The organism is Bradyrhizobium monzae, from assembly GCF_021458635.1.
Classification (GTDB): Bacteria; Pseudomonadota; Alphaproteobacteria; order Rhizobiales; family Xanthobacteraceae; genus Bradyrhizobium.
This window is the reverse complement of the sequence record NZ_JAIRDQ010000007.1, coordinates 112,052-167,917: the sequence shown is the minus strand read 5'-3', so window position 1 is coordinate 167,917 and position 55,866 is coordinate 112,052. Positions and strand designations below refer to the sequence as shown.

The window sequence follows — 55,866 nt, the reverse complement described above, 5'->3', positions numbered from 1 at the left end:
GCCGCGGCACCATCGAATGGGTCCACGTCCGCCACGAGGAGGTCGCGGCGTTCGCGGCCGCCGGCGAAGCGGAGATGACGGGCAGCCTTGCGGTTTGCGCGGGCTCCTGCGGGCCCGGCAATCTGCATCTGATCAACGGCCTGTTCGACGCGCACCGCAGCCGCGTGCCGGTGCTGGCGATCGCGGCGCAGATTCCGTCGGCCGAGATCGGCGGCGGCTATTTCCAGGAGACGCATCCGCAAAATCTGTTTCGCGAATGCAGCCATTATTGCGAGCTGATCTCGGATCCGAGCCAGCTTCCTTTCGTGCTGGAGAATGCGATCCGCGCGGCGGTGGGCCTGCGTGGCGTTGCCGTCGTCGCCATGCCGGGCGATGTCGCGTTCCGCTCGCCGCCGAAGCGCGCACTGTCGACCAATCGCGGGCTTGCGCTCGCCGCACCAAAGATCGTGCCGCAGGCCGACGAGCTGAAGGCGCTCGCGGATCTCCTCAATGGCGCCGAGCGCATCACCCTGTTCTGCGGCCGCGGCTGCGCCGGCGCACATGCGCCGCTGATGCAGCTCGCCGAAGCGCTGAAGAGCCCGATCGTGCATGCGCTCGGCGGCAAGGAGCACGTCGAATACGACAACCCCTACGACGTCGGCATGACCGGTTTCATCGGCTTCTCCTCGGGCTATGCCGCCATGCACGCTTGCGACGCGCTGGTGATGCTCGGCACGGATTTTCCCTACAAGCAGTTCTTCCCTGATGATGCGAAGGTCGCGCAGATCGACATTCGCCCCGAAAATCTGGGACGGCGCTGCAGGATCGATCTCGGCCTCGTCGGCGACGTCAAGCAGACGATCGAGGCGCTGCTGCCGCTGCTCAAGTCCAAGACGCAGCGCAAGCATCTCGACGATGCCGTTGCGCATTACAAGAGGGCACGCGAAGGGCTGGACTCTCTTGCCAAGGGCACGCCGGGCAGCAAGCCGATCCATCCGCAATATCTCGCAAAAGTCATCAGCGACCACGCCTCCGATGACGCCGTCTTCACCGCCGATGTCGGCACGCCAACGGTGTGGGCTGCGCGCTATCTCAATATGAACGGCCGCCGCCGGCTGATCGGGTCCTTCGTGCACGGCTCGATGGCCAACGCCATGCCGCAGGCGATCGGCGCGCAGGCTTCGCAGCCGGGCCGCCAGGTGATCTCGTTGTCTGGCGACGGCGGCTTCACCATGCTGATGGGCGATCTGATCACGCTGACGCAGATGAAGCTGCCGGTGAAGGTCGTGATCTTCAACAACGGCGTGCTCGGCTTCGTCGCGCTGGAGATGAAGGCGGCGGGCTTCGTCGACACCAATGTCGATCTGGAGAATCCCGATTTCGCAGCGATGGCGCGCGCGATGGGCATCTTTGCCAAGCGCGTCGAGGACCCCGGCGACCTCCCGGGCGCGATGAAGGAGATGCTGGCCCACAACGGCCCGGCGCTGCTCGACGTCGTCACCGCCAAGCAGGAGCTGTCGATGCCGCCGACCATCACGGCCGAACAGGTCAAGGGCTTTAGCCTCTGGGTGTTGCGCGCGGTGATGAGTGGCCGTGGCGACGAGGTGATCGACCTCGCGAAGACCAATCTGCTATCGCGCTAAAGCGAAATCAGCCGCGCTTCGCTGACGGCACGGGCAACCGCTCATGGCGGCGCTGGAAGCGCTGCCAATGTAGCACGATGCCGATCAGTGCGGCCGGCACGAAGCCGAGCACGATCAGGAAGTGCGGCAGCTCCTTCGGCGAGATGAAGGCGATAGCGACGTCCGAGATCAGCCAGAGCGCTGCGAACATCACCGCGAAATCCGTGCGCGGGCAGCGCAGATAGTAGAACACGGCGGTAACGACCACGGCGGGCCCGATCGCGATGGCGATCATGACCGCCGTCAGCTCCTTCGGCGTCAGCGCGTCGAGCACCATCGACGCCAACAGCCAGATGGCGGCAAACATGGCGATGATGTCGATCGGATGCCGCAACCGAATACCTTTCGCGGGAACGCGCTATCGTTGTGTCCCGAATCCCGGTCGTCAAGTAAAATACGCCTATTCCTCGTCGTTTCCAGGCGTCGGGCGCAGCATGAAATGACCGAACACGGGGGCGATCGGCTTGTCCGGATCGTCCTGCCAGGCCCGTGCCTCGAAGGCGACGATACGCCGGCCCTGTTTCACGATCGAGACATTGGCGAAGGTGTCCAGCGCCCGGCCGGAGCGCAGATAGTTGACGGTCAGCCCGATCGGCTTCGGCAGCGTTGCGATTCCAAGCTCACGCCGCACGCCGAGAATGGCTGATGTTTCGAGGAAGGCGCCGGTCATGCCGCCGTGAATCGCGGGGAGGATCGGGTTGCCGATGATCTTTGGCGAGAACGGCATCGTCAGCGTGCCGTCATCATTCACGCGAATACCGAGGCAGCGCGCGAACGGGCTGTTGGCGAACGGACCGTCCGGATCCTCCGGCGCGTCCAGCGTCGGGATGCTGCGCGACTCCATCCGGCGGTCCGCAAGCATGTTGGTGCGGTTGGCGCCGATCATGAAGCAGGCGGTGGCGGTCGCCACCGGATCGTCCTCGGATTCCTGGTAAGCCGTGGAGCGCACGAAGGCGATCGAGCGCGTGGTGCGGTAGCAGACCGAATGCGCCTTGATGGCGAGGCCGGGCGTGGCCGGCTTCTGGTAGTCGATGCGCAAATCGAGCGTCGCGATCGCGCTGGTGCCGTCGAGCGCAAGCTGCACCGCCATGCCGCAGCTCTCGTCCAGCATCGCAGTGACGACGCCGCCATGCAGCACACCGGTTTCGGTGTCGCCGACGAAGACGGGGCGATAGGGCAGGCTGGACCAGGCTTCGCCCGGTGCGAACCGGTCGAGCTGGAGTCCGCTGATATGGCCGTAATCGGAGCGGCGGCCCTTAACGGCCTCGGCGAGTTCCTCGAAGGGAAGCGTGGTCGGTGTGGTGGACATGGTGACGTTCTAGACCAGTGTCGAGGGCGGCGCAAAACCCCGAATGCGCCCCGCACGGCAGATCTGTCAGGAACCGGTTTGGCCTCGACAGAGCGCGCCGAAGCAACGATGGTGAGCGCTTCGCCCGTCGCCTAGCCCCAAGGAGTGCCCATGGCCGATCCCGAAACGCCCGCCACCAGCCAGGGGCCCGTCACCATCTCCAGCTCGAGCTCCGAGCGGGCGCCAATCATCTATTTCGACGGCGCCTCCTGCTTCGGCCATCACAACGGTGCGATCCAGATCGAGCTCGCGGCGAACTTGCTGATGCCGATCGGTGCCGCCGTCAGGGTCGACGTGGTCCAGACCGCCCATCTGCGCTGCAGCCCGGCCGCAGCGCTGGCCTTGCGCGAGGCGCTCGACAAGGCGCTCGCGATGCTCAAGCTCGGACAACAGCAGCCGGAGGAAGCGATCCCGGCGGTGAAGAACTGAGCAAGAACTGAGCAAGGACTGAGATTGACAGCCATCCGGCTTTACGTCACTTTTCGTGCAGGTTGATACGACCTGCCGGTTGCGCCCTCCGTGGAACGGTGAATGTATCGAGCCTTGATCGGCCTCCCTTTGCCCGAGCGACCGGGTCAGCAACGCAACCACCTGACACACCTGGATCGCTCATGCAGAGGACGAACCGATGCGCGATTTTCGCGATGCCAAGGCTATGGCGCAGACCCTGCGCGAATCCCTGACCACCAAGGCCGTCACCATCAGTCACAGCGAGAGCCTCGAACTGGTGTCGAGGATGCTCGGCGTTGCCGACTGGAATACGTTGTCGGCGCTGCTTCACGCCGAGCGGCGTGACATCATTGCGCCTATTGCGAAGCTCAAGACATCAACGACGCTCTATCCCGCCGTTCCGCTCCGCGATCTCGTTCCGTTTCCACATGCGACATACCCGATGTTTGTGGGCCGAGAGAGCTCCTTCCAGTCTCTAAACCAGGCGTTTGAGGGCGGACGCGAGGTCGTGTTGGCGGTTCAGCGGGAGGCGGGCGTCGAGGATCCCCGATTTGCCGATGTCTACGAGATCGGCATCGTGGCCCAGCTGCTCGAACTCGAACCGCTCACCGATGGCACGTTCAGGGTGCTGACACGAGGACTGCGGCGAGTCGAGCTACGCGGCTTCGCGATCGAATCGGCCGCCTATTGGGCTGAGGTGGTCGATATCAGCGAGGGAGTTGCCCGCGATGCAAGGGATGTCATCCGAAGGATCTATCAGCGCTTCCAGGATTACACGGCGGTTCACGGAATTATGGTGCCCGACATCTGGCTGTTCTTCGATCAAACCCGTGATCCCGGACAGATCGCCGATACCGTTGCGACGCGGATGAAGTTGTCGATCAAGGACAAATACGAGCTATTGGCAACGCTCGATCCCATGACACGGCTCGAGCGGATCGAGGCGCTGCTCAACCGGCCGCAACGGACGGTTTCGGCGGACTACGCGGCCACGATACGACGGGCGCTCGATCATGCTGACCGGCGCCGCCATCAATACGCGACACTTGAGCATCTGCTGCTCGCCCTGACAGATGATGCGGACGCCTCCGCCGTGATGCGCGCCTGCGACGCCGACCTTGGCAAGCTGAGACAAAGCCTCACGCAGTATCTGGACAACGAGCTCAAGCACATCGTGAGCGAGGCCGGAAGCGCTGTGCCCACGCAGGCGTTCGAGCGCGTCGACCAGCGGGCCGGGTTGCACGCCCAGGAGGTGGGCAATCCCGCCGTGACCGGCGTCAATGCGCTCGTCGCTCTCTTTCCGGAGACGCGAAGCCCCGCGGCCCGCATGCTTGCAGAGCAGGGCGTGTCGCGCTTGCGCATCGACATTGCGCGACAGCCCGGTAAAGACAAAGGCTAGCCTACGCCTTCGCCACATGCACCTTCGCCGTCTTCCCGCCGTTCCATTTGCCGTCGAGCGCGCGCTCGATCTGGGCGGCGAGTTGCAGCAGCAGGCCGTCATTGGCCTGCTTCGCGATGGCCTGGATGCCGAGCGGCAGGCCGTGATCTTGCGCGGCCATCGGCATCGAGATCGCCGGCATGCCGCAGAGGTTGGCGAGCGGCGTGAAGGCGAAGAAGCGCCAGAGATTGCCGAACCAGTCCAGCACATCAGGGTTGTCGGAGGTGGTGAGGTATTCCCTGGTGCCGACCTTCGGCGTCGGCAGCGCCGTGATCGGCGTCAGGATCACGTCCCACTGTTCGAAGAAGCTGCCGAAGCCGCGCGAGGTGGTGTTGAACACGGTCTGCATCTTCGCCCGGTCGGCGAAGCTGGTGTGCAGGCCTGCCTCCCAGATCCGGATGTTCATCGGCTCGATCAGGTCTTCCGGCGGCTTCTCCAGCCCGCGCGCGGCCAGCATGTTGGAGATCACCACGGAAAAATTGCTGATGTAGCAGGTGGTCTGCGCCGCGAAGGCGGCGCGGAAATCGAGCTCGGGCAGCGCGTAATCGACGTGATGGCCGAGGCCTTCGAGGAAGCGGCCGGTCTTCTCCAGCTCGGCTGCGATCTCAGGTGTCGCGGTGTAATCGCCCCAGGTGTGCGACAGCGCAATGCGCAGCTTTGACGGATCGCGCTTGATCATCTCGCTGTAAGGCTGCGCCGTGGTCCAGAACGGCATGAACTCGCCGGGTGCCGGCCCGCGGGCATGGTCGACGAAAGCCGCGGTGTCGCGCACCGTGCGCGACTGGCAACCCTGGATCGAGACCAGGCCGGTGAGGTCGGACATGTGCGGCGCCAGCGAGAACACGCCGCGCGACACCTTCAGCCCGATATTGCCGTTGACGCCGGCGGGAATGCGGATCGAGCCGCCGCCGTCGGTCGCGTGCGCGATCGGCACCACGCCGGCCGCGACCATCGCGGCGCTGCCGGCCGACGAGCCGCAGGTGGTGTAATCGGTATTCCAGGGATTGCGGGTGACATAGACGGCGGGATTGTCGGCCGAGCTGCAGACGCCGAATTCGGGCGTCGTCGTGCGTCCGATCAAATTGAGGCCTGCCTGGCGGAATTTGCCGGTCAGGAACGTGTCGGCCTCGGCACGATTGCCGCGCATCAGCAGCGATCCCATCTCCTGCAGCCGGCCTTTCATGGTCGGTCCGAGATCCTTCATCAGGAAGGGCAGGCCGGCGAACGGACCGGCGAGATTGGCGCCGTCCTTGGCGGGGTCGGCGATCACGTCATCGAATAGCTCGACCACGCCCGACAGCGTCGGATTGACCTTGGCCACGGCCGCCGCAGCCTGGCGTGCCAGTTCCTTTGCCGTCAGCTCGCCCTTGCGGACGCGCGCCGCCAGGCCCACGCCATCGTGCTGCGCCCATTCGTTCCAGCTCATCGGCAAAGTCATGAAGTCAAAATCCCTTGAGGTGCGGGCGCCAGCTTTTTCGCAAGGGCTCGCGTGAATCAACTGAGCCGGCGCGAAGGGCAGGGTTGCGCCGGACGGTGAGGTCGCGCTTTAGGGCAGTCGTGCGATCACCGCAACGGGGCCGCCGCCGGCCGGCCCCTGGTGCTCCGCGCCGCCGGAGACGTAGACCGCGCTGGTGCCGGCGAGGCCGGCGATCAAGCCGCCGACCGCTGCGCGGGCATGGCGTGTCGAGCTGATATCGGTGTCTTCCAGCATGGTGTGGCGGAAGCCGCGTACGGTGCCATCGGGTGAGGCCTCGGCCTTGGCGAGGATGTTGACGAGCTCGCGGCCCGATCGCGGTGTGGTGCCAAGATCAACATCAGGATCAACATCAAGCCCAACACTCTTCAGTGCTGACACCACTGCCGCTGCATCGATCGCGTCCCTCATCACGGCATGCCCGATCTCGAATTCGCTCGCGGACGCCTCCGAGTTGCCGAGCACGATGACGACGTTGTGCATCAGCTCGATGCCGGACGAGGTCGAGGCGACCTTCGAGAACAGCTCGTAGCGCCGCAGCACGTCCTCTTCGCGGACATTGGAGGCGATTTCGCCGAGCGCAACGGCAACGCCGAGCGCGGAGGCGCCTCGCGAATAGGCCATCGAGCTGTAGGCGCTGATCGTCGCCGTCTTGTTGCCGCGCGAGCTTGCTGCCTCGACACGCTCGCTGGTGAGCAGGGGGCACTTGATCTGGACGAAATGGACATCAGTGGCGTCAGCGATGCCGGCATCCGCCATCGCGGCCTTCACCGCCCTCGCGGTCTCGATGATCTGTGCCGAGCGGCCAAGCTCTTCAGGCAGAAAATCGCGGGTCTGCGCCATGCCGATGCTGAGGCGCTTGCCGGCGATGCCTGCGGGCGGCCTCGCAACCTGCTGGCGCGTGAACACCGTGATGTGCGGGCTGAGCACGCCCTCGGTGCCGCCGGACATCACGAACGCAATGCGCTGCTCGACCTGGTGCGGCGTCAGATCAAGCTTTGGCGCCAGCGCCGTGCACAGCGCGGCGACGGCATATTCCCGGGTGAAATCATTGACGCCGCCATTGCCTTCGGTCTTGCCGAGGATCGCCAGGATGGAGGCCGGATCGATCGCGCCTGTAACGATCAGGTTCATGAGGCCGGAAACGTCGCCCGGGCCCTTGGTGGCGACCTTGAAGACGCCGACCGATGTTGTGCGCATGGATAGTCCTTGGAGTTCGGTGGTCCGGCGGGTCAACCAGCCGTGGAAGCAGGGTGGCTGTCAAGCCATATGCGTTTATCTCCGACCGTCACCCTGAGGTGCTCGCCTCTTCGGCGAGCCTCGAAGGGCGACAGCCCGGCTGCATCCGGGCCGTTCATCCTTCGAGGCTCCTCGCGGGGCGCGCTGCACCCCGCGCCTCGCACCTCAGGATGACGGATTACGAGAGGCGGTCACAAGCGCTTGCGTTGCCCGCCGCGCAAAACACGATCGCTGGGTCAATCAATCCGAAACAAAATATTCCGCTTTACCGAAATTCGGTTTTGTCGTACGTGTCGCCCATCCTGATCCGGCGAAAAGGGGCGGTCGTACGTCGTCACGAGCCGCGGATCAGGCTGCGGTGGACGCGAGCGGTGCCGTCGCGGATGTGAGGCGCAGGGCAGGGCAGTGGATTGAGCCGAGCCCCGTGAGCGACTCGCAAGCCGCGTTGTACGAACGGCGCTCGATGCCCGTAACGCCCTTTGGGCGAAGCGGGACTTGTCCGGCGAAGCCGTTTGGCGAAGCCGGATGCTCGCGTACGGCAAAACCGTGTGGTCCCGGCCGTCGTCGCTACGGCCAAGTCTTGCGGAAGCGGCATCGGCGCCAACCGGCCCGGTGTCGGCGAATTCCGTGAGGTGAGGGAGGCCAGAAGGAATTCGGCTCCCGGGAGAGCACGGCATAAGCCGTCCGACCACTGCGCAGGGAAGGCCGTGTGTTCGGCTACACCTGTATGCTGCTGTGCGGTCTCTTTGCGCTACATTTTCGCGCAGCAGACCGCGGGTGCCAGCCGGCACCCGGCCTTCCCTGCGCCCTTTCTGTTGAGGGCGTGAAGCGGAGAGCAGAACTCGGGCGGACTACGCCGCGAGAGTGCGAAGCTGTGTCTGCAGGTTGAAATTTCAACTGGAATAGTGACGCCATTGCCCCATACTCCGTCATTGCGAGCGCAGCGAAGCAATCCAGAGTCTTTCCGCGGAGGGATTCTGGATTGCTTCGCTGCGCTCGCAATGACGACGCGGAGGGAGTATGCGCCGAACCTCACGTCGCGCCCCGGATGCACCGGCATCCCCACGATTGTGGCGAGATCGCATCGGTTCGACAAAAAAATCCCCTGTCGACGGTTGCGCGCCGCACCTTGATGAATCAACCTCGGTTGGTCCATAAGCGGCGTCCCGCGGCCGGATTTCGGTTTGCGTCGCGTGCTTGGATATAAAGGGATTCTCGCGTGGCAAATATCAACCAGAAAATTGCGCAGGAGCTTGGGGTACGGGCGGAGCAGGTCGAGGCGACGGTGACGCTGCTCGACGGCGGCGCCACGGTTCCCTTCATCGCGCGCTACCGCAAGGAAGCGACCGGTGCGCTCGACGACGCGCAATTGCGCACCCTGGAGGAGCGCCTGGGTTACCTGCGCGAGCTGGAAGACCGCCGCAAGGCGATCCTCGAATCAGTTCGCGAGCAGGGCAAGCTCGATGCCGCGCTGGAGGCCTCCATTCTCGCCGCTGACAGCAAGGCGCGCCTGGAAGACATCTACCTGCCGTTCAAGCCGAAGCGCCGCACCAAGGCCGAGATCGCCAAGGAGGCCGGTCTCGAACCGCTCGCCAATCAGCTAATCGCGGAGTCCGGCAACGATCCAAAGGTGGTCGCCGAAGGTTTTGTCAACGCCGAGAAGGGCGTCGCGGATGCCGTGGCCGCACTCGATGGCGCCCGCGCCATCCTGGTCGAACGCTTCGACGAAGACGCCGATCTGATCGGCGTGTTGCGCGAGGAGATGTGGACCAATGCGCGCATGGCCTCCAAGGTGCGCGAAGGCAAGAAGACCGAGGGCGAAAAATTCGCCGACTATTTTGATTTCTCCGAGCCGCTGACCAAGCTGCCGTCGCACCGCATCCTCGCGATGTTCCGCGGTGAGAAGGAAGAGATTCTCGATCTCCAGATTCAAGCCGAGGCGGAAGTGCCGCCTGCGGGCGTCCCGGGCGCCTATGAATTGAAGATCATGAAGCGGTTCGGCATCGCCGACCTCAAGCGCGCCGGCGACCGCTGGCTGATCGACACTGTGCGCTGGGCCTGGCGTACCAAGATCCAGGTGCATCTCAACATCGATTTGCGTATGCGGCTGTGGAACGCGGCCGAGACCGAGGCCGTGCGCGTGTTCGCCTCGAACCTGCGCGACCTCCTGCTGGCGGCGCCCGCCGGCACCCGCGCCACCATGGGGCTCGATCCCGGCTTCCGCACCGGCGTCAAGGTCGCCGTGACCGATGCGACCGGCAAGGTGGTCGACACCGCCGTGATCTATCCGCACGAGCCGCAGCGGCAGTGGAACGAGGCGCTCGCGATCCTCGGCAAGCTTGCGATCAAGCACCGGGTCGAGCTGATCGCGATCGGCAACGGCACAGCTTCGCGTGAAACCGACAAGCTCGCCGGCGATCTCGTCAAGGGCCTCGCCGAGCTGAAAATGACCAAGATCGTGGTGTCGGAAGCCGGCGCGTCGGTCTATTCCGCCTCCGCTTTCGCCTCGGAAGAGTTGCCGGGCCTCGACGTCACCCTGCGCGGTGCGGTCTCGATCGCCCGCCGTCTGCAGGATCCGCTCGCCGAGCTCGTCAAGATCGAGCCCAAGGCGATCGGCGTCGGCCAGTATCAGCACGATCTCGGCCAGGCCAAGCTCGCCAAATCGCTCGATGCGGTGGTCGAAGACTGCGTGAACGCAGTCGGCGTCGACGTCAACACCGCGTCGGCGCCCCTGCTCGCGCGCGTGTCGGGCGTCGGCTCGGGTCTTGCCCAGAGCATCGTGGCGCACCGTGACGCCAATGGCCCGTTCAAGTCGCGCAAGGCGCTGAAGGAGGTGCCGCGACTCGGTCCGAAGGCGTTCGAGCAATGCGCCGGATTCTTGCGCATTCTCGGTGGCGAGGATCCGCTCGATGCCTCCGGCGTGCATCCGGAAGCCTATCCGGTGGTGCGCCGGATTCTCAGCGCCACCAAGAGCGACATCAAGGCGCTGATCGGCAGCAGCGAGGTCGTTCGTACGCTGAAGCCGAAGGATTTCGTCGACGAGACCTTTGGTCTGCCGACCGTCACCGACATTCTGCGCGAGCTGGAAAAGCCCGGCCGCGACCCGCGTCCGGCGTTCAAGGCCGCGGTGTTCAAGGAGGGCGTCGAGGAGATCAAGCATCTCCAGAAGGGCATGATCCTCGAGGGCACCGTGACCAACGTCGCCGCCTTCGGCGCCTTCGTCGACATCGGCGTGCACCAGGACGGCCTCGTGCACATCTCGGCGATGTCGAAAACCTTCATCAAGGATCCGCGCGAGGTGGTGAAGCCCGGCGACATCGTCAAGGTGAAAGTGCTGGACTTCGAGGTCGCCCGCAAGCGCATCTCGCTGACACTCCGTCTCGACGACGAGGTCGGCGCCAAGAAGGACGCCCCCGGCATGCAGCGCGACAAAGCGCGCAACACCAACCGCATGACGTCATCAGCGCCGCGCAAGCAGGACTCTTCCAGCGGTGGCGGCGGCGGAGCCCTCGCCGAGGCGATGCGCCGTGCTGCGGAGAAGAATGGCGGCAAGCGGGCGTAGCCCTCCCTAACACCCGCGTCAGAATCTGGCGCATTTGTAAGTTGAAGGAGAGCCCTCCTTCTTCTCATCTGAGCGTCCTCGTGCGGCGCGGTCACCGCCGCACTGCAAGGAGGATGGTTCGATGAACAACAGGCTTCTCAAAGGTCTCACTGCAGCGACGATCGCAGCGGTGATGGCGCTCGCTTCGCCCGTGCTCGCCCGAGGTGGAGGCGGGGGCGGTGGAGGTGGTGGTCACGGCGGCGGCATGGGCGGCGGCGGTGGCGGGCGCGGCGGCGGCTTCGGCGGCGGTCATTTCGGTGGTGGCGGCATGGGCGGAATGCACGCCGGTGGCTTCGGTGGCATGCACGTCGGTGGTATGGGCGGCGGCATGCATTTCGGCGGCATGGGCGGTGCTCATTTCGGTGGCGCCCGCTTCGCCGGCTCGCCGATGGCGGCCCACGCTGCCTTTGGGCCGCGCTTTGCCGGTGCGCCATTGGCGACCCGCGCGGCCTTCGGGCCGCGTTTCGCCGGCGCCGGCTGGCACGGCAGGCCGTTCATCGGCCGCCATGCCTTCTTCTTCCGCCATCATCGCTTCCACCGGTTCGCCTTCATCGGCGCGCCGTTCTACTACGCCAATTATTACGACGACGGCTGCTGGCGCAGGAGCTTGACGCCCTATGGGTGGCAATGGGTCAATGTGTGCGGGGATAGTTGGTACTAGCATCGCCGGACCGCACCATTGTCGCGATCGCCACCGGGTGGTTCCGCTCTGCCCCGGAACGGGATAGTCTGGTGGCGATCGTCGCGCGGAGTTTGTCATGACCGGAGGCCACCGTCGCATCCTCGTCGTCGAGGACGATCCGGAAACCGCAGGCCAGCTCGTCGAGGAGTTGACGATTTCAGGCTATGACGTCGACCTCGCCGCCACGGGCCGTGAAGCCCTCAGCCATGGCGTTGCGCGTGACTATGCCGTGATCACCATCGACCGCATGCTGCCCGATATCGACGGCATCGCCGTGATGCGGCAAATGCGCGACGACGGCGTTGCCTCGCCCTTCCTGATCATCTCCGCGCTCGGCGAGGTCGACGACCGCGTGCGGGGCTTGCGCGCTGGCGGCGACGATTATCTCGTCAAGCCGTTCTCCTTCGTCGAGCTGCTCGCGCGCCTCGAGGCACTCGGCCGCCGCAGCGAGACCATCGCCAAGGAAACCATTTTGCGCGTCGGCGATCTCGCGGTCGATTTGATCGCGCGCAACGCCAGCCGCCGCGGCCGCAAGATTCCGTTGCTGCCCCGCGAATTCCAGCTGCTCGAATATCTCGTGCGCAACGAGGGGCGCGTGGTCTCGCGCGCGATGCTGCTCCAGCATGTCTGGGACCTGCATTTCGATCCCTCCACGAACATCATCGACGTCTATGTCGGACGCGTCCGTCGCAAGGTCGACGATGCGCAGGCCTATCCATTGATCCACACCATCCGCGGCATCGGATATTGCCTCCGTGCTCCTGGCTGACACGCTTCGTTCCTCGACCTTCCGCCTGGCGCTGATCGCGATCGCGATTTTTGGCCTGATCGTCGCGGCGATCATGGTGTACGTCTATTTCGGCACGCTCGCCTATGTGCGGAGCCGGGTCGGCGATATCGGCGACCATAGCGGCTTCATCGCCATGCTCGAGCTTGCGATGATCGCGGTCGCGGTATTGCTCGTGGTGCTGGCAGGCGTCGCCGCCGTGCTGGTGACGCGGCGGACGGTCGGGCGGATCGAGGAGATCAACGCCACCAGCCGCGCCATCATGCTGTCCGGACTCGACCGGCGCATTCCCCTGCGCGGCAGCCACGACGAGTGGGACCGCGTCGCCGAAAACCTCAATCAGATGCTCGATCGCATCGAGACGCTGATGGGCGAGGTCAAGCAGGTCAGCGACAATGTCGCCCACGATCTGCGCACGCCGCTGACGCGCATGCGCGGCCGGCTGGAAAAGGCCTATCACCACGAGCGCGACAGTGCAGCCGATGCATCGCTGATCGGCGACACCATCGCCGATCTCGATGCGGTGCTCGGCATGTTCGCCTCGATCACGCGGATCTCGGAGATCGAGACCCGCGCCCGCCGCAGCGCGTTTCGCGCGCTCAACCTTGCCGAGATTGCCGGCGAGGTCGTCGAGCTCTACGACGCCGCCGCCGAGCAGGTCGCGACGCGACTGAGTCTCGGCGGTGACCGCGAGGTCGCCGTGACCGGCGATCGCGACCTGCTGTTCGATGCCATCGCCAATCTCGTCGACAACGCGATCAAGCACGGCCGCCCGGGCGGAAAGGTCACGGTGACCTGCCGCAATACCGGGGACAGCGCGACGATTGCCATCGCCGATGACGGTCCGGGCATTGCCGCGGATCGGCATGACCATGTGTTCAAGCGCTTCTACCGGCTCGAGCAGAGCCGCTATACGCCCGGCAACGGCCTGGGCCTGAGTCTGGTCGCGGCGGTGTCGCGCCTCCACGGCGCCGAGATCGCGCTGCATGACAACGCGCCGGGCCTGACCGTCCAGCTCAGCTTCCCGATCGCGCTATAGCTCGATCACGCCACGCCGCGCCGCATGCGCGACCGCATCGGTGCGGCCGGTGGCATCCAGCTTGTCGAGCAGGGAGCCGACGTGGAATTTCACGGTATGCACGGAGATGTTGAGCTGCCGCGCGATCAACTTGTTGGAGGCGCCTTCCGCCATCAGCGCCAGCACGTCGAGCTCGCGCTGCGTCAGCGCGATGTCTTCCGGCATGACGCGCGGATCGCGCGCGACGACGCTCGCATTGGCGGTCTCCCCGGGGGCGGCAAGGCGAAGCCCCGCGACACTGCCGAGCAGCGTCGCGAGGCGGTCGGCCAGCGCAGGATCGTCGATCTCCAGGGACAGCACGATCTCGGGTGCGTTGTCCTCGCTCACGCCTCCGGCCTCTCGCCGATCGTGACCTTGAAGCTGACAGGCTCGCCGCCGCGGCGAACCGCGACATCAACCACCTGGCCGACGCTTGCGGGTCCCAATGTTCGCAACAGCGCGCGCACGCCGGAGAGCTTCTGGTCGTTGACCGCCACGATCACGTCGCCCTGGCGGATGCCGGCTGCGGCCGCCGGACCTGCCTTGTCGACATTCATCACCATCGCGCCGATGCCGTCGTCGAGCCGCAACGGCTGCAGTCCGAGCCCGAGATATCCGCGGGCGATGCGGCCGCGCGTCTCGAGCTGCGCCGCGACGCGCTCGATCGTCGCCGTCGGGATCACCAGCACCCGCCGCGGTCCGAGCACGGTCATGCCGAAAGCCTCGCCGGAGGCATCGAGGGCAAGGCCGCCTTCCTGGTTCGGACGCAGGCGCACATCGAGCTCGACCCGGGCATCGATCTCGCCGCCGCGCAAGGAGCGCCAGCCCTTGCCTGAAATCGACACCATCGCGAGCGCCGCGCTCGGCGCATCGCGACTGCTGGCGACCACGACAGACAGCGTGCCGAGGGCAGGGACCGTCGTGGCCAGCTTGACCGGGGCGATATTGATATCAGCGCGCAGCAGCGCGATGTCGGTGGTGTGGTCACGGCCCACAATCGTGGCAGCGGCCGTGCTGCCGTCGGCGACGACGATCTGGACCTCGCCCTCGTCGGCCAGCGCCTCGTCAGCGGTCACGATCAGGCCGGGTTTCCAGACGAAGCCGGTTGAGCGCGAACGATGCGAATGCACGGAGACGACGGACGGTGCGGTGCGCGCCACGACATCCGCGAGCGCGGACGACAGCGACGTAAGAGGTGTGAACTCGGTCATGGAAGGCTCCTGTAAGCTGTCCACAATCTGGGATGTCACGGGCCATTGCGAAACTGGCCGGGTGGCCAGTCCTCCCTAGGCCACGGCCGACGAACATGTGATTGGGAGCCGCTCACGGGAACGTGTAGCAACCGCTAAATTGTGCCATATGGCCTCAAGGATTTCAGCGAGCCCTGACCGATGACCATCGACCTCACCCGCCGGACCCTGCTTCAACTCGCCGGCGCCAGCTCGCTCGCGATCGCGGCCGTGGCTGCCGCGCACGCCGAGGGCAATCCGCAAGGCGGCGGGCCGACCTATGCCAGCCGGACGCCGATGCGGGTCGGCATGGTGACCCTTCGGGTGAAAAATCTCGACAAGGTCGCCGACTACTACCGCGACGTGATCGGCCTCACCGTGATGGAGCGCTCAGGCACCGCGGCCAGGCTCGGCACTGCCGGTATCACGCTGCTGGTGCTGGAAGGCCGTCCCGACGCCGCGATCGAGCCCCGCAACGCCGCCGGCCTCTATCACACCGCCTTCCTGATGCCGTCGCGAAAGGACCTCGCGCGCTGGCTGGTGCATGCCGCCTCGCACCGGGTCTCGCTGTCGGGCTTTGCCGATCATCTCGTCAGTGAGTCCGTCTATCTCGACGACCCCGAAGGCAATGGCATCGAGGTCTATGCAGATCGCGATCCCTCGCAATGGCAATGGAGCGAGGGCAGCGTGAAGATGGCGGCCGACGAGCTCAACATTCCCGACCTGCTGTCGCTGACCAATACCCGCGTCAGCGACTATGCCAGCGCGCCGGACGGCCTGCGCGTCGGCCACATGCATCTGCGCGTCGGCGATCTCGCGCAGGCGCAGAGTTTTTACCACGGCACGATCGGCCTCGACCCGACCCGCAGCCGCAACGGCGCGGCTTTCCTGTCGTCGGGCCGCTATCACCACCATCTCGGCATGAACGTCTGGCAGAGCCAGGGCGCCGGCCAGCGCGACGACGCCATGACCGGGCTCGCCTGGTTTTCGCTGGTGACGGAGAAACAGGAGCTGCTCGCCGCGCAGGAAGAACGGCTGCGCAACGGCGGCGGGAAAGTCACGGCGCTTGCGGATGGTGTCGAGGCGATCGATCCCTGGGGCACGCGCGTGCGGCTGCTGAAGGTGTGAGCCGCTCGCGCACGTACGGCTCACAGCACGCACGTCAATGCCGAAGCACCGGTCGCGTTGCCGTGCCGATGACGTTGTCCCAGCGGTAGGAATAGCCGACGCCGATGATGTAATCCGGCGAATTCCGGTTGAGGCCGAAGGCCAAATGGAAATCGATTTGCTCGGTCCGGCTCAAGAGATAGCCACCGCCGACATTGAAGAGCGCCGTGCTCGCGCCGCGTGACGGGTAGTCACCGACATATTCGGCGAACAGCGCCAGCTTCTCGCTGACCTTCCGTTCGATCGCGAAGGTCGCCTCGCTGGTCTGGTGATTGGGCAGATCCGACGGGCGGAAGAAGCTCGTGAACATGCCGCTGATGCCCCAGCCGCCGCCGAGCTCGTAGGACCAGGGGAATTGCAGATAGGGCTGAAAGCCAGCACCGGCGATCCCCGTCGTGCCGGTTGGCAGGCCGACGCCTGCTACCACCGAGAGGTTTGCGGGCTCAGGCAGCCCGCTGACCTGCCATTTCACGCCGGGGGTGACATTGGTGAAACCGGTCTCGACCATGCCGGTCAACCGCCCGACATAGCTGGGAACATCGACCAGCACTTCGAGGCATGGCGCGACGCCGAAGCGGAGACGGCTGTTGCTGCCGTCAAAGCCTTTGCCGGCGGTCTGGCCGGACGTGTTGAGGCCGTTCTCGATCTGGATGGTGCCGGCAGGCACGACCAGGCTGGAATTGGTCACGTCAGGACGATCGGTCGCGATCTCCGATTGCGGCGACGGGCATTCACCGGCCTGAGCCATGCCGGGACAAAGCGCGGCGGCAAGGAGGCCGACGCAACACACCGAAACCCGCCAATGCTGCGGGACAATTCCCAAAACCACAAATACGCTCTTCGAAAGCAGGTCGCTTGCTGGCAATAGGACCCCATGGTAGCACCCGATGCATTGCGGGCCTGCCACAGAAGACTCGCTTCCCCCGGATATTATTCCCCGATATGACCGATTTTCGCGGTGTCTTTCCCTATCTCGTATCGCCCGTCGGCACCGACGGCAGGGTGCGAACGGACGTTCTCGCAAAGCTCTGCGACGACCTGATCGGGGCCGGCGTGAACGGGCTGACGCCGCTCGGCTCGACCGGCGAGTTTGCCTATCTCAACGCCCCGCAGCGCATGGCGGTGGTGCAGACCACGATCGACGCTGCGAAGGGCCGCGTGCCTGTGGTGGCGGGCGTCGCATCGACCTCGACGGCCGATGCAGTGGCGCAGGCGCAGGCGTACCAGAAGCTTGGCGCCAACGGCATTCTGGCGATCCTCGAGGCCTACTTCCCGCTCGCCGATGCCCAGGTCGAGTCCTATTTCCGCAGCATTGCGGACGCCGTGGACATTCCTGTCGTCATTTACACCAATCCGCAATTTCAGCGCTCGGACCTGACCCTCGATGTCATCGCGCGCCTCGCCGAGCATCCGCGCATCGGCTACATCAAGGATGCCTCGACCAACACCGGGCGGCTGCTCTCGATCATGAACCGCTGCGGCGATTCCTTGCGCGTGTTTTCGGCCTCCGCCCACATCCCGGCTGCGGTGATGCTGATCGGCGGCCTCGGCTGGATGGCGGGACCCGCCTGCATCATCCCGCGCCAGAGCGTCGCGCTCTACGACCTCTGCCAGGCCGGCCGCTGGGACGAGGCCATGGCGCTGCAGCGCAGGCTGTGGCGCATCAACGAGGCCTTCGCCCGCTTCAACCTTGCGGCCTGTATCAAGGCCGGCCTTGCGATCCAGGGCTACGATGTCGGCGACCCCGTCCCGCCGCAGGCCGCGCTTTCGGCCGATGCGCGCAAGGTCGTGGAAGCTGCATTGCGAGAGCTGGCCTAGCCCCCTCCGGCATGACGAATCCATGGTCCCACCGCCCAAAAGCGCGGCTGGTCGCGCATGGCTCGATCCGCTAAAAGGCAGCCCGAATTTGAAGAGAGCCTGAGGACCCAGCGGAATGAACATTCTTCCCGGCAATTTGCGTTTCGGAGCGGGCCAGCCCGTCAAGCGTTTGGAAGACCAGCGGCTGCTCACCGGGAAGGGACAATTCATCGACGACAAGCCGGAGGATGGCGCGCTGTGGTTGCACGTGCTGCGCTCGCCGCACGCGCACGCGAACATCGTCTCGATCGACACCAGCGCGGCCGCATCGATGGCTGGCGTCACCGCGATCTACACCGGCGCCGACCTGATCAAGGACGACGTCGGCACCATTCCGACGCTGAGCATCTTCAAGCGCCCCGACGGCAAGCCGATGACGGTGCCGCCGCGCCGGCTGCTCGCTCATGAAGTCGTGCGTTACACTGGCGAGGCGGTGGCGGCAGTGGTTGCTTCGTCACGTGCAGAGGCCCAGAGCGCGGCCGAAGCGATCGCGGTCGAGTATGACGTGCAGCCTGCCGTGGTCGATCCCGTCGAAGCCGTCAAACCCGGCGCGCCGGTGGTGTGGCCGGAGGCACCCGACAACATCGTCGGCGCGATGAGCTATGGCGATGCCGCCAAGGTGGATGAGGCCTTCGCCAAGGCCGCGTACACGGTCGAGCTCGATCTCGTCAGCCAGCGCCTCGTGCCGTCAGCGATGGAGCCACGCTCGACCATCGCCGAGATCGACAAGAAGACCGGCCGTCTCCTCCTGCACGTGCAGTCGCAGACCCCGGCCTCGACCCGCGACGTGCTGGCCGAAGCCGTGCTCAAGCGTCCCAAGGACAGCGTGCGCGTGCTGGTCGGCGACATCGGTGGCGGCTTCGGCCAGAAGACCAACCTCTATCCGGAAGACGGCATCGTCGCCTATGTCGCGACCAAGCTGAACCGGAAGATCCGCTGGCGTGGCGACCGCACCGACGAGTTCGTCGGCGGCACCCACGGCCGCGATCTGACCTCGACCGCGTCCTTCGCGCTGGACGAGAAGGGCAAGGTGCTGGCCTATCGCGTCACCTCGATCGGCTGCACCGGCGCCTATTCCTCGGGCGCAGCCAACATCATTCCGCTGGTGCTCGGGCCGTTCGTGCAGACCGGTGTCTACGATTTGCCGCTGGTGCATTTCGAGGTCAAGTCGGTGATGACCCACACCGCGCCGGTCGGGGCCTATCGTGGTGCTGGTCGTCCGGAAGCCGTCTTCATCGTCGAGCGCCTGTTCGACGCCGCCGCGCGGAAAATCGGCATGGATCCGCGTGCAATCCGCAAAGCGAACTACATCAAGCCGGCGCAGCTGCCCTACACCAACGCCGCCGGTCAGGTCTACGATTCCGGCGCCTTCGCTCACATGCTCGATCGCGCCGTCGAGCTCGCCGACTGGGATGGCTTTGCCGCGCGCAAGAAGGCCGCGAAGAAGAAGGGCCTGCTCTACGGCCGCGGGCTGACCTCCTACATCGAATGGACCGGCGGCCGTGCCCACACCGAAAAGGTCAGCCTGCATGCGACCTCGCAAGGCCGCGTCGTGCTGCATTCTGGCACCATGGCGATGGGGCAGGGCTTGCAGACCACCTACACGCAGATGATCTCCGATACGCTCGGCATTCCAATGGACAAGATCGACGTCGTCCAGGGCGACACGGATCTCGCCATGGGCTTTGGCAGCGTCGGCTCGCGCTCGCTGTTCGTTGGCGGCACGGCCGTGGCGGTCTCCTCCAACGACCTGATCCGGAAGGCGCGCGAGAAGGCGGCGAATGTGCTCGAGACCTCGGTCGAGGACATCGAATATCAGGGCGGCATGCTCACCGTGGTCGGCACCGACCGCCGCATCAGCCTGTTCGACATCGCCGAGAAGGAGAGTGGCTCAAAGCTCAGCGTCGATTCCGAGGGCGAGGTCGATGGTCCGAGCTGGCCCAACGGCACGCATATCTGCGAGGTCGAGATCGACCCGGAGACCGGCGTGTCCAGGGTCGTGCGTTACACCACCGTCGACGACGTCGGCGTCGCCGTGAATCCGATGCTGGTGACGGGGCAGATCCACGGTGGCGTCGCGCAGGGCATCGGTCAGGCGCTGTATGAGGGCGTCTCGTATGACGCCGACGGCCAGCTGCTGACGGCGAGCTATCAGGACTACTGCATCCCGCGCGCCGACGACGTGCCGCCGATCGTCGTGACGCTGGACGATTCCGCGCCCTGCCGCACCAATCCGCTCGGCGCCAAGGGCTGCGGCGAATCCGGTGCCATCGGTGGTCCGCCTTGCGTCACCAACGGCGTGATGGACGCGCTGGCCGAACTCGGTATCACCCAGCTGAATACGCCGCTGACGCCGCAGAAGATCTGGAAGGCGATCCGGGACGCGTAGGTGGCGGGTTAGGTCCGCATTATTGCGCTGGCTGCAGCCACGCATTCAACTGTCGTCCCGGGGCGCGCGCAGCGCGAACCCGGGATCCATAACCACAGGAAGCAGTTTGACGAAAACTCGTGGTGAACAGCTCGCGCCATAACCTCTCCCTGGGGTTATGGATCCCGGATCTGCGCTGCGCGCGCCCCAGGACGACAGCTGAGTGTGCAGCGCCCCGATCCCCTAAATACCCAGCATCATCTTTGCGATGATATCGCGCTGGATCTCCGACGTGCCGCCGAAGATCGTGTAGGCGCGGCCGTTGAGATATTCCGGCACCACCGTCAGCATATCTTCCGGCATCGTCGGCTCGTGGTTGAGCTTGTAGAGCGGCCGCATCGGCTCGACGGCGAGGGCATCATGGCCGATCACGTCGACGCCGAGCCGCGTCACGGCCTGCCGGATCTCGCTGTTGCGCAGCTTCAGGATGGACGACACCGCGCCGGGGTTTTGTCCCGTCTGCAGCGCCGAGAGCACGCGCAGCTCTGTCATCTCCAGCGCGTCGATGTCGACCTCGACCTCCGAGATGCGGGACGCGATATCGGGGCTGTCGATGGCGCGCCCCGTGAGATCGGACTCGGCTAGCTCAGTGATGGCGCGCAGCCCCTCACGCAGCTTGGCGGACGCAATGCCGGCGCCGCGCTCGAACTCGAGCAGATATTTGCCGTAAGTCCAGCCCTTGCCTTCGTCGCCGACGCGGTTTGCAACGGGCACGCGCACGTCGTCAAAAAACACCTGGTTGACTTCGTGGTCGCCGCCGATGGTCAGAATGGGGCGGATCGTGATGCCCGGTGTCTTCATGTCGATCAGGATGAAACTGATGCCGTCCTGCTGCCTCGCACCATCGCTGGTACGCACCAGCGCGAACATGCGGTTGGCGTGATGCGCATGCGTGGTCCAGATTTTCGTGCCGTTGATGATGTAGTCGTCGCCGTCGCGCACCGCGCGGGTTTTCAGCGAGGAGAGATCGGAGCCGGAGCCCGGCTCGGAATAGCCCTGGCACCAATAGTCCTCGCCAGAGAGGATCCGCGGCAGGTAAAAATTCTTCTGCTCGGGCGAGCCGAAGCCGATGATGACGGGCCCAACCATCTTCACGCCCATCACGTTGACGTTGGGCACACCGGCTCGCGCGCATTCGCTCTCGAAGATCCAGCGCTGCGCCGGCGTCCAGCTCGGGCCGCCGTGATCGACCGGCCAGCCCGGAGCACCCCAGCCCTGCTTGTGCAGCGCGCGCTGCCAGGCCATGCCGATATCGGGGTCGGAGAACACCGACGGCGTCAGCGCGGTCGCGCGCTTCATCTCGTCTGTGAGATTTTTGGCGATGAAACCGCGCACCTCGCTCTGGAAGGCGCGCTCTTCGGCATTGAACGACAGGTCCATATTGCGCTCCTCGTGTCAGGCGGCTTTCGTGGTGCGGCCAAGCTGGGCATGGCGGCTGTAGTGGTGGGCGGTGCCGCCGAACAGCGTGTCAAAGGCGACCAGGCGCTTGAAATAGGCACCGACCTCGAGCTCTTCGGTGACGCCCATGCCGCCGTGAAGCTGGATCGACTGCTCGCCGACGAAGCGGGCGCATTTGCCGATCTTCGCCTTCGCGGCCGAAGCAGCGCGCGCGCGTTCGACCGGCGGGTTATCGGCTTTCAGTGCGGCGCGCAGCGCCATCGAACGGGCTTCGTCGGCCTGGATGGCCATGTCGGCGAGGCGATGGCGGATCACCTGGTTGGCGGAGAGCGGCCGGCCGAACTGCTTCCGAATCTTGGTGTAGTCCAACGTGGTGTCGAGCAGCGTCTGCATGATGCCGACCGTCTCTGCGCCCAGCGCGGCCATGGTGCGGTCGACGGCCCACTCGATCGCCGGCAGCGCGTCCTTGCCGTCGCCGAGCAGGGTATCTTCCGGCAGCTGCACGTCGGAGAGTTCGATATTGCAGGCGCGCCCGCCGCCCAAGCGCGGATAGTCGGAAATCACAAGGCCTTGCGCCGTTGCCGGCACCAGAAACAGGCCGATCCGCCCCGATGGTCCCTGATGATCATGCAAATGCGCGGAGACGATGATCTCATCGGCGGCGTGGCCGTCGAGCACGGCGATCTTGCTGCCGGAGAGATACCAACCATGCGCCGTCTTGTTGGCTGATGTCGTGACCTTGGCAAGATCGAACCGCGCGGCGCGCTCGGAATGCGCAAACGCGAGTTTCAATGACCCGTCCGCGATCTTGGGCAGGCTCGCCTGCCTCTGCGCTATGCTGCCGCACTTCTCGATCAATGCAGCCCCGAGCACGACGGTTGCGATATACGGCTCCGACACTAGCCCGCGGCCAAACGCTTCCATCAAAATTCCGATCTCGACCGGCCCGCCGCCGAGACCATCAAACTCTTCGGGGATCGGCAACGCCAGCCAGCCGAGCTCGGCAAACTGCTTCCACACCGCCGGGCTGAAGCCGAGCGGATCGTTGGCCGCGTTGCGGCGGTGGTCGGCATCGTAGCTCTCGGCCACGAAGCGCTCCGCACTCTCCCGCAGCAGCCGTTGCTCGTCACTGAGGTTGAGATCCATGTCCTTACTCCGCGGCCGCCGGCTTGCGCACGGAGGGATGCAGTCCGGATGGATCGACCACCATGCCGAACTCCTGAAGGTTGTGGGCGTGACAGAGCTGATGCAGGGCAAAGGCCTGGTCGATCGCGGCCGGCTGACCCATCACGTCGACGGAGCGGTTCACGGCTTCCTTGGTCAGCTTCAGCGCAAAGGACGGCTTTGATGCGATTTTGCGCGCGAGCTCCAGCACGCGCGAAGACAGCTCGGTGCGCGGCACGACCTGGTTCACCATGCCGAGCTGGTGCGCCTCCTGCGCGCTCCAGCTGTCGGCGGTGAACAGAAATTCCTTGGCCTTGCGCGGGCCCAGCTCCCAGGGATGCACAAACCATTCGACACCGCAGACGCCCATGGTGACGACGGGATCGCAGAACTGCGCGTCGTCGCTGGCAATGATGAGGTCGCAGGCCCAGGCCAGCATCAAGCCGCCGGCGATGCACTTGCCATGCACCTCGGCAATCATCGGCTTGGCGAGGTTGCGCCAGCGCCGTGTGATCTGGAGATATATTTCCTGCTCCCGCGCGAAGCGGCCGTGCGCGTTCGCCTCGGCAAAGCCGCCCCAATTTCCGATGGGCGGAAAATCTGTGCCTGCGGCATTTTTGCCCCCGGGGCGGAGATCGTGGCCGGAGGAGAAGTGCGGCCCGTTGCCGGCGAGGATGATCACCTTGACCGTGTCGTCCTGGACCGCCGCATCGAAGGCGGCGTTGAGGTCGTAGGTCATTTGCAGGTTCTGCGCATTGCGCGCGTCGGGTCGGTTCATCACGACCCGGGCAATCGCCGGCTCCGGCCGCTCCACGAGGATGGTCTCGAACGAGGACATGGCGCGCCTCCCTGCATTTTTGTCTTGTTTGCTTCGAGTTGACTATGTCACCCGGTGATAGGCAAGAGGCTTGCGTCAGTCGGCTGCTTTTGGCGCCGTCAGGACATCTGGCGCCGTGCGCGTTCAATCTGGTAGCTTGCACCCGATTCCACCGGGAGAAATTTGATGCGCAAGATCCTGACCGTGCTGGCGGCGCTGGCCTCGCTCAGCCTGACCAATTGCGGCTACAACGCGATCCAGAGCGAGGACGAGCAGATCAAGGGCAACTGGTCCGAGGTGGTGAACCAGTATCAGCGCCGCGCCGATCTCGTGCCGAACCTGGTCAATTCGGTGAAGGGCTTTGCGCAGCAGGAAAAGGACGTGCTGCTCGGCGTCACCAATGCCCGTGCCAAGGTCGGCAGCATCCAGGCGACGCCCGAGGTGCTGAACGACCCCGCGGCCCTGCAGAAGTTCCAGGCCGCTCAGGGTGAACTCTCCAGCGCATTGTCGCGGCTTCTGGTGGTCACGGAGAACTATCCGCAGCTCAAGTCGGACGCGCTGTTCAAGGACCTGATGTCGCAGCTCGAAGGCACCGAAAACCGCATCACGGTCGCGCGCAACCGCTACATCAAGTCGGTGCAGGAATATAACGTCACCGTCCGATCGTTCCCGAACAATCTCACCGCGATGATGTTCGGCTACAAGGAGAAGCCGAATTTCTCGGTCGAGAACGAGAAGGAAATCTCGACCGCGCCGAAGGTCGATTTCAACCCCGCGCCCGCGCCGTCGAAGTAAGCGCGCTCGGCTGATGCGCGCCCCACCCACCGCCGTCATTCCCCGCGAAAGCGGGGAATCCAGTACGCCGCGGCTTCTCGGTATATCGCTGGCGTCTCTGGAATACTGGATCGCCCGGTCAAGCCGGGCGATGACGCCGAGGGTGTGGTGTGCGGCCATCGTCGCAGCGCTCCTCTTGGCTTTCGCCTCTCCTACCTTGGCCGATGTCGCGGTGCCGCAGCTCACCGGCCGCGTGGTCGACCGCACCGGCACGCTGTCGAGTGGCGACATTGCCGCGCTGTCGCAGAAGCTTGGCGATTTCGAGACGCGGAAGGGCAGCCAGATCGCCGTGCTGATCGTGCCGACGACGGACCCGGAGACGATCGAGCAGTTCTCGATCCGCGTCGCGGAGGCTTGGAAGATCGGCCGCAAGAAGGTCGACGACGGCGCGATCCTCGTCGTTGCCAAGAACGACCGGCATCTGCGCATCGAGGTCGGCTACGGCCTCGAAGGCGCGCTCACCGACGTCACCTCGCGGCGGATCATCGACGAGGTCATCACGCCGAAATTCCGAGAGGGCGACTTCGCCGGCGGCATCTCGGCCGGCGTCGATCGGATGATGCGCGTCGTCGACGGCGAGCCGTTGCCGGTTCCCTCGCGCAGCGTGAATTTTGCCAATCTGGACGAGATCGGGCCGCTCGCCCCGGTCGTCCTGTTTGCCTCGCTCGTCGTCGGTGGCTTCCTGCGCGCAATGCTGGGGCGCCTGCTGGGCTCGGTCGCGACCGGCAGCGTGATCGGCCTCCTGGCGTTGCTGATCATCGGATCCGGCGCGTTAGCCTTGCTCGCCGGGATCGTCGGCTTCGTGCTGTCCTTCATCGCCGATTTGTTTCCGGCATCGACGGGGTCGTCGCGCGGCGGCTCGTGGTCGAGCGGCTCCTCGTCCAGCGGCTGGAGCAGCGGATCGTCGTCCAGTGACAGCGGCAGCTTCAGCGGAGGCGGCGGCAGCTTTGGTGGCGGCGGCGCCTCGGGGAGCTGGTAGTCATGGGCCTTGGGCGTATCACCAGGCATCTCCTCCAGCACCATTGGCGTGCGGGGCAGGTGTTTCCGCAAGCCGTGCTCGACCGCATCGCGCAGGCCATCAAGCAGAGCGAAACCACGCATTCCGGCCAGGTCCGCTTCGTTGTCGAGGGCGCGCTGGATGGCCGTCCGCTGTTCCGCAACCAGCAAGCGCGCGAGCGTGCGCTCGACGTGTTCTCGCATCTGCGGATCTGGGACACCGCGCACAACAACGGCGTGCTGATCTACCTGCTGCTCGCCGACCGCGATGTCGAGATCATCGCCGATCGCGGCATCGATGCGAAGGTCGGAGCAGCGGGCTGGGAGACGATCTGCCGCGCGATGGAGGCCGAGTTCGGGGCAGGCCAGTTCGAACGCGGCGTGATCGATGGCATCGCAGCGGTGTCGAAGGAACTGGCGAAGTACTTCCCACCGGGAGGTCCACATCCGAACGAGCTGCCGGATGAGCCGGTGGTGATGTAACTCCAAGTCTGTCCGCTCACTCCGTCATTGCGAGCGCAGCGAAGCAATCCAGACCGTCACCACGGAAAGCCTCTGGATTGCTTCGTCGCTTCGCTCCTCGCAACGACGAAGGTCGTCAATCGTCCAGCTTGTTTAAATCCCGCACCGACTGCATGATCGGCTCGAAATTCGAGCGCGCATCCAGCGCGTCGAACAATTGCGCGGTGTCCTCCAGCAGGCTATGCGACCGCGCAATGGCGATGCGCACGTCGTCCTGCGGCGTGTCCGACAGCCTTCCGTGCCCTGACAGCAGTATCTTCGCATTCAGCCCCTTGATCCGCTCCAGCGACTGGATGTAGTCGGCGATGCTGCCGGAGCCGAACACGCCGCCCATCACGCCGCCGGGCATCAAGGTGTCGGCCGCGAACAACAGGCCCTTGTCCTGCTCGAACAGCGTGATGCAGGCCGAGGTATGGCCCGGCGTGTACATGACGTTCAGGCGGAAATTGCCGAGGTCGATCAGATTGCCTTCCTCGAGCCAGATGTCGATGTTAACCGGCACGTTCGGCTCGTTGAACATCTTGCGCAGCATCGAGAAATCGTCCCGCAGCATGATCTTGTTGGCGGCGAGCCGATGGGCGGCGACGTAGGTGCGGCGCTCGTTGAAATGCCAGGCCGCGCCGATATGGTCGAGATGCTCGTGGCTCAGCACCACCATGTCGATCTTCTCCGGCGGGCATCCGACGAAGTTCAGGCATTCGACCATCGCCGGATAGTTCGACGACAAGCCGACGTCGATCAGGATGGTGCGCGCCGAGCCACGCACGAGATAGGCGTTGGCGGCGCGGTTGGAGAAGCGGATCTGGTAGACGTCATCGGCCGCCTGGATCAGCGAGCAGGTGTCGTTCTTCATCAGGATCGGGAATGCGGTCGGCTTGCGCTCGCTCATGATTGCGCTGCCCGGTAGGTGACCGCGTTGGAGGCGCGCAGGCGTTTCGACAGTGCGTCCATCACCATCAGCGCGAACGCCGGCTGCTGGCTGACGAGATAGACGAAGCGGGCGTGGTTGATCCGCATCACCCTCGTGTTCGGCGCCGATGCGATCGCGGTCGCCGAACGGGCCGAGCCGTCGATCACGGCCATCTCGCCGAAGAACTCGCCCTTGCCGAGCTTGATGATGCTGGTCTTGCGCGCGCCGCCGACCTTGGCGATCTCGACCTCGCCGTCGAGCACGACGAACAGCTCGCGGCCGGTCGATCCCTCCTCGAAGATGACGTCATCGACAGCAAACGCGTTGATGCATTTCTCGATCGTCATGGCACCCCCTTGGCACCCCCAAACGCCTTCTGGCTGACGGGACGGTCCATGTTAGCCGCGGAACAGTGACGGGCAAACAACCCCTTCGGCTAAGGCGTGCGGTCTACCGCAGGGCAGCATCGGCTGACAATTTGTTGCACAGCGCCACGCCGGTTCCGCTTTCCCGACCCAATTCGGCCTCGGACGAGTTCCTAAAATTTCGGTAAGCGGGTCCCGAGGTAAGGAATTCGCAAGCAATGAAAGTTACCAAAAAGTCAACCTAGACTGGAGTATTTGAGCCGTGAGCGAAGCAATGCCCGAATTGGCCGGCCAAGAGACTGGCGACCGGACTGACGCCGCCGACGCAGCACCCGCGTCGCAGGCCGTCGAGGCTGCCGCCGGCATCGAGGCCCCCTCGATCGCCCCCGACCATGAGACGCTGCCCAAAGCGGACGCTCCGAAGGTCGAGCCGCCGCGGATCGAGGTGCCGAAGCTTGAAACCAAGGCCGAAACCAAGCCCGAGCCCAAGCCCGGCAAGCTCATTGTCATGGCGCCCTCAGAGCGGTCCTGGGACCGCGACGAGTTTGCCCCGCACGTGAAGGCGGACGAGGTGCGTGACACCGGCAGCAAGCGCCGCCTGTCGGCGATGGCTGCCGTGGTGGCGATCGCGGCTTGCGTCGGCGCCATCAGCGGCGCGCTCGCAACCGCCGGCATGATGCATTTCGCCAGCCCGGCGCCGGCACAGCTGGCCGATACCAGTGCGCTGGATGCGTCGGTCTCCCGGATCGATGCCGACATCGTCGCGCTCAAGGCCAATGTCGAGCACAGTTCGAAAACCGGCGTCAGCCAGTTCAATCGGGCCAACGACCGTCTCGACAAGCTCGAGAAAGCCCAGGCCGAACCGATGGCCAAGCTCGCAAAACTGTCCGAGACCGTGGACAAGCTCCGTGCCACGCCGCCGGCAGCCCCGGCGCAGGCCGCCGCCGCGACGCCCGCGAAGGAAACCACTGGGTCGATCGCGCCGACCCAGGTTGCAACGGCCGCTGCCGCACCGACTTCCGCACCCGCCGCACCCAAGACCGAGGTCGGTCGCCTGCCGACCGTCGAAGGCTGGAGGCTCCGCGACGTCGCCAATGGCGGCGCGCTGATCGAGGGCCGGGATGGCCTGTACGAGGTCTATGCCGGCGATCCCATCCCCGGCCTCGGCCGCGTCGATGCGATCCGTCGCCAGGACGGCCGCTGGGTGGTCGTCACCAGCAAGGGCCTGATCTCCGCGCGCTGAGCGTCGGATATCCGACTTTTCGAAGAGGCGCTTCACCACCGCGTGAGGCGCCTTTTTACTTGAATAGGCCGTCACGCGCGGTGTTATTGGAGGCATGAGCCGCGCGCTGCGAATTCTCCTGGCTGCCCGAATTCTCCTGGCTGCAACCATGTTGTTCGGCAGCGTCATGTCGCCCTCGGCAGCAGAGAACGCGCCGCTCGCGCGTGGCACCGCGATCACCGATCCCGATCTCCTTCGCAAGCTCGACCAGAGCGATGCTCTGTCGATTTCCCGCCTGTTGCAGCCGGAGCGGAACGCGAATGTTGCGCTGACCAGCGATCTGCTGTTCGCCTCGCTGCCGCAGCTCAAAGCGATTCCCCCGGCGATCGATGCGGAGTTCGATCGTTACATCGCGCAGCACAAGGCGACCTCGCCAAGCGAGACCATCGGCGCCGGCGAAGGCTTCGACGTCCAGCTGTTCGATCGCGCCAATCTGAAATCCTCCAGCACGCGCTTCGTGCTGGCCGGCATCGTCAACCGCATGGACCGCGCCTATGTCTCGGAAGAATCCTGCGGCGAGATCCGGCTGATCTATCGCCTGGCGCGCTTCGATACCAATGCCGACGGCAGCAAGTCCGCGACGCGCCTGCCAATGACGTTCAACCTGGTGATGAAGGCGCGCAATGCGCACCAGACGGATGGCGACGGCAAGCCGGTCACCTGTGCCGAGGTCGCGCGGCGCTGGCTGGACCATGGCGATTGGCAGGGGCTGATCGGCAGCCGCACTGTTCCCTATGATGCGATGATCGATCGCATCGAGACCAACATCCAGATCTCGATCGCACCGAAATCGGCGCTGCACGATTTCCGCTCCGACTATCTGCTCAAGGTGTTCAAATACGACGCATCCACCAGGACGTTCGAGGAATCGACTCTGGAGAACCAGATCGACCGCGATCGCATCCTTGCCGATGACGCGCTCCGGCACGACTTCAAGGCTTGGCTGCTGACGCCTGAGAATCTTCGCGAGTTCGATCGCGGCACCGTGCTGATCCCGGAGAAATTTCTTGCCAGGGCTGCCGTGGCGCCGACACCTGCCGGCCTCGACGCCTCGACGATGCAGCCGGAATTCGGGATGGTGGAGGGCGAGGGCAAGAGCGATCCCGTCTTCACCGACAACGACGTCGTCGGCGCGCTGAAGCAGGCCGCCGCACGCGGCATCAGCATGGAGAACATCCGCTCGGTCGCGGGCTTCCAGCGCCGCCTCGATGACGTCACCTGCTCCGGCTGCCACCAGACCCGCGGCATCGGCGGCTTCCATTTCCCCGGCGTGGACTGGCTGACGGACAAGGCGTCGAACTCCACGATCGTGCCGGCCTCGCCGCATTTTGTCGGCGACCAGCTCCGCCGCCGCGACATCCTGACCGCCTTTGCTGCAGGTAAACGCCCTGATTTCTCACGCGGATTTGCCAGCCGGCCACAGACCCGCGGCAATCAAGAGCTCGCCGGCACCGAGTATCAGGACGGCTGGGGCGCGCATTGTTCTTTGCAAAATGCGGGATCGGGAACGCCGGACAAGAGTTTTACGTCATGGACCTGTGCTAAAGGTCTCACCTGCCAGGCTGCGGCAGCCTCGAGCCGCATTGGCATGTGCTTCATCAAGACGCGTTAGGCCCGCCCTCGACCGATTTGGATGACCCATGACGGATAGCAGCGACGCCAACAAGGAGCGCAACCGCGAGATCGCGCGCAATGAGGAAGCCAAGCAGGTCACCGGCAGCATCCGCGTCAGCACCTGGGCTGTCGCGGTGGTCGTCATTGTCGGCGGCATCCTGTTCACGCTCGGCTGGCTGGCGCTGAAGTAATCAGCCCTCACTTCGCGTAATTCGTCATCCGTTTTCCCGGAAGCAGCTCATAGGCCGGCTTCCAGCCGGGCAGGGCGGCCATGCGGCCGAGCCAGGCGTGAATGGCGGGATGGCTCGTCGCGAAATCAAAACCGTGCTCGTCGCTCGGGTAATGCAGATAGGCCATCATCGAGATATCGGCGACGGTCGGCCTGGCGCCGATCGCGAAAGCATTGTGCTGGAGATGTCCCTCGAGAATGCCGAGGAAGTCCTCCAGCCGCCGGCGAAAATGCTTCAGCACCTGCGGATCGTTTGTTTCGGTGAAGGCCCGCATGAAGCGGTAGGTCGCCATGTAGCCGGTGAGCTTGTGGTTGTCCCAGAACAGCCAGCGCAGCAGCTCGAATTTTTCGTCCTCCGTCTCGGCACCAAAGCGCCCGTATTGCTCGGCAAGCCTCAGCAAGAGCGGCGCGGTCTGCGTCATCTTCACGCCGTCGACCTCGAGCACGGGAATCTCGCCCATTTCGTTCACGGCCTTGCGCCACTCCGCCGTGCGCGTGACGCCGCCGCCAAAGTCGGTCCAGACCGGCTCGAACCTCTCGCCGCAAAGCGTCAGCATCAGCGCCAGCTTGTAGCTGTTGCCGGATTCGGGGAAGTAGTGCAGGCGGTAGCTGGGCATGGGACCTCACGAGGCGCGATGTTGCCGTGAGTTATAGCGAGATCGCGCTCCAGCGTCACTGCGAGCGCAGCGAAGCAATCCAGCAATGCATCCGCGGTGGGATTCTGGATTGCTTCGCTGCGCTCGCAATGACGGAGTGTGGCGGGCGTCCCGCTCCTTAGCCCACAGCCCCCTTCGACCGCAGCTGCTTGATCGCGGCCTCGTCATATCCCGCGCCACGCAAAATCTCGTCACTGTGCTCGCCGACGCCGGGCGGCTTGCGCGGCTGCACCTTCTTGGTGCCGTCGATCCAGATCGGACTGGAGATGGTGAGCATGGTGTCGTTCTCGAACGGCACCAGCACCTCGTTGTCGAGCATCTGCTTGTCGTTCGGAATGTCGTCCAGAATGCCGACGATGCCGAACACCAGCCCGTTGCCGTCGAGGATCTTGCGCCATTCAGCGAGATCCTTGGTGGCAAACGTCTCGTCAAAGATCTTGATCAGCTCGATCGAGCGGGCGTGGCGGTCGGGCTTGGTGGCGAAGCGCGGATCGTTGATCAGATCTTCGCGGCCGAGGCATTTGGCGAGCGTCGGCCATTGCCGCTCCTCGTTGAGCAGCGACAGGATCAGCCAGCGGCCGTCCTTGCACTGATAGTGATTGGCCACTGCGTTGAGCGAGCGCTCGCGCGGCCGCCGCTCGCTGAATTTGGCGCCGCAGAGCTTTGCCTGCGCCAGCACGCTCGCGGCCCATACGCCGTTCGCCATCAGATTGGAGGCGACATGCGAGCCCTTGCCGGTCTTCTCGCGCCGATAGAGCGCGGTGACGATTGCGCTGTACAGCGCCATGGCGCAGGGATGATCGCCCATGCCGGCGACCGAGCGGGCCGGCGTGGTGTCGATGTCGGCGCGGACGAGGTCCATCAGGCCGGAACGCGCCCAATAGGCATTGCTGTCGAAGCCGGGCTTGTTGGCTTCCTCGCCCTTCTCGCCATAGCCGGTGAAGGAGGCGTAGATCAGCCGGTCGTTGAGATGGGCGAGGTGGTCATAGGTGATGCCGAGCTTGGTCCGCACCGGCGGTGGCATGTTGGTGATGAAGACGTCCGCCTCCTCGACCAGCTTGTAAAGCACCGCCTGCGCCTCGGGCTTGGAGAGGTCGAGCGCGAGGCTCTTCTTGTTGCGGGCCTCGAGCAGCCAGGCGAAATTGTGCTCGCCGGTGGGATAGCCGGGCAGGTTCGGCAGATTGCGGTAGGGGTCGCCGGCGCCGGGCGGCTCGATCTTGATGACATCGGCGCCGAAATCGGACAGCACGGTCGCAGCCGCGGGCGCCGCGATGAAGCTCGCGCAGTCCAGAACCTTGAGACCTGCAAAAATGCCTTTTTCCATCGCGGCGTTGCTCCCTCGCTCTTGTTGTTTCCCGCTGGCTGGAATTCCTGCGGGTCAGATCATGGGAGCATTAGACCGATGTTTTGCCGGGATGCAACGGCACCGGGCGCAGAGCTCGCTGCGCTTACTCCTCGCCAGCGAGTAGCGCAGCATTGCCGCCGGCGGCGGCCGTGTTGATGGTTACCGTCTGCTCGGTGGCGAAGCGTGCCAGATAGTGCGGGCCGCCGGCCTTGGGGCCGGTGCCCGACAGGCCGTTGCCGCCGAACGGCTGCACGCCGACCACGGCGCCGATCATGTTGCGGTTGACGTAGATGTTGCCGACCTGGACACGGTCGATGATGGCCTCGACCGTGTCGTCGATGCGGGAGTGGATTCCGAGCGTCAGGCCGTAGCCGGTGCGCTCGATCGCTCGCAAGACTCGTTCGAGGGTCTCGGCGCGGTAGCGCACCACATGCAGGATCGGGCCGAACACTTCCTCGGTGAGCTGGCTGGCATCCTGGAGCTCGAAGATTTGCGGCGCGACGAAGCAGCCCTCCGGCGCGATGCCGGCAAAGTGCAGCCGCGCTTCCGTCTTCATCCGCGCGATGTGCGCATCGAGCCGCTGCTTGGCCTCGGCGTCGATCACCGGGCCGACATGGGTTGCGACGTCAGCGGGATCGCCGATCTTCAACTCGCGCGCCGCGCCCGCAATCATCTCGATCATGCGGTCGGCGACGTCCTCCTGCACGAACAATAGCCGCAGCGCCGAGCAGCGCTGGCCCGCGGAGCGGAACGCGGAGGTGACGACGTCGTCGGCGACCTGCTCGGGCAGCGCGGTGGCATCCGCGATCATCGCATTGATACCGCCGGTCTCCGCGATCAGCGGCACGATCGGTCCGTCCTTGGCGGCGAGCGTCCGGTTGATCTGACGCGCGACCTCGGTCGAGCCGGTGAAGACGACACCCGCAATATCAGGATGCGCGGTCAGCACGGCGCCGATGCGGCCGTCGCCAGTGACGAGATGCAGCGCGCTCGTGGGGATTCCGGCCTCGTGCAGCAAGGCGACAGCCGCGCGCGCGATACGCGGCGTCTGCTCGGCGGGCTTGGCAACGACGCTGTTGCCGGCCATCAGCGCCGCCGTGACCTGGCCCAGGAAAATCGCCAGCGGAAAGTTCCACGGCGAGATCGCGACAAAGACGCCACGGCCACGCATAGCGAGCGAATTGCTCTCCCCGGTCGGGCCCGGCATCGCAACCTCGCTGCCGAACAGTTTTCGGCCCTGCGCAGCATAATAGCGGCAGAAATCGACGGCCTCGCGCAGCTCGGACAGCGCGTCGTCGAGCGTCTTGCCGCCCTCGCGCTGAAGCGCCGCAATGAAATGCGCGCTGCGGCTCTCCAGAAGATGCGCGGCCTCTTCCAGCGCCGCCGCGCGCGTCGCGGCCGGCGTCCGACTCCAGGCTACGAAGCCTGCGCGCGCCGCAGAAATCGCCGCGCCCGCCTGTTCGGGCGTTGCGTCCACGACCGGCTTGACGTCGGGCGTCCCAGCCTTGACGTCGGTGAGCAACCGGTCGAGCGCCGCACGCTCGCCGAATTCGATGCCGCCTGAATTGTGCCGCTCTGGCGCAAAGAGATCGCCGGGCAGCGGGATTTTGGGGTGATGCGCGTGATCTGGCCGGACGATGAGATCGACCGGACGCTTCAAGAGCGCGGGGACGGGGACGCGATAATCGGCCGCCTGCGCCACGAAGGAAGAGTTGGCGCCGTTCTCGAGCAGTCGCCGCACCAGATAGGCGAGCAGGTCGCGATGGCTGCCGACCGGGGCATAGGTGCGGTAGGCGATCTCAGAGTGATCCTTAGCGAGCTGCTCGTAGAGCGCCTCGCCCATGCCGTGCAGGCGCTGGAATTCGAATCCACCACTCTCGCCGGCGAGCTCCAGCACGGTCGCGACGGTGAGGGCGTTATGAGTGGCAAATTGCGGGAAGATGCGCGGCCGCAGACCTAGAAGCTTCGACGCGCAGGCGACGTAATTCAGATCCGTCATCGCCTTGCGGGTGAACACCGGATAGCCGTCGAGCCCGCGCTCCTGTGCGCGTTTGATCTCGGTGTCCCAATAGGCGCCCTTGACCAGCCGCACCATCAGCTTGCGGTCATGCGCACGCGCAAGGTCGTGGACGTAGTCGATCACCGCGCTGGCGCGCTTCTGATAGGCCTGGATTGCGAGCCCAAAGCCGTCCCAGCCTTTGAGTGAGGGATCGGCGAGCGTTGCCGCGATGACGTCGAGCGACAGCTCCAGCCGGTCGGCCTCCTCGGCATCGACGGTGAAGTTGAGGTCATGCGCCTTGGCGCGTCGGGCGAGATCGAGCAGTTGCGGCACCAGCTCACGCATTACACGCGCGCGGCTGATTGCCTCGAAACGCGGATGCAGCGCCGAGAGTTTCACGGAGATGCCGGGCCGGTCGGGCAGGGCATGGCTGCCTGCCGCCTTGCCGATGGTTTCGATCGCGCTGGCATAGGCGTCGAAATAGCGCCTGGCATCGGCCGCCGTGCGCGCGCCTTCGCCGAGCATGTCGAAGGAGTAGCGCGGCTTTTGGCCGGAGCGCGGTCTACCTCGCTCCAGCGCCTGCTCTATGGTTTCGCCCAGCACGAAATGATTGCCCATCAGCCGCATCGCCTGGCGCGTGGCGGTGCGCACCGCCGGTGCGCCGAGCCGCTTCACCAGCCGGCCGATGGTGCCGTCCGGCGTCTCGCCGGGCTGGATCACGCGCGCCGACAGGCCGAGCGCCCAGGCCGAGGCGTTGACCAGGAACGCGGTGGACTTGGTCTCGTGGTGGATGAAGTCGCCTTCGCCGAGCTTGTCCTCGATGAACTGGTCGGCGGTGCGCGCGTCCGGCACGCGCAGTAGCGCCTCGGCCAGCACCATCAGGGCGAGGCCTTCCTTGGTCGAGAGCGCGAACTCGCGCAGCATGTCCTCGACGCCGCCAAGTCCGCCTGCAAGCCGGTCGTCGCGCTTGCGGATCGCCTCGATCAGCCGGGTCGCGGTGCGGTCGATCCGCGCTTCCTGTGGCGGGCTTAGATGGGCTGATGGAAACAGGCGCGCAGCGATATCGGCATCGTCGGGCGCGTAGGGGGCGGAGAAGGACGGCGGGGTGTTCGGCATGGCGTGTCCTGTGGCTGAAATCCAGGATAAGGCCCGCATGACCGTAGTTCGATAGACAAGATAGCCAACTTGCCTTAAGAAATGAAGACAATCCAATTATCAGCCGTATGAAATATGGAACTCGATCGAATCGACCGGAAGATCCTCTCGATTTTGCAGGAGGATGGGCGCATTGCCAATGTCGAGCTGGCCGAGCGCATCGGGCTGTCGCCGACCTCGATCGGCGAGCGGCTGAAGCGCCTGCAGCGCGAGGGCTTTGTCGAGGGCTATGGGGCGCGGCTCAATCCGCAACGGCTTGGCCTCGGCCTGCTGGTGTTCGTCGAGGTGCTGCTCGACAAGACCACGCCGGATAATTTCGAACGCTTTGCGCGCGCGGTGAAACTTGCGCCCGAAGTGCTGGAATGTCACATGGTTGCCGGAGGCTTCGATTATCTAGTGAAGGCGCGGCTGGCCGACATGAGCGCGTATCGGCGCTTCCTCGGCGAGACCTTGCTGTCGATGCCGGGTGTGCGCGAGACGCGCACCTATGCGGTGATGGAGGAGATCAAGCGCGACGCACCGTTGCCGGTTGGCTGACGAAATGCAGTCGCGATTGTCACTGCTGCGGCGTTGATTGGCGACCTCTACGGGCAAATAGTTTCCGCGCGCAGTCGCAACGCCTGTCGTCGAATGCACTGATCGTCTTCTAAAATTTTTTTGGCCCAGCCCCCGGACAGATCCGGGAGGCAGCAAAGGCTGGCGGGCTTATACTTTGAGGTTCTCTGCGGACGTCTTGCCCCGGTTTGCGATCTCTTCATACTCAACCGTCTGGCCCTCGTTGAGGGAGGACAGACCGGCCTTCTGCACTGCCGAGATATGCACGAACACATCCTTGCCGCCCGACGCAGGCTGGATAAATCCATAACCCTTCGTCGGATTGAACCACTTGACCGTACCTTTAGCCATCACGTCTTCTCCGCGGGTCTTCCTCCGAGATCGCGAACCGCCAGTCCCCGCCAACCGGCCGGTTCGGTCCTAACAGGATACGCGGAATGTGGCGGGCTTGGTAGATCAAACCACATCGGCATTTCGCGGAAATTCGCTCAACTTCGCGGCGCTTTTGCCGGTTTTGCCCGTTTCGCGGTCAATTCTCCCGGGCGCATCACGCCCTCCGTCAATAAGTCGCGGCCAGATAGTCCACGATCTTGCCGACGTCGGCATCGTCGATCGGCGCGCCATAGACCTTGATCATCTTGGTCACCTCGGCCTGCCAGAACGCTTTCTTGTCCTTCATCGGCGGTTGCGTGGCGATGTAGTCCGACGAGTGGCAGGCGGCGCAATTGCCCTGAACCACCTCGAGATTGGGGCCGGGCTTGAAGGCTGCGACCTCATCCGGCGTCTTGTAATTGACCGGCGCGGCAACGGCCGAACCTACCGCGGCGCCGACGGCAAGCGTGATGGCAAGGAGAACGGTGCGCTGCATGATCATTCTCCTCAGGCCACGCTGACGCGGACGGTTTCGACGACGTTGCGCAAATAACCCGCCGGGTTCCAACGCGGCGCCTCCGGCTGCGTCTCGCCGGAATTGCTGGTCGCGCGCACCCTGAGCTCGACCTGGCCCGCCGCCAGCTTCACCGGCAGCTTCCATTCGCGGAATGAGTAGTTGCCGAGATCCTTGCCGAGCTTGGCGCGGACCCACGTCTTGCCGCCATCGGTGGAGACCGAGACGTCCTTGATGCCCTTGCCGCCGTCGAAGGCGATGCCGCGCAGCGTCGAACGTCCGGCCTTCAGCTTGGCGCCGTCCGTCACGTTGGTGATGAAGGAGCGGACGGTGAAGCGGTTGATCGGGATCGTCGCCTTCGGCGCTGTCCCCGGCTCGATCGAATTGTTCGGCGTGTCCGGGATGCGATAGGCGGACTTCATCCAGAAGCCGTCATAGACGCTGTCGACGACGGTGATCTCGTTGAGGTGCTTGACCCAGTAGGTGCCGTAATAGCCGGGCACGACCAGGCGTAACGGGAAGCCGTTGAGGAACGGCAAATCATCGCCGTTCATGCCATAGGCCAGCATCACCTCGCCGTCGGTGGCGTGAGCGAGGTCGAGCGCCTTGGCGAAGTCAGGCGTCTTGTCGCTGACCGGCCCGTCCATGCCGCCGAATACGACCTGCTTGGCGCCGGCCTGCACGCCCGCCATCTCCAGCACCGCCTTCAGCGGCACGCCGCGCCAGCGCGCATTGCCCATTGCGCCATTGGCGAGCTGGCCGCCGGCGACGCGTGGCTCGACGAGGCCGCGGCTGTTGCCGGAGCACTGGTTGACGGCGACGATCTCGGTCGCCTTCATCTTCCTGATGTCCTTCAGCGACAGCTTCAGCGGCTTGTCGACCTTGCCCTTGACCTCGAGGGTGAATTTGTCGGGATCGAGATTGTAGGGGAGGTCGGCGAGGTGATAGCGCACGAAGAACGCGTTGTTCGGCGTGATCGGGCCGTCGTTGAAAACCGCGAACGGCGTCTCGAGCTGCGGCGGCCGGCTGGTCAGCCCGATCATCGGCCGCTTCTGCGGATATTTCACCAGCGGCCGTTCGCCGTTGGCGAAGGGGAGCGTAACGGTGTCGAGTGCCAGCGCTTTGGTGGAGTTCAGTGTGGCCGCCATAGCGGCAAGGCCCGCTCCTTTGAGCAGGTCGCGTCGATCGAACATTTAATCTCCTCCCGGAGCTTTTCGTTGGCTCGCGGTCATCACCGCGATCATTCGCCCATCTGTCGCAACGACTCGGGCGAAGTCAATTCGTGCTTTCGCAGCAAGCCCATGCCGTTGCGCCGCAACAAGCCGGTGTTACGCGGCGGCGAAGTTGGTTGTTTGACCCAATGCCGCCGCGGGCTCGCTGCACCTCTCCCGCTTGCGGGAGAGGTCGTGCCGAAGGCGCGGGTGAGGGCTCTGTCCTCTAGGGGACTGTCCCATTGTGGAGAAACCCTCTCCCGCAAGCGGGAGAGGGAGCGCACCGCGCGCGTCGCTCGCGCCTTACGCCGCGACGCGCTCGTCGCCGGCGATGAGGGCGGCCAATGTCCTGGTGTCGGTGATGACGCGCACCACCATCGGCTCGTCGCGGCCGCGGATCGCGACCTCCTGCTGCGGCAGCGCATCGTCGTGAAGGCCGGCGGTGCGGCGGACCTCCTCGGAGACGATGGCCTCGCAGGCCAGCGTCTTGGTCATGTCCTGAAGCCGGGCCGCGACGTTCACGGCGTCGCCGAGCGCGGTGAAGACGATGTGGTCGCGGTAGCCGATGTCGCCGATGATGACCTCGCCGCCATGGACGCCGATGCCGAAGCGGATCGGCTGGCGCAGATCGTGGCTCAAGAGCTCGTTGAGCTCGTCCACATGGGTCGCGATGCCGGCCACCGCCTTCAGCGCCTGCCGGCAGGCGGTCTGCGGATCGCTGGTGAGACCGAACAGGGCCAGCATGCCGTCGCCAACGAACTGGTTCGGCTGGCCGCCATTCTCGATCACGGCCTGCGACACCGCGCCGAGGAATCGATTGACGATGAAGACGGTGTCGAACGGCAATCGCTTCTCGGCCAATTGGGTCGAGCCGCGCATGTCCACGAACAGGCTAACGAGATAGCGCTCCTGCCCGATTCTCGCAGGCGTGGACGCATGCGAGTTGGCCGACAGCATGTGCGGCATGAACAGCTGGAAGAAGGAGAGGTCGGAGTTCGGTCGCAGCTGGCAGGCAAGCCGGATCGAGGGATCGGCCGTGCCGACTCGGGCCAGCACGAAGGCCTCGCGCTGCGACGGCTCAGGCAAGGTGCCGTGGTCGCCGATGATGCGGATGCGGCAGGTCGAGCAGCGGGCGCGGCCGCCGCAGACGCTGGCATGCGGCACGTTGTGGCGCAGGCTGGCTTCCAGCACGGAGAGGCCCTTGGGCACGCGTACAATCTTGCCGTTGCCGTAGGACAGCGCGATCATGCCGCCGCGCCGCTCGCGCCAGCCGCGCACACCGCGCCCGAGCATCACCAGTCCGAGCAGGCCGATGTAACCCATCGTCAGTCCGCCGGTGATGCGATCGAGCGTATCGGCTTCCGCGACCGTACCGACCTGGCGCTGCGTGAAATTATGCGTGCGCCACTCGCCGTCCTCGCTCTCGGCGGCGACGCTGCGGCCACCCTGGTAGATGCCGAGCAGCGCCAGCGTCGGGATCAGCACGGCTGCCGCCAGCAGGTATGGTGCCGCGCGGATGAAGAACGGTTTGAGCCGGAGCCAGAAATAGATGCCGATGCTGCCATGCACCCAGGCGACGATGAGCAGGATGGTCATCGTCCAGATACGGTTCGAAGCGACGAAAAACAGATAGAGCTCCTGCGGATACAGCTTCTCGTGCCCGTACAGCGTCTGGCCGAGCCGTACGCCGATCACATGCGCCATCACCAGCGCGGGGATGCTCAAGCCCAGCACGAGCTGCAGCGGCTCGATGGTCCGCCAGCGGAACTGGCGGCGCTGGTACAGCGCATAGACGCCGAGCCCCATATGGGTCAGGGCTGCGCCATAGAACACGATCGCCACGGGCAGGAACTGCCAGAACGTCGTGTGGTAATAGACTCCGATCTGCATGGCATCGACCGAGATATTGCCGAGCGCGTGGTTGAGGAAATGGCTGACCACGTAAGCGAACAGGATGACGCCGCAGACCAGCCGCACCTGCCGCGCGCTGGTCGAGCGAACGAGTTCGGGCAATCGTGAAAGCGCAGTGGCGGCCATGATTCGGTTGTACCAGTTCACTGAGGAGAACAGCCAGCGGGGAGTTAAATTCCGCGGGTAGACGACCAATCCGATCACATGCCCGACAAGGTTACGTAACAGTAAGTATCGTAGGGTGGGCAAAGGCGCTCTTGCGCCGTGCCCACCATTCTGGCGTATCCCGAGATGGTGGGCACGCTACGCTTTGCCCACCCTACCGCTCTGCCCGGGACGGCAGATAAGCGCAGCAACACCCAACATTGACTCCCCCTCCCAACTCGGGGAAAAGCGCGGCCGTGACGATCGCTCCCGACATCACCGTAAAGCCCGACGGCGCGTCGCGCCGGCCGCTTGCCGTGGCCGCGCTGGTGATCGCCGCGATGACGGTGCTGCGCATCGTCTATGCCTCCGCGATCGAGCTGCGCACCGACGAGGCCTATTACTGGACCTGGTCGAAGGAGGCGGCGCTGAGCTTCCTCGATCATCCGCCCGGCATCGCCTGGCTCATCCGGTTCGGTACCGTGATCTTCGGCGACACCGTGCTCGGGGTTCGTTTCGGCGGCATCGTCGCGATGCTGGTGACGCAGCTTTTGCTCGCCGACATCGTCCGCCGTCTCACCCATGATGTGCGCGCGATCGTGGTTGCGGTGCTGATGCCGGAGGCCGCGCTGTATTACGGCCTGCTGATGGCCAAGGTCGCCCCCGACGTCGCCATGATCCCGTTTGCGGTGGCGATGATGTGGTCGCTGGTGCGGTTGGCGCAGAGCGGCGATGGCCGCTGGTGGCTCGCCGCCGGCCTGTTCGCCGGCCTGTCGCTGCTGTCGAAATTCACCGCCATCATGTTCGCGCCTGCGGTCGCCGCTTTTCTGCTGGTGCCGGATTGGCGCTGGCGCTGGCTGCGCAGCCCTTATCCTTATCTCGCGGTGCTGATCGCGATTGCAATCTTCTCGCCGGTGCTGATCTGGAATGCGCAGCACGACTGGGCCTCGTTCCGTTTCCAGGGCGTGCGCGCCACCGCCAATTACGGCATCTCGCCGCGCACCATCGGCGATTTTATCGGCCTGCAATTCGGCCTCGTCGGTTTCGTCATGCTGCCCGTGGTGCTGTTGGGCCTCGCGATGACGGCGTGGCGCGGCTACCGCAGGCGCGAGCCGGTTGCGATCGTGCTGTCGACCGCCGTGCTGGTGCCGTTCGCGTATTTCTTCTTCAAGTCACTGACGCTCAGGGTTGGCGACACCTGGCCGATGTTCATGTGGCCGGTCGGCTTCGCTGCCGTCGCGGTGAACCTCGCGATGATGCCGCAAGAGGGCTGGTCGGCGTGGCTGATCCGGTCGAGCATCTTCTGGATGAAGGCGGCGCTGGTGTCGGGGATCGCCTTCGTCGCGATCGTGTTCCTCTATTACATTGCGGCGCCCTGGAATTTGCTCGGCAAGATGGATCCGATCGGCGCGGAGGCCGGTTACGAGCAGGTCGCCGCGCGAGCGCAGGCCGCACTGGATGAGACCGGCGCGACCTGGATCGCGACCACGGATTATCGCACCTATGCCATGATGCGCTGGCTGTTCCGCGGCCGCGTCCCCGTGGTCGAAATCAACGAGCGCGGTCGCTTCCAGGGTTTCCGCGATCCCGGCATGGACCGGATCAAGGGGCAGGCGGGGATCTATGTCGGTCGCCAGCCCGATGATCATTCGGCCCTCTGGGAGTCGATCCCCGCGACGCGCGCGCCATTGGGGCAGGTCGAACGCCGCTGGCGCGGTGTCCTGATCGACACCTACACGATCGACAAGCTCACCGGCTGGACCCCGGAGCTCTCCCCAGCGAAGGATTCGCCGCTGTTCCAGTGGCGCGTGCTGGCCCTCCGAGCTACTCCTCGTCCTCTTTCCTTCGCAACAAATCCGTCGCCAAATCCGACAGCTTCGGCGGCGGCAGCGCGGCAAACGGCAGCGGTCTTGTAACGTCGATCGCAGCTAAGCCAAGCCGCGCGGTCAACAGCCCGTTGAGCATGCCTTCGCCGAGCCGTTGCGACAGCTTTGCTGCGATCCCATGTCCGAGCATCTGCTGCACCAGGCTGTCGCTGGCGGCGAGGCCGCCGGTGATGGCGAGATGGGCGATGACGTGGCGGAGCAGGCGGATCATGCCGAGCGCGCCGGGCCGCCCGCCATAGAGGCGGGCGAGCTGGCGGATCAGGCGCAGCGAGGCCACCAACACGAACAGCACGTCGAACAACGCGCGCGGCGACACCGCCGTGACGATCGACACCCGCTGCGCCGCCGACGACACCAGCCGCCGCGCCTCCGCATCCAGCGGCGACATCAACTCGCGCTCGGCGAGCCGGACCATGTCGGCGCCGTCGATGATCTCGCCGGAATGACTTTCGAGTGTGGCGCGGGCGCGGGCAAGCTGCGGGTTCTGGTGCGCAATCGCAATCAGATCCTGCACGATGGCGCGGCTCTCCTTGCGATCGTCGCTGGCGAGCACCTCGGCGGCCCGCTGATGCAGCTTCTCGATCGTCGCAAGCCGTGCGAGGCCGAATGCCTCGCGTCCGATCACCACCGCGAGCGCCAGCGTGGTGACGAAGGTGAGCGCAAGCCCGACGAAGCCGAGGCTTTCGCTGCGCGCAAACAGATCCTCGATCAGACGGACGACGCCGAGCCCGGTGCCGAGCAGCGTCAACCCGGCGACGCCGGACCAGAACAGCGCACCCCAGGGAAAACCGCGCCGCGCCCGAAGCGCTGCTTCGATCGGCACCGGCAATGTCGCCGGATCGGGCTCCGGCGTGATCTGAATCGTGGCCCGACCGAGTCGGCTTGTCTCGTCGGCTTCGGTGACGACGACGCCGGGATCGTCCAGCCGGAACGTCGCCGGCCGCCGCGGCTGGGATCGGTCGTTCATGCGAGCTTGTCTCCGATCAGGAACTGCAAGGCACGGTCGAGGCGGATGTGAGGCAGGGCGGGTTCTTCTGTCCCTTCGCGTTCCAGCTTTGGCGGACGGAAGCGCAGGAAGCGGAAATCGCTTGTCTCGGCGGCTTCCGTCGCGAGGCCGCGGAACGCATCCGTGCCGTTGAACAGTGGTTCGGGATCGAGAGGAAGATCGCCCGGAAAGGTCGCGACCTCCGTGTTGCCGTCAAAGAACTCGCCGCCGGCGCTTTCGCCTGCGGCGGGCGTTCCCAGGATCGAGGGCAATTTGTCGCGGCCACGGGTGACCTGAGCTTCCCGGGTGGCGCGGACGGCGGCGAGTGCCACCACATCGATCTGCGCGCCGGTATTTTCCGCACGCGCGAGCGCCCGGGTCACCGCGCGGCGCAGCACGGCCTCGAGCCGATCGTGGCTGGAATGATGCAGATGATCTGCCTTGGTCGCCGCGAACAGGATGCGGTCGATGCGCGGCCTGAACAGGCTGGAGAGGATCGTGCTGCGGCCGATGTTGAAGCAGTCGAGAATGCCGGCAAGTGCCGCTTCGAGATCGTGCAGTGCCTCGGGGCCGGAGTTGAATGCGGAAAGCGCATCGGCGAGCACGATCTGACGATCGAGCCGTGCGAAATGATCCCGGAAGAACGGCCGCACCACCACATCCTTGTAGGCCTCGTAGCGGCGCACCATCATCGCCCACAGCGATCCCTCGGGTGCCTGGCCACCGACGGGCACGTCGAGCGGCGCAAAGGTCAGTGCCGGCGTGTCGGCGAGACTGCCGGGCATCAGGAAGCGGCCCGGCGGCAACAGGCTCATCGCAAACCGCTCGTCGCGGCAGGCGCGCAGATAGCTGGTGAAGAGCTTTGCGGCGGTCAGCGTGGCCTGCTCGTCCTCGCGCGCTTCGGGCTTGAGCGTTGCAAGATGCGCGTGCCAGTCCGCGGCAAGATGCGCGCGCGGCGTCTCGCGCGAGAGCGTCAAGCTTTCCGCCGACCATTGCTCAAAACTCTTCTGCAGCAGCGGCAGGTCGAGCAGCCATTCACCGGGATAGTCGACGATGTCGAGCGTCAATGTGCGATCGGCGCCGTTCGGGCGCTGATAGTCGATGACGAGACGCAGCTCGCTGATGTCGACGGTCGAGCTCGGCCAGCGCCGCTCCTCGATCAGCGCGCGCAGATGACTTTCATAGGAAAAGCGCGGCACGGCGTCGTCCGGCTGCGGCGCCAGATGCGCCCGCGCGATCCGCCCCGAGGCATAGGCCTCGAACACCGGAAACCGGCCGCCGCGCGTCAGCCCGTGGATCAGCGCGGTGATGAATACGGTCTTACCGGCCCGCGACAGGCCGGTGACGCCCAGCCGCACCGTCGGGTTGAAGAAGTGCTCGCCATAGTCGATCAGCGCCCGGGCCGACAGGCGCGCCTCTTCGACCATATCCTGGAAACTGAATGCCATATGAACGTTGATGGATCTCGGGCGGGACAAATACGCAAAATGGACTAGTCACAAAAGTGGCAACTGCCTGACGAAAATCAAGCTTCATACTTCCACCGCCTTCTTGGGCGAAGCAGCCATTGAACGCCGCGTTAACCGCGAAAGACCAATATTGACACCTATCGACGCTTTCGGACCGCTATGCCTGTCTTCACGCTGAAACAGTTCGCCTCCAACTCCGTCCATGCCGCGGCCGACGCGATGGGCTGGAACTACGACCGCGCCGAGATCATCGCTGACGGTATCATCCATGCCATCGGTGTGTTGTCCGGTATCATTGCCGCGACCGTGCTGGTGGTGCTGGCAGTGGTCTACGCAGATGCCACCGACATCGTCGGCGTCTCGATCTACGTCGCGGGTCTGCTCTCGATGCTGGTGCTGTCGGCGAGCTATAATCTCTGGCCGGTCTCGCCGGTGAAATGGCTGCTGCGGCGGTTCGACCATTCCGCGATCTATCTGCTGATCGCCGCGACCTACACGCCGTTCATCCTGGAGGTAAAGGACAGCGTGTTCGCGCTGGCGCTGCTGATCTGCGTCTGGTGTGTCGCGATCGTCGGCATCGTGCTGAAGCTTCGCTATCCCGGCCGGTTCGACCGTGTCGCCGTCGGCATCTACCTCGCGATGGGCTGGAGCGGCGTGATGCTCTACGGCTCCGTGGTCAAGGCGCTACCCGCGCTGGCGCTGGGCTTCGTGCTGGCGGGCGGCATTCTCTACAGCCTGGGCGTGATCTTCCATGCCTGGCGGCGGCTGCGCTTCCAGAACGCGATCTGGCACGGCTTTGTCTTGGCCGGTGCGGCATGCCATTATACCGCGGTGCTCGACCTCGTGTTGAGTTGAGCAAGTTCCGCGAAGCGGCATAAGTAGCGCGGCATACAAGCGAAGCGCTGTATAAGAAGCGCTGTATAAAAAGAGAGGGAGACGTCGCATGCAGGTGACCGGCAAGGTCGTGGTCGTCACGGGCGGCGCAAACGGTATCGGCAAAGCGCTGTGCGAGGCCTTTCACCGATCCGGCGCCGCCAAGGTCGTGGTCGCGGACATGGATGCCGCCAATGCGCGCGCCGTCGCTGCCACGGTGGATGGCGCGGCGTTCAAATGCGATGTCGCGCAGGAGAAAGATATTATGCACGTCATCGACGAGACCGAGCGGCAGTTCGGTCCCATCGAATTGTTCTGCTCCAATGCCGGTATCGGCGGCGGCTTCGATCCGGTGTCGGTCAATGCCGGCGGCGCCTCCGACGAACCCTGGCAGCGCAGCTGGGCGATCCACGTGATGGCGCATGTCTATGCGGCGCGGCATCTGATCCCCCGCATGAAGACGCGTGGTGGTGGCTATTTCCTCAACACCATCTCGGCCGCGGGGCTGCTGTCGCAGGTCGGTAGCCCGGCCTATTCCACGACGAAGCACGCCGCGGTTGGTTTTGCCGAAAACCTCGCGATCTCGCACAAGGCTCACAACATCAAAGTCTCGATCCTTTGCCCGCAGGGCGTCGACACCAACATGCTGCGCTCGATCCCGAAGGGCCCGCAATCCGGCGACGGCGATCTCACGCCTGAGCAGGTCGCAAAAGACGTGCTCGCCGGGCTCGAGCAGGAGACCTTCCTGATCCTGCCGCACCCGCAGGTGCTCGGCTACATGCGCAAGAAGACCGAGAATTACGACCGCTGGATCGGCGGCATGGCCAAGATCCAGGCCAAGATGCGGGAAGAGTTCGGGAAGTAGGGAAGGCGTTCGCGGGGACCACACCGGGTGGCTACGCCACCGACTCCGCCTCGTCCTCCACCCGGCTCTCCCGCAACGCCCGCGCATAGAGCATCATCCCCTCGCGCACTTTGCGTTGCTCAGGTTCCGTCAACGCCGCCAGCGCGCCGCGCACCTGTTGCCGGCCGAACGCGTGCAGCGCCTCCAGCGTGCGCCGGCCCTTCGCGGTCAGCGACAACAATTTGCTGCGTGCGTCGAGCTCATCCGGTGTCTCCCTGAGCTCGCCGCAATCGATCAGCTTGCGCACCAGTCGGCTGACGCTGGATTTCTCCAGCCGCAGGAAATCGCCGAGTTCGCCCGAGGTCAGCGGGCCGCGGATGCCGATCTCCAAAATCGTGTGCACGGCCGAGGGCGGATAGTCCGATGCCGCCACCGTCGCCTCCATGAAGCCGAGTTCGCGCACCATCAGGCGCGAGGCGGCGCGGATGTCGTCGATCAGCAAAAGCTCAGCCATCTTGACTCCTGGTATATAGTTGTATCATACAACTATATGCGCGCAACGGCGCGCGCAAGCGTTTTGGAGTGGGCGATGAGCGTAACTTTGCCAACCGGTGAGCGGATGAGGGGCAAGGTCTGCCTCGTCACGGGTGGTGGCAGCGGTATCGGCCGTGCCTCGGCGTTGCGGATGGCGGCCGAGGGCGCAAAGGCGGTCATTGTCGCGGGCCGGCGCGAGGCCGAGATCGACGCTGCCGCGGCCGCCTGCCGGGACTTCGGGGCGGAGGCCATCCCGATCCAGACCGATATCACGCGAGAGGAAGAGGTCGAACGTCTGGTGCGCACGGCCATTCAACGCTGCGGCCGGCTCGATGTCGCCTTCAACAATGCCGGTTTTCAGGAGCGCCGTGCGCCGCTGGAGCAGCAGGGCACCGACATCTACGACTGCGTGTTCGACACCAATGTCCGCGCGCTGTTCCTGTGCCTGCGCCATCAGCTGCCGGCGATGTTGGCGAATGGCGGCGGCAGCATCGTGGTCAACGCCTCGGTCAGCGGCGTGCGCAATCCCAATCCCGGCTTCTCGCTCTACTCGGCCTCGAAGGCCGCCGCGATCTCGCTGACCCGTTCGGCGGCCATGGAGAACGCCCCGCGCGGCATCCGCATCAACGCGGTCGCGCCGGGCCGTGTCGTCACCGACATGATGCTCAGTGCCGGCGTCGGCGACGTCGCAACCGTGGGCGCCGGCTTGCCGCTGCGGCGCATGGGCACGCCGGAGGAAGTGGCGGAGGCCGTGGTGTGGCTATCGTCGGACGCGTCGTCGTATGTGGTCGGGCATGTGTTGGCGGCCGACGGGGGATTTTTGGCAGCGTAGCCGCGTCAATGCTTCTGCCCGTACAGCACCGGCACCGCCGAATCCACGACGACCTCGACCAGGCTCGTGCCCTCGTGCGCCATTCCGCGCTTGAGCGCCTCACCGAGCTCGGCCGCCTTGTTTACTCGCACCGCATGGCAGCCCATGCCTTCGGCGAGCCGGACGAAATCGATCCCCGGCAGCTCCAGGCCCGGCACGTTGCGCACCTGCATCACCTGGCTGAACGAGCGCATCGCGCCGTAGCCGGAATTGTTGATGACGACGATGGTGAGCGGCAGCTTGCGTTGCGCCGCGGTCCACAGCGCCTGGATCGAATACATCGCCGAGCCGTCGCCGATCAGGCACACGGTGCGGGTGTTCGGCTTGCCGAGCGCCATTCCGACGGCGGCGGGCAGCGAATAGCCGAGGCCGCCGCTCGCCATAGTGTAAAAGCTGTCCTGACCGCGCATCGGCAGGAATTTCTGCATCGCCGGCCGGTGCGAGGGCACTTCCTCGACCAGTGACGCGCCATCCGGCATCGCCTCTGACAGCGCGTGCAGCAGAAACTCCACCGGCAGCGGATCGGCGGCCTGCGGCGCCGGCGGCAGCGTGCGGCCCTTTGGCGTGGCGCGTTTGCTCTCGGGCAAGAGGTCGAGCAGCGCGCTTAGTGCCGGCTTCATGGTCGCGATGATGCTGGTGCCGACGGGGGTCACCGCGGCCGCATCCGGATCATCGGTGATCTGGAAGATCGTCGCGCCGCCGTCGAAGATCGCGGCATGACCCTCGACATGGAACGTGAACACCGGCGCGCCAATGACGACGACGAGGTCGTGTTCGCGCAGTGCGTCGGAGAGCTGCGCCGGCGAGGCATGGAGGAAGCCGGAAAATTGCGGGTGACGCTCGGGGAACGAGCAGCGCGCCGAGAACGGGCTGACCCAGACGCTCGCCTTGGCCTTCTCGGCGACGCGCACCATCAAATCGACCGCGCCGGCGCGGTCGACGCCGGGGCCGACGACGAGGGCAGGATTCTTGGCTGAACCAAACGCCGCAACCAGCGCCTTCATCGCCTCAGGCTCCGGTCCGATCTCGCGGCTGACCTTGCGCGCCTCGATCGGCGTTGTCGCATGCGCCCAGTCGTCGATCGGGATCGACACGAAGGTCGGTCCGCATGGCGCCTGCATGGCTGTGTAATAAGCGCGCGCGATCGCGGCCGGCACGTCCTCGGGCCGCGCCGGCTCGACGCTGTACTTGACATAGGGCCGCGGAAACTCCGACGCACGCTCGGCATAGAGGAACGCCTGCAGCGGCAGGATCGAGCGCGCCTGCTGGCCCGCGGTGATCACGAGCGGCGTCTGGTTGCGATGCGCGGTGTAGATATTGCCGAGCGCGTTGCCGACGCCGGCGGCCGAATGCAGGTTGACGAAGCCGGCATTGCGCGTTGCTTGCGCATAGCCATCGGCCATGCCGACCGCGGAGGCCTCCTGCAGCGCCAGCACGTAGTCGATGTCGTCGGGCCAGTCGCTCAGGAACGGCAGCTCGGTCGAGCCGGGATTGCCGAAGATTTTTTTGATGCCGAACGAGCGCAGCAGATCGAGCGTCGCCTGCTTGACGGTGCCGGACTTGCTGCCGGTCTTGCCGTTCTTGGACATTGGTTTCCGTCCCCTGTTGATTATTCGCGCTATCAGCCCCATCCGTCATTGCGAGCGAAGCGAAGCAATCCAGAAAGTTTCCGCGGAGCCAGTCTGGATTGCTTCGTCGCTGCGCTCCTCGCAATGACGAGGAGAGAGCGTCACCACACCGCCGTGCCCTTCATTGTCGGCTGCCCTTCCGCATTCGCGGTCCAGAGCTCCATGCCCTCAGCGGTCTCGTTGGCATTGATCGAGAACTCGCTGCCCTCGAACAGCGGCTGCAGGCCGCGATAGGTGAATTTCTTCGGCGGCTTGCCGCTGCGCAACTTCGCCGCCATCTCGATGATGAGCGCCGCCTGCAGCGGGCCGTGGAAGATCAGGCCCGGATAACCCTCGACTTTGGTGACGTAGTCGCGGTCGTAATGGATGCGGTGGCCGTTGAAGGTCAGCGCCGAATAGCGAAACAGCAGCACGGGATCGGAGACATGGGTCTCGCGATGCTGCGGCTTCGGTGGCGGAGGCGGGGTCTTTGCGCTCGCGGGCGCGCTGGTCGTCATCTCGCGATAGACGATGTCCTGCCGCTCGCGGATGGCAACGCCACGCGGCGAGGAGATGCTGTGCTCGACCGAGACAAAGCACAGCGTGCCGGTCGAGCCCGATTTCACCTGCACGTCCGCGATGCGCGAGGTCCGGGTCGATTCATCGCCGACGCGCAAGGGTTGCAAGAACTCGATCTCGCCGCCGGCCCACATCCGGCGCGGCAGCGGCACTGGCGGCAGGAAACCGCCGCGGGTCGGGTGGCCGTCGGGCCCGAGCATCGACATCGGAAACACCGGCTGCGCCAGGCACCAATGCACCGTGAAGGGCGCAGCATCGCCGGTTTTGGGCTCGCCGACCTCCTGGAATAGCGTTGCGCGCAGGCCCATGACGAGCTGCGCGGTGACGATGTCGGTGGCTTCCGTGCTGCGGCCGATCCATTGCCGCAGATGATCGATGTCGAGCTTCTCGGTCATGACGCCTCGCTCTACTTCTTGGGATTTTCGCCGATCGCGGGAACGGCGCCGTAGGCACGCGTCTCGCCGACGACGATCGGCGCCGGCGCCGGATAGCTGACCGGCCCGTTCGGCGTATTCACTTCGATGCGGCGCAGATGCGGATGGTTGGCAAGGTCGGCCATGGTGTTGACCTCGGCGAATGCGATGTCGGCATCGGACAGCCGCTTCAAAAGCTCGTCGCGCGTCATCTGGCCGAAGGCATCGGCCACCGTAGTGTCGGTGAAATCGCGATTGCGCACGCGCTCGACCATGTTGGCGACGCGGGGATCCTTTGGCAGATATGGCTGGTCCAGCACCTCGGCACAGAGCGTCTTCCACTCGCGCTCGCTCTGGATCGAGATCAAAATGTCCTTGCCGTCCTGCGAGGTGAACACGCCATAAGGCGCGATCGAGGGATGACGCAGGCCCATGCGCTTGGGCGGATTGCCGGCCTCGGCGTTGAGCAGCGGCACGGTGCACCAGTCCGCCATCACGTCGAACATGGAGATGCGGATGTCACAGCCCTTGCCCGTTCGCCCGCGCGCGATCAGCGCCTCCAAAATCGCCGCATGCGCGGTGGCGCCGGTCGCGACGTCGACGATGGACATGCCGACGCGCGAGGCGCCGTCGGGATTGCCAGTGATCGAGGCAAGCCCGCTCTCGGCCTGGATCAGCAGGTCATAGGCCTTGCGGTGGGCGTAGGGGCCTTCGTCGCCATAGCCGGTGATCGTACACGAGATCAGCTTTGGATAGTCCTGCAGCAGCCGCTCACGCGAAAAGCCGAGCTTGTCCATCGAGCCCGGCTTGAGGTTCTGCACCAGCACGTCCGCGCTCGCGATCAGCTTCTCCAGCTCGGCGCGTCCCTCCTTGGTGGCGAGATCGACCACCGCCGATTGCTTGCCGCGATTGAGCCAGACGAAATAGCTGCTCTGGCCCTTGGCCGCTGCGTCATAGCCGCGGGCGAAATCGCCCTCGGGCCGCTCGATCTTGATTACTTCCGCGCCGGCATCCGCCAGGCGCGACGAACAAAACGGTGCAGCCACCGCCTGCTCGACCGCAATCACCCTGATCCCGTCCAATGCTCCCATGATCGCTGCCTCAGTACGAACGGGGCATGCCGAGCACATGCTCGGCGACAAAGGACAGCACCAGGTTGGTCGAGATCGGCGCGACCTGATACAGCCGCGTCTCGCGGAACTTGCGCTCGACGTCGTATTCCTCGGCGAAGCCGAAGCCGCCATGAGTCTGGATGCAGGCATTCGCCGCTTCCCAGGATGCATCGGCCGCCAGCATCTTGGCCATGTTGGCCTCCGCGCCGCAATCGAGCCCGGCCTCGTATTTGCGCGTGGCTTCCTTCACCATCAATTCCGCCGCGCGCATCGAGGCGTAGGCCTTGGCGATCGGGAACTGAATGCCCTGGTTCTGGCCAATGGGACGGCCGAACACCGCGCGCTCCTTGGCGTAGTTGGTCGCCTTGGCGATGAACCATTTGGCGTCGCCGACGCATTCGGCCGCGATCAAAATACGCTCGGCATTCATGCCGGAGAGAATGTAGCGAAAGCCCTTGCCTTCCTCGCCGATCAGATTTTCCGCCGGCACCTTCATGTCGGTGAAGAACACCTCGGTGGTGGCGTGGTTCATCATGGTGCGGATCGGGCGAATCTCGAGGCCGTTGTTCTTGGCCTCGCGCATGTCGACGATGAACACGGAGAGGCCATCGGTGCGCTTCTTGGCCTGCTCCTTCGGCGTGGTGCGCGCCAGCAGCACCATCAGGTCGGAATGTTCGGCGCGGCTGGTCCAGATCTTCTGGCCGTTGACGATGTAGCTGTCGTTGCCTTCCTTGCGCGCAAAGGTTTTCAGCGAAGAGGTGTCGGTGCCGCTGGTCGGCTCGGTGACGCCGAAGGCCTGCAGCCGCAATTCGCCGCTGGCGATCTTCGGCAGGTACTTTGCCTTCTGCTCGTCATTGCCGTGCCGCAGCACCGTGCCCATCGTGTACATCTGGGCGTGACAGCCGCCGCCGTTGCAGCCCGCGCGCTGGATCTCTTCGAGGATCGCAGCCGCCGCCGAAAGCTTCAGGCCCGCGCCGCCATATTCCTCGGGGATCAGCACCGAGAGGTAGCCGGCCTGCGTCAGCGCGTCGACGAAGGCCTTGGGGTAGGCCATCTCGCGATCGAGCTTGCGCCAGTATTCGCCGGGAAACTGCGCGCAGAGCTTTGCGACGGCTTCGCGGATGTCGGCGTGATCTTCGCTGTGGTGTTCTTCACTCATGGCGTTTCCCGTCTGGTACGGCAGTTAAGATAACGCCGGCCAACCCTCTGGCGTTGTGAAAACATCGCCAGCCCCCTATGCTCATTTGCTATAGCGTATGGAGTAGCCTTCCAGGATTGGCAAGCATGGATTTCCGGCAGCTCAGGACCTTCAATTGCGTGGCAGAACTCGGCAGCCTCTCGAAGGCGTCCGACACGTTGCGCGTGGCGCAGCCGGCGCTGAGCCGGCAGATCAAGCTCCTGGAGCACGAGTTGCGCACCGAACTGTTCACGCGCAACGGCCGCGGCATGGTGCTGACCGAGGCCGGCCGCTTGCTGCTGGCGCGCACCTCCGGCATCGTGCGGCAGATCGACCAGATCCGCGACGACATCCAGTCCGCCAAGGGACCACCGTCCGGCCAGGTCGTGCTCGGCCTGGTTCCGACCGTGAGCTGCGTGCTGTCGGCGCGGTTCGCGCGGCGCTGCGTCGAAAAATATCCCGGCATCTCGCTGCGCATCGTCGAGAGCTACAGCGGCCACATCGTCGAATGGCTGCATCGCGGCGAGATGGATCTCGCCATCCTCTACGGCCGCTCGGCGGATCTGCATCTCAATGTGCAGAGCCTGGGGCGCGACAACATCGTCGCGGTCGGTCCGCGCGGCTGCGGTCTCGCGCGCAAGAAGAACGTCGATATCGGCTGGCTGCTGCGGCAACGGCTGGTGTTGCCCAGTCATTCGCACGGCCTCCGTGCGCTGATCGAGCACGCGGCCGCGCAGCGCAAGATCAAGCTCAACGTCCAGCTCGAAGCAGATTCGTTCCGCGTGCTGACGAGCCTGGTCGAGGAGGGCCTCGGCTTTGCGCTGCTGCCGCCCTCGTCGGTCCACGCCGAGGTCGCGGACGGACGGCTGGAAATCGCTGTCGTCTCCAAGCCGATGTCGCGCGAGCTCATTTTCGCCTCTCCGATCGACCGCCCGCCCTCGACGGCCTCGCTGGCCGTCACCGCGCTGTTGCGCGACGAGGTGGCCGCCTGCCGCAAGGAAGGCGTGTGGGACATCAAATTGAGTTAGATGCGTGTCGTAGAACAGTCAGGCGCCATCTTGCCTTCGCATCTGGCGCGACCTGTCATGCCGAGATTTTATAGCTGGGTGCCGCAGCGGTCGCCTAGGCAGCTGTGACGCGCACACGCATTCAAGCTCTCGTCATTGCGAGCGCAGCGAAGCAATCCAGGGTTCTTTCCGCGGTGACAGTCTGGATTGCTTCGCTGCGCTCGCAATGACGGAGGATAGGGTCTACCCCGGTATCCTCACCGGCAGCGACTCATATCCCTTGATGAAACTCGAATAGATCCGCTTCGGCTCGCCGACCACCTCGATGCGGTCGAACCGCTTCAGCATCTCCTCCCAGACGATCCGCAACTGCAATTCGGCAAGCCGCATGCCGACGCAGCGGTGGATGCCGAAGCCGAAGGAGAGGTGGGTGCGCGGCCGTGCGCGATCGATGATGAAGTCGTTCGGCTGCTCGATCATCTCCTCGTCGCGGTTGCCCGAGACGTACCACATCACGACGCGGTCGCCCTTCTTGATGTGCTTGCCGCCGATCTCGGTATCGGCAAGCGCGGTGCGGCGCATATGCGCCAGTGGGGTCTGCCAGCGGATCACCTCTGGCACCATGGTGTCGATCAGCGCCGGGTTGGCGCGCAGCTTGTCGTACTGTTCGGGATTCTCGTTCAGCGCCAACACCGAGCCGGTCATGGTGTTGCGCGTGGTGTCGTTGCCGCCGACGATGAGCAGGATGATGTTGCCCATCAAATTGTCGGGGTCCATGAAGCGCGTGGCGTCGCTATGCGCCATCAGCGACAGCAAATCGTTGCGCGGCGCCGAGTTGACGCGCTCGTTCCACAGCTTCGACATGTAGGCGTAGCACTCGTCCATCTCGCGGCGGCGCTCTTCTGCGGATTCGACGATGCCGCTCTTGGGCAGTGCGGTCGCGACGTCCGACCAGCGCGTCAGCTTGCGTCGCTCCTCCCAGGGAAAGTCGAACAGGGTCGCCAGCATCTGCGTCGTCAACTCGATCGAGACCCGTTCGACGAAATTGAAGGTCTCGTTGCGCGGCAGATTGTCCAGCACGGTCTGCGAGCGTTGGCGGATCAGCTTTGCGAGCTCGTCCAGATGCGTCGGCGTGAACATCGGCGACACCGTCTTGCGCTGCGACGAGTGCCTGGGCTGGTCCATCGCGATGAAGCTCGGCCAGTCGTAGCCGGGTGGCACGTCACGGATCCCGATGCCGCCGAGCGTTGAGTCCGAGGAAAACAGGCCGTGATTGGTGTCGACATGCATGATGTCGTTGTATTTCACCACCGACCAGTACGGGTCGATCGGCGCGTTGGTGCAGTAATGCACCGGTTCTTCCTTGCGCAGCCGCTCGAACCACGGCCACAGCGTGTCGTCCTGGAACAGCCGCGGCGCGCCCGGATGAAAATTCTTCAGCGGCGTCGCATAGGCTTCCTCGCGCGCGCGCCGCATGCGTTCGGCCTTGTCGGCCTTGACCGGGGTCTGAATGTTCATCGTGGCGTGCTCCAGTGGTTCTGCTTAACCTCTCCCGCTTGCGGGAGAGGTCGGCGCTTAGCGCCGGGTGAGGTCTCTATCCTCTTGGGGTTCTTGCCCGCGGAGATACCCTCTCCCCAGCCCTCCCCCGCAAGCGGGGGAGGGAGAATCAGCGGTCACGCCGCAATCTTGACCGGCAACGTTTCCAAACCCTTCACGAAGCTCGAATACACCCGCTTCGGTTCGCCGACCACGTCGATATGGTCGAATCGCTTCAGGATCTCCTCCCAGATAATCTTGAGTTGGAGTTCGGCAAGCCGCAATCCGACGCAGCGGTGGATGCCGAAGCCGAAGGAGAGGTGGGTGCGGGGCCGGGCGCGGTCTATGATGAAGTCGTAGGGCTTCTCGATCGCCTCTTCGTCACGGTTGCCCGAGACGTACCACATCACGACCTTGTCACCTTTCTTGATCTGCTTGCCGCGGAACTCGAAATCGGCGAGCGCGGTGCGGCGCATATGCGCCAGCGGCGTCTGCCAGCGGATCACTTCGGGCACGAAGCTGTCGAGCAGCGCGGGGTTTTCGCGCAGCTTGCGGTATTGCT

At 65.0% G+C, this 55,866-nt stretch carries 50 protein-coding genes (2 of these 50 only partly in view); 22 read left to right on the top strand and 28 right to left on the bottom strand.

Annotation, left to right across the window (positions count from 1 at the left end):
• Nucleotides 1-1,622, top strand: the 3' portion of a protein-coding gene (gene poxB / locus K3F49_RS25120) for a ubiquinone-dependent pyruvate dehydrogenase (RefSeq protein WP_234683621.1). The gene continues 115 nt to the left of window position 1, outside the view; the window shows 1,622 of its 1,737 coding nt (coding positions 116-1,737); its start codon lies beyond the left edge, outside the window; its stop codon occupies nt 1,620-1,622.
• A 7-nt stretch (nt 1,623-1,629) separates the two neighbouring features.
• Here poxB and K3F49_RS25115 read toward each other — a convergent pair whose 3' ends face one another.
• Nucleotides 1,630-1,995 (bottom strand): hypothetical protein, encoded by a 366-nt coding sequence (locus K3F49_RS25115; protein ID WP_234683620.1) that lies wholly within the window; start codon nt 1,993-1,995, stop codon nt 1,630-1,632.
• A gap of 66 nt (nt 1,996-2,061) precedes the next feature.
• Nucleotides 2,062-2,970, bottom strand: a complete 909-nt coding sequence (locus K3F49_RS25110) for a PaaI family thioesterase (RefSeq protein WP_234683619.1) — start codon at nt 2,968-2,970, stop codon at nt 2,062-2,064.
• A 150-nt stretch (nt 2,971-3,120) separates the two neighbouring features.
• Here K3F49_RS25110 and K3F49_RS25105 point away from each other — a divergent pair, with 150 nt between their 5' ends.
• Nucleotides 3,121-3,438 carry a hypothetical protein gene (locus K3F49_RS25105; protein ID WP_234683618.1) on the top strand — a complete coding sequence of 106 codons (318 nt, stop codon included), beginning with the start codon at nt 3,121-3,123 and terminating at the stop codon, nt 3,436-3,438.
• A gap of 199 nt (nt 3,439-3,637) precedes the next feature.
• Complete coding sequence (locus tag K3F49_RS25100) at nt 3,638-4,858, top strand: LON peptidase substrate-binding domain-containing protein (RefSeq protein WP_234683617.1); 1,221 nt, start codon at nt 3,638-3,640, stop codon at nt 4,856-4,858.
• A 1-nt stretch (nt 4,859) separates the two neighbouring features.
• Here the strand turns inward: K3F49_RS25100 and K3F49_RS25095 are convergent, their stop codons facing one another.
• Both K3F49_RS25095 and atzD read right to left on the bottom strand, forming a co-directional pair.
• Nucleotides 4,860-6,335, bottom strand: a complete 1,476-nt coding sequence (locus K3F49_RS25095) for an amidase (protein WP_234683616.1) — start codon at nt 6,333-6,335, stop codon at nt 4,860-4,862.
• Nucleotides 6,336-6,443: 108 nt separating this feature from the next.
• On the bottom strand, nt 6,444-7,571 hold the full coding sequence (atzD, locus tag K3F49_RS25090; protein ID WP_234683615.1) for a cyanuric acid amidohydrolase: 1,128 nt from the start codon (nt 7,569-7,571) through the stop codon (nt 6,444-6,446).
• 1,258 nt (nt 7,572-8,829) lie between these two features.
• Here atzD and K3F49_RS25085 point away from each other — a divergent pair.
• From K3F49_RS25085 to K3F49_RS25070, 4 genes are all read left to right on the top strand, one after another.
• Nucleotides 8,830-11,172 carry a Tex family protein gene (locus K3F49_RS25085; RefSeq protein WP_234683614.1) on the top strand — a complete coding sequence of 781 codons (2,343 nt, stop codon included), beginning with the start codon at nt 8,830-8,832 and terminating at the stop codon, nt 11,170-11,172.
• Nucleotides 11,173-11,293: 121 nt separating this feature from the next.
• On the top strand, nt 11,294-11,872 hold the full coding sequence (locus K3F49_RS25080) for a hypothetical protein (protein WP_234683613.1): 579 nt from the start codon (nt 11,294-11,296) through the stop codon (nt 11,870-11,872).
• A gap of 97 nt (nt 11,873-11,969) precedes the next feature.
• Nucleotides 11,970-12,662, top strand: a complete 693-nt coding sequence (locus K3F49_RS25075) for a response regulator transcription factor (protein ID WP_148772396.1) — start codon at nt 11,970-11,972, stop codon at nt 12,660-12,662.
• Nucleotides 12,649-13,719: a sensor histidine kinase gene (locus K3F49_RS25070; RefSeq protein ID WP_234683612.1), complete on the top strand. Its 1,071-nt coding sequence runs from the start codon at nt 12,649-12,651 to the stop codon at nt 13,717-13,719. Before K3F49_RS25075 ends, K3F49_RS25070 begins: the two co-directional genes overlap by 14 nt.
• Here K3F49_RS25070 and K3F49_RS25065 read toward each other — a convergent pair.
• Nucleotides 13,714-14,085 (bottom strand): response regulator transcription factor, encoded by a 372-nt coding sequence (locus tag K3F49_RS25065; protein ID WP_234683611.1) that lies wholly within the window; start codon nt 14,083-14,085, stop codon nt 13,714-13,716. The genes K3F49_RS25070 and K3F49_RS25065 overlap by 6 nt on opposite strands.
• Nucleotides 14,082-14,948, bottom strand: a complete 867-nt coding sequence (locus tag K3F49_RS25060) for a S1C family serine protease (RefSeq protein WP_234683610.1) — start codon at nt 14,946-14,948, stop codon at nt 14,082-14,084. The genes K3F49_RS25065 and K3F49_RS25060 overlap by 4 nt, the downstream gene beginning before the upstream one ends.
• Nucleotides 14,949-15,128: 180 nt before the next feature.
• Here K3F49_RS25060 and K3F49_RS25055 point away from each other — a divergent pair, with 180 nt between their 5' ends.
• Nucleotides 15,129-16,094, top strand: a complete 966-nt coding sequence (locus K3F49_RS25055) for a VOC family protein (RefSeq protein WP_234683609.1) — start codon at nt 15,129-15,131, stop codon at nt 16,092-16,094.
• A 34-nt stretch (nt 16,095-16,128) separates the two neighbouring features.
• Here the strand turns inward: K3F49_RS25055 and K3F49_RS25050 are convergent, their stop codons facing one another.
• Nucleotides 16,129-16,881: a transporter gene (locus K3F49_RS25050; protein WP_234683608.1), complete on the bottom strand. Its 753-nt coding sequence runs from the start codon at nt 16,879-16,881 to the stop codon at nt 16,129-16,131.
• A gap of 194 nt (nt 16,882-17,075) precedes the next feature.
• Here K3F49_RS25050 and K3F49_RS25045 point away from each other — a divergent pair, with 194 nt between their 5' ends.
• Nucleotides 17,076-17,951 carry a dihydrodipicolinate synthase family protein gene (locus tag K3F49_RS25045; protein WP_234683607.1) on the top strand — a complete coding sequence of 292 codons (876 nt, stop codon included), beginning with the start codon at nt 17,076-17,078 and terminating at the stop codon, nt 17,949-17,951.
• A gap of 115 nt (nt 17,952-18,066) precedes the next feature.
• Nucleotides 18,067-20,379, top strand: coding sequence for a xanthine dehydrogenase family protein molybdopterin-binding subunit (locus K3F49_RS25040; RefSeq protein ID WP_234683606.1), 2,313 nt, complete (start codon nt 18,067-18,069; stop codon nt 20,377-20,379).
• A 222-nt stretch (nt 20,380-20,601) separates the two neighbouring features.
• On the opposite strand, the gene K3F49_RS25035 is transcribed toward K3F49_RS25040, so the two are convergent.
• The 3 genes from K3F49_RS25035 to K3F49_RS25025 are packed head-to-tail and all read right to left on the bottom strand — an operon-like array spanning nt 20,602 to nt 23,818.
• A complete protein-coding gene (locus K3F49_RS25035) occupies nt 20,602-21,798 on the bottom strand; it encodes an acyl-CoA dehydrogenase family protein (protein WP_234683605.1) in 1,197 nt (398 codons plus the stop codon).
• Nucleotides 21,799-21,813: 15 nt separating this feature from the next.
• Entirely contained in the window at nt 21,814-22,962 is a 1,149-nt protein-coding gene (locus K3F49_RS25030) for an acyl-CoA dehydrogenase family protein (protein ID WP_234683604.1), read from the bottom strand.
• Nucleotides 22,963-22,966: 4 nt separating this feature from the next.
• Nucleotides 22,967-23,818 (bottom strand): enoyl-CoA hydratase, encoded by an 852-nt coding sequence (locus K3F49_RS25025; protein WP_234683603.1) that lies wholly within the window; start codon nt 23,816-23,818, stop codon nt 22,967-22,969.
• Nucleotides 23,819-23,983: 165 nt separating this feature from the next.
• Here K3F49_RS25025 and K3F49_RS25020 point away from each other — a divergent pair, with 165 nt between their 5' ends.
• The 3 genes from K3F49_RS25020 (at nt 23,984) to K3F49_RS25010 (ending at nt 26,110) form a co-directional block, all read left to right on the top strand.
• On the top strand, nt 23,984-24,592 hold the full coding sequence (locus K3F49_RS25020; protein WP_234683602.1) for a LemA family protein: 609 nt from the start codon (nt 23,984-23,986) through the stop codon (nt 24,590-24,592).
• Nucleotides 24,593-24,722: 130 nt separating this feature from the next.
• Entirely contained in the window at nt 24,723-25,610 is an 888-nt protein-coding gene (locus K3F49_RS25015; protein WP_234683601.1) for a TPM domain-containing protein, read from the top strand.
• 2 nt (nt 25,611-25,612) lie between these two features.
• Nucleotides 25,613-26,110, top strand: coding sequence for a TPM domain-containing protein (locus tag K3F49_RS25010; RefSeq protein ID WP_234683600.1), 498 nt, complete (start codon nt 25,613-25,615; stop codon nt 26,108-26,110).
• 115 nt (nt 26,111-26,225) lie between these two features.
• Here the strand turns inward: K3F49_RS25010 and K3F49_RS25005 are convergent, their stop codons facing one another.
• Nucleotides 26,226-27,038 carry an MBL fold metallo-hydrolase gene (locus K3F49_RS25005; RefSeq protein WP_234683599.1) on the bottom strand — a complete coding sequence of 271 codons (813 nt, stop codon included), beginning with the start codon at nt 27,036-27,038 and terminating at the stop codon, nt 26,226-26,228.
• Nucleotides 27,035-27,406 carry a Crp/Fnr family transcriptional regulator gene (locus tag K3F49_RS25000; protein ID WP_234683598.1) on the bottom strand — a complete coding sequence of 124 codons (372 nt, stop codon included), beginning with the start codon at nt 27,404-27,406 and terminating at the stop codon, nt 27,035-27,037. The genes K3F49_RS25005 and K3F49_RS25000 overlap by 4 nt, the downstream gene beginning before the upstream one ends.
• Nucleotides 27,407-27,698: 292 nt before the next feature.
• Between K3F49_RS25000 and K3F49_RS24995 the strand changes: the two genes are divergently transcribed.
• The 3 genes from K3F49_RS24995 to K3F49_RS24985 all read left to right on the top strand — a co-directional run bounded on the left by K3F49_RS24995 (nt 27,699) and on the right by K3F49_RS24985 (nt 30,511).
• On the top strand, nt 27,699-28,667 hold the full coding sequence (locus K3F49_RS24995; protein ID WP_234683783.1) for a hypothetical protein: 969 nt from the start codon (nt 27,699-27,701) through the stop codon (nt 28,665-28,667).
• Nucleotides 28,668-28,761: 94 nt separating this feature from the next.
• Nucleotides 28,762-30,318, top strand: a complete 1,557-nt coding sequence (locus K3F49_RS24990; protein WP_234683597.1) for a hypothetical protein — start codon at nt 28,762-28,764, stop codon at nt 30,316-30,318.
• A gap of 28 nt (nt 30,319-30,346) precedes the next feature.
• Nucleotides 30,347-30,511 carry a hypothetical protein gene (locus K3F49_RS24985; protein ID WP_234683596.1) on the top strand — a complete coding sequence of 55 codons (165 nt, stop codon included), beginning with the start codon at nt 30,347-30,349 and terminating at the stop codon, nt 30,509-30,511.
• Nucleotides 30,512-30,518: 7 nt separating this feature from the next.
• Here K3F49_RS24985 and K3F49_RS24980 read toward each other — a convergent pair whose 3' ends face one another.
• The 3 genes from K3F49_RS24980 to putA all read right to left on the bottom strand — a co-directional run bounded on the left by K3F49_RS24980 (nt 30,519) and on the right by putA (nt 35,665).
• Nucleotides 30,519-31,166 carry a glutathione S-transferase family protein gene (locus K3F49_RS24980; RefSeq protein ID WP_234683595.1) on the bottom strand — a complete coding sequence of 216 codons (648 nt, stop codon included), beginning with the start codon at nt 31,164-31,166 and terminating at the stop codon, nt 30,519-30,521.
• A 157-nt stretch (nt 31,167-31,323) separates the two neighbouring features.
• Complete coding sequence (locus K3F49_RS24975) at nt 31,324-32,529, bottom strand: CaiB/BaiF CoA transferase family protein (RefSeq protein ID WP_234683594.1); 1,206 nt, start codon at nt 32,527-32,529, stop codon at nt 31,324-31,326.
• 124 nt (nt 32,530-32,653) lie between these two features.
• Entirely contained in the window at nt 32,654-35,665 is a 3,012-nt protein-coding gene (gene putA, locus K3F49_RS24970) for a bifunctional proline dehydrogenase/L-glutamate gamma-semialdehyde dehydrogenase PutA (protein WP_234683593.1), read from the bottom strand.
• Between the two features lie 114 nt (nt 35,666-35,779).
• Between putA and K3F49_RS24965 the strand changes: the two genes are divergently transcribed.
• Nucleotides 35,780-36,241, top strand: a complete 462-nt coding sequence (locus K3F49_RS24965) for an Lrp/AsnC ligand binding domain-containing protein (protein WP_234683592.1) — start codon at nt 35,780-35,782, stop codon at nt 36,239-36,241.
• A gap of 168 nt (nt 36,242-36,409) precedes the next feature.
• On the opposite strand, the gene K3F49_RS24960 is transcribed toward K3F49_RS24965, so the two are convergent.
• The 4 genes from K3F49_RS24960 to K3F49_RS24945 all read right to left on the bottom strand — a co-directional run bounded on the left by K3F49_RS24960 (nt 36,410) and on the right by K3F49_RS24945 (nt 40,393).
• The gene (locus tag K3F49_RS24960; protein WP_008134691.1) at nt 36,410-36,610 is read right to left on the bottom strand and encodes a cold-shock protein; all 201 of its coding nucleotides are present in this window, start codon (nt 36,608-36,610) and stop codon (nt 36,410-36,412) included.
• Between the two features lie 208 nt (nt 36,611-36,818).
• On the bottom strand, nt 36,819-37,127 hold the full coding sequence (gene sorB, locus K3F49_RS24955) for a SorB family sulfite dehydrogenase c-type cytochrome subunit (RefSeq protein WP_234683591.1): 309 nt from the start codon (nt 37,125-37,127) through the stop codon (nt 36,819-36,821).
• 11 nt (nt 37,128-37,138) lie between these two features.
• A complete protein-coding gene (gene sorA / locus K3F49_RS24950; RefSeq protein WP_234683590.1) occupies nt 37,139-38,338 on the bottom strand; it encodes a SorA family sulfite dehydrogenase catalytic subunit in 1,200 nt (399 codons plus the stop codon).
• 321 nt (nt 38,339-38,659) lie between these two features.
• The gene (locus tag K3F49_RS24945) at nt 38,660-40,393 is read right to left on the bottom strand and encodes an adenylate/guanylate cyclase domain-containing protein (RefSeq protein ID WP_234683589.1); all 1,734 of its coding nucleotides are present in this window, start codon (nt 40,391-40,393) and stop codon (nt 38,660-38,662) included.
• A 359-nt stretch (nt 40,394-40,752) separates the two neighbouring features.
• Here K3F49_RS24945 and K3F49_RS24940 point away from each other — a divergent pair, with 359 nt between their 5' ends.
• Complete coding sequence (locus tag K3F49_RS24940; protein ID WP_234683782.1) at nt 40,753-42,327, top strand: glycosyltransferase family 39 protein; 1,575 nt, start codon at nt 40,753-40,755, stop codon at nt 42,325-42,327.
• On the opposite strand, the gene K3F49_RS24935 is transcribed toward K3F49_RS24940, so the two are convergent.
• Both K3F49_RS24935 and K3F49_RS24930 read right to left on the bottom strand, forming a co-directional pair.
• The gene (locus K3F49_RS24935; protein WP_234683588.1) at nt 42,236-43,264 is read right to left on the bottom strand and encodes a YcjF family protein; all 1,029 of its coding nucleotides are present in this window, start codon (nt 43,262-43,264) and stop codon (nt 42,236-42,238) included. The two genes, K3F49_RS24940 and K3F49_RS24935, sit on opposite strands and share 92 nt — an antisense overlap.
• Nucleotides 43,261-44,730, bottom strand: coding sequence for a YcjX family GTP-binding protein (locus K3F49_RS24930; RefSeq protein ID WP_234683587.1), 1,470 nt, complete (start codon nt 44,728-44,730; stop codon nt 43,261-43,263). Before K3F49_RS24930 ends, K3F49_RS24935 begins: the two co-directional genes overlap by 4 nt.
• A 180-nt stretch (nt 44,731-44,910) precedes the next feature.
• On the opposite strand from K3F49_RS24930, the gene trhA reads away from it, so the two are divergent.
• Together trhA and K3F49_RS24920 are read left to right on the top strand one after the other, a co-directional pair.
• On the top strand, nt 44,911-45,606 hold the full coding sequence (gene trhA / locus K3F49_RS24925) for a PAQR family membrane homeostasis protein TrhA (RefSeq protein WP_234683586.1): 696 nt from the start codon (nt 44,911-44,913) through the stop codon (nt 45,604-45,606).
• Between the two features lie 88 nt (nt 45,607-45,694).
• Entirely contained in the window at nt 45,695-46,489 is a 795-nt protein-coding gene (locus K3F49_RS24920; protein ID WP_234683585.1) for an SDR family oxidoreductase, read from the top strand.
• A gap of 31 nt (nt 46,490-46,520) precedes the next feature.
• Here K3F49_RS24920 and K3F49_RS24915 read toward each other — a convergent pair whose 3' ends face one another.
• Nucleotides 46,521-46,982 carry a MarR family winged helix-turn-helix transcriptional regulator gene (locus tag K3F49_RS24915; protein WP_234683584.1) on the bottom strand — a complete coding sequence of 154 codons (462 nt, stop codon included), beginning with the start codon at nt 46,980-46,982 and terminating at the stop codon, nt 46,521-46,523.
• Between the two features lie 75 nt (nt 46,983-47,057).
• Here K3F49_RS24915 and K3F49_RS24910 point away from each other — a divergent pair, with 75 nt between their 5' ends.
• On the top strand, nt 47,058-47,834 hold the full coding sequence (locus K3F49_RS24910; protein ID WP_234683583.1) for an SDR family NAD(P)-dependent oxidoreductase: 777 nt from the start codon (nt 47,058-47,060) through the stop codon (nt 47,832-47,834).
• 5 nt (nt 47,835-47,839) lie between these two features.
• Here the strand turns inward: K3F49_RS24910 and mdlC are convergent, their stop codons facing one another.
• From mdlC to K3F49_RS24890, 4 genes are all read right to left on the bottom strand, one after another.
• Entirely contained in the window at nt 47,840-49,462 is a 1,623-nt protein-coding gene (gene mdlC, locus K3F49_RS24905; protein WP_234683582.1) for a benzoylformate decarboxylase, read from the bottom strand.
• 140 nt (nt 49,463-49,602) lie between these two features.
• A complete protein-coding gene (locus K3F49_RS24900) occupies nt 49,603-50,454 on the bottom strand; it encodes an FAS1-like dehydratase domain-containing protein (RefSeq protein WP_234683581.1) in 852 nt (283 codons plus the stop codon).
• Between the two features lie 11 nt (nt 50,455-50,465).
• A complete protein-coding gene (locus K3F49_RS24895; RefSeq protein WP_234683580.1) occupies nt 50,466-51,563 on the bottom strand; it encodes a CaiB/BaiF CoA transferase family protein in 1,098 nt (365 codons plus the stop codon).
• 10 nt (nt 51,564-51,573) lie between these two features.
• Nucleotides 51,574-52,743 (bottom strand): acyl-CoA dehydrogenase family protein, encoded by a 1,170-nt coding sequence (locus K3F49_RS24890; RefSeq protein WP_234683579.1) that lies wholly within the window; start codon nt 52,741-52,743, stop codon nt 51,574-51,576.
• A 125-nt stretch (nt 52,744-52,868) separates the two neighbouring features.
• Here K3F49_RS24890 and K3F49_RS24885 point away from each other — a divergent pair, with 125 nt between their 5' ends.
• Nucleotides 52,869-53,789: a LysR family transcriptional regulator gene (locus K3F49_RS24885; protein WP_234683578.1), complete on the top strand. Its 921-nt coding sequence runs from the start codon at nt 52,869-52,871 to the stop codon at nt 53,787-53,789.
• A 222-nt stretch (nt 53,790-54,011) separates the two neighbouring features.
• Here the strand turns inward: K3F49_RS24885 and K3F49_RS24880 are convergent, their stop codons facing one another.
• Entirely contained in the window at nt 54,012-55,286 is a 1,275-nt protein-coding gene (locus K3F49_RS24880) for a cytochrome P450 (protein WP_234683577.1), read from the bottom strand.
• A gap of 155 nt (nt 55,287-55,441) precedes the next feature.
• Nucleotides 55,442-55,866, bottom strand: the end of a protein-coding gene (locus K3F49_RS24875) for a cytochrome P450 (protein ID WP_234683576.1). Its footprint extends 841 nt past the window's final position; only the last 425 of its 1,266 coding nucleotides appear in the window; its start codon lies off the right edge, out of view; the stop codon is at nt 55,442-55,444.

What these genes read in the sequence shown, in the direction of transcription:
- sorB (WP_234683591.1), bottom strand. Translation starts at nt 37,127, where the DNA reads ATGCAGCGCACCGTTCTCCTTGCCATCACGCTTGCCGTCGGCGCCGCG.
- K3F49_RS24960 (WP_008134691.1), bottom strand. Translation starts at nt 36,610, where the DNA reads ATGGCTAAAGGTACGGTCAAGTGGTTCAATCCGACGAAGGGTTATGGA.
- K3F49_RS25015 (WP_234683601.1), top strand. Translation starts at nt 24,723, where the DNA reads ATGACGCCGAGGGTGTGGTGTGCGGCCATCGTCGCAGCGCTCCTCTTG.
- sorA (WP_234683590.1), bottom strand. Translation starts at nt 38,338, where the DNA reads ATGTTCGATCGACGCGACCTGCTCAAAGGAGCGGGCCTTGCCGCTATG.
- K3F49_RS25040 (WP_234683606.1), top strand. Translation starts at nt 18,067, where the DNA reads ATGAACATTCTTCCCGGCAATTTGCGTTTCGGAGCGGGCCAGCCCGTC.
- K3F49_RS25060 (WP_234683610.1), bottom strand. Translation starts at nt 14,948, where the DNA reads ATGACCGAGTTCACACCTCTTACGTCGCTGTCGTCCGCGCTCGCGGAT.
- K3F49_RS24945 (WP_234683589.1), bottom strand. Translation starts at nt 40,393, where the DNA reads ATGGCCGCCACTGCGCTTTCACGATTGCCCGAACTCGTTCGCTCGACC.
- trhA (WP_234683586.1), top strand. Translation starts at nt 44,911, where the DNA reads ATGCCTGTCTTCACGCTGAAACAGTTCGCCTCCAACTCCGTCCATGCC.
- K3F49_RS25035 (WP_234683605.1), bottom strand. Translation starts at nt 21,798, where the DNA reads ATGGACCTGTCGTTCAATGCCGAAGAGCGCGCCTTCCAGAGCGAGGTG.
- K3F49_RS24975 (WP_234683594.1), bottom strand. Translation starts at nt 32,529, where the DNA reads ATGGAAAAAGGCATTTTTGCAGGTCTCAAGGTTCTGGACTGCGCGAGC.
- K3F49_RS25075 (WP_148772396.1), top strand. Translation starts at nt 11,970, where the DNA reads ATGACCGGAGGCCACCGTCGCATCCTCGTCGTCGAGGACGATCCGGAA.
- K3F49_RS25000 (WP_234683598.1), bottom strand. Translation starts at nt 27,406, where the DNA reads ATGACGATCGAGAAATGCATCAACGCGTTTGCTGTCGATGACGTCATC.
- K3F49_RS25100 (WP_234683617.1), top strand. Translation starts at nt 3,638, where the DNA reads ATGCGCGATTTTCGCGATGCCAAGGCTATGGCGCAGACCCTGCGCGAA.
- K3F49_RS25110 (WP_234683619.1), bottom strand. Translation starts at nt 2,970, where the DNA reads ATGTCCACCACACCGACCACGCTTCCCTTCGAGGAACTCGCCGAGGCC.
- K3F49_RS24920 (WP_234683585.1), top strand. Translation starts at nt 45,695, where the DNA reads ATGCAGGTGACCGGCAAGGTCGTGGTCGTCACGGGCGGCGCAAACGGT.
- K3F49_RS25080 (WP_234683613.1), top strand. Translation starts at nt 11,294, where the DNA reads ATGAACAACAGGCTTCTCAAAGGTCTCACTGCAGCGACGATCGCAGCG.
- atzD (WP_234683615.1), bottom strand. Translation starts at nt 7,571, where the DNA reads ATGCGCACAACATCGGTCGGCGTCTTCAAGGTCGCCACCAAGGGCCCG.
- K3F49_RS24885 (WP_234683578.1), top strand. Translation starts at nt 52,869, where the DNA reads ATGGATTTCCGGCAGCTCAGGACCTTCAATTGCGTGGCAGAACTCGGC.
- K3F49_RS24910 (WP_234683583.1), top strand. Translation starts at nt 47,058, where the DNA reads ATGAGCGTAACTTTGCCAACCGGTGAGCGGATGAGGGGCAAGGTCTGC.
- K3F49_RS25010 (WP_234683600.1), top strand. Translation starts at nt 25,613, where the DNA reads ATGGGCCTTGGGCGTATCACCAGGCATCTCCTCCAGCACCATTGGCGT.
- K3F49_RS24930 (WP_234683587.1), bottom strand. Translation starts at nt 44,730, where the DNA reads ATGGCATTCAGTTTCCAGGATATGGTCGAAGAGGCGCGCCTGTCGGCC.
- K3F49_RS24995 (WP_234683783.1), top strand. Translation starts at nt 27,699, where the DNA reads ATGCCCGAATTGGCCGGCCAAGAGACTGGCGACCGGACTGACGCCGCC.
- K3F49_RS25030 (WP_234683604.1), bottom strand. Translation starts at nt 22,962, where the DNA reads ATGGATCTCAACCTCAGTGACGAGCAACGGCTGCTGCGGGAGAGTGCG.
- putA (WP_234683593.1), bottom strand. Translation starts at nt 35,665, where the DNA reads ATGCCGAACACCCCGCCGTCCTTCTCCGCCCCCTACGCGCCCGACGAT.
- K3F49_RS25055 (WP_234683609.1), top strand. Translation starts at nt 15,129, where the DNA reads ATGACCATCGACCTCACCCGCCGGACCCTGCTTCAACTCGCCGGCGCC.
- K3F49_RS24990 (WP_234683597.1), top strand. Translation starts at nt 28,762, where the DNA reads ATGAGCCGCGCGCTGCGAATTCTCCTGGCTGCCCGAATTCTCCTGGCT.
- K3F49_RS25020 (WP_234683602.1), top strand. Translation starts at nt 23,984, where the DNA reads ATGCGCAAGATCCTGACCGTGCTGGCGGCGCTGGCCTCGCTCAGCCTG.
- K3F49_RS24980 (WP_234683595.1), bottom strand. Translation starts at nt 31,166, where the DNA reads ATGCCCAGCTACCGCCTGCACTACTTCCCCGAATCCGGCAACAGCTAC.
- K3F49_RS25095 (WP_234683616.1), bottom strand. Translation starts at nt 6,335, where the DNA reads ATGACTTTGCCGATGAGCTGGAACGAATGGGCGCAGCACGATGGCGTG.
- K3F49_RS24895 (WP_234683580.1), bottom strand. Translation starts at nt 51,563, where the DNA reads ATGGGAGCATTGGACGGGATCAGGGTGATTGCGGTCGAGCAGGCGGTG.
- K3F49_RS24890 (WP_234683579.1), bottom strand. Translation starts at nt 52,743, where the DNA reads ATGAGTGAAGAACACCACAGCGAAGATCACGCCGACATCCGCGAAGCC.
- K3F49_RS24935 (WP_234683588.1), bottom strand. Translation starts at nt 43,264, where the DNA reads ATGAACGACCGATCCCAGCCGCGGCGGCCGGCGACGTTCCGGCTGGAC.
- K3F49_RS24940 (WP_234683782.1), top strand. Translation starts at nt 40,753, where the DNA reads ATGACGGTGCTGCGCATCGTCTATGCCTCCGCGATCGAGCTGCGCACC.
- K3F49_RS25025 (WP_234683603.1), bottom strand. Translation starts at nt 23,818, where the DNA reads ATGTCCTCGTTCGAGACCATCCTCGTGGAGCGGCCGGAGCCGGCGATT.
- K3F49_RS24900 (WP_234683581.1), bottom strand. Translation starts at nt 50,454, where the DNA reads ATGACCGAGAAGCTCGACATCGATCATCTGCGGCAATGGATCGGCCGC.
- K3F49_RS25050 (WP_234683608.1), bottom strand. Translation starts at nt 16,881, where the DNA reads ATGGCTCAGGCCGGTGAATGCCCGTCGCCGCAATCGGAGATCGCGACC.
- K3F49_RS24880 (WP_234683577.1), bottom strand. Translation starts at nt 55,286, where the DNA reads ATGAACATTCAGACCCCGGTCAAGGCCGACAAGGCCGAACGCATGCGG.
- K3F49_RS25105 (WP_234683618.1), top strand. Translation starts at nt 3,121, where the DNA reads ATGGCCGATCCCGAAACGCCCGCCACCAGCCAGGGGCCCGTCACCATC.
- K3F49_RS25045 (WP_234683607.1), top strand. Translation starts at nt 17,076, where the DNA reads ATGACCGATTTTCGCGGTGTCTTTCCCTATCTCGTATCGCCCGTCGGC.
- K3F49_RS24985 (WP_234683596.1), top strand. Translation starts at nt 30,347, where the DNA reads ATGACGGATAGCAGCGACGCCAACAAGGAGCGCAACCGCGAGATCGCG.
- K3F49_RS24965 (WP_234683592.1), top strand. Translation starts at nt 35,780, where the DNA reads ATGGAACTCGATCGAATCGACCGGAAGATCCTCTCGATTTTGCAGGAG.
- K3F49_RS25005 (WP_234683599.1), bottom strand. Translation starts at nt 27,038, where the DNA reads ATGAGCGAGCGCAAGCCGACCGCATTCCCGATCCTGATGAAGAACGAC.
- mdlC (WP_234683582.1), bottom strand. Translation starts at nt 49,462, where the DNA reads ATGTCCAAGAACGGCAAGACCGGCAGCAAGTCCGGCACCGTCAAGCAG.
- K3F49_RS24915 (WP_234683584.1), bottom strand. Translation starts at nt 46,982, where the DNA reads ATGGCTGAGCTTTTGCTGATCGACGACATCCGCGCCGCCTCGCGCCTG.